The organism is Streptomyces sp. NPDC006610 (genome assembly GCF_040611575.1).
Taxonomy (GTDB): domain Bacteria; phylum Actinomycetota; class Actinomycetes; order Streptomycetales; family Streptomycetaceae; genus Streptomyces.
The window spans coordinates 112,695-170,081 of sequence record NZ_JBEXOP010000011.1; the positions used below are offsets into that span (position 1 = coordinate 112,695).

Sequence of the window (57,387 nt, forward strand, 5' to 3'; positions counted from 1 at the left end):
CGGATCCGGCGGGGGACATGTCGGCGGACGCCGTGATGTCCGCGGCGACGGGCGGTCTGGAGCTGAGGAGGATCTCTGCGGCGAGGGCGGCGTCGATCCGCTCGGCGACGTCCACGGGCATGGGGGAAGGACTGGGCAGCGTGCCGAGCAGGCTCCGGATCTCCTCGAGGGAGGCCAGGACATCCGCGCACAGTTCGCACGCAGCCAGATGCCGGCGGACCTCGGCGGTCCGGGAGGGTGGGAGCAGGCCCTCGGCGAGGTCGGAGATCTCGGTGACGTCCGGGTGCCCGGCCGTGTCCGTCGAGGTTGTCACGCTCGCCCACCTCCGCCCTTCACAGCAGCTGAATCGCCTGGCCCGGCATCCTGCGGAGCCGTCTCGTGCGTCTGCGTCGCCGGTGGGACGGATGGCCCCTCGACCCGGTTCCGTCCGGCGTCCGGTGCGTCGGCCCCGCCCGGGCGTGCGGGGCGCAGATGGGCGAGCAACGGCAGAAGTCTGGCCCTGCCGCGGGCGCACCGGCTCTTCACCGTCCCGGTCGGAACGTCGAGCACCTGGGCCGCCTCCGCGACCGGATAGCCCTGCATGTCGACCAGGACCAGGGCGGCGCGCTGGTCGGGCGGCAGTGTGCCGAGGGCCTCGACGAGCTGGCGGTGCAGATCGTTGCGCTCGGCCGGGGCGGACGCCGACTCGTGCGGCTCCAGCAGTTGCTCCAGCCGCTCGGGGTCGTCGACCGGCGAGGTCTTCCGGGAGGCCGCCTTGCGGGCCCGGTCGAGGCAGGCGTTGACGGTGATCCGGTGCAGCCAGGTGGTCACGGCCGACTGGCCGCGGAAGGTGTGGGCGGCCCGGTAGGCGGAGACGAGGGCGTCCTGCACGGCGTCGGCGGCCTCCTCGCGGTCGCCCAGCGTCCGCAGCGCCACAGCCCACAGCCGGTCACGGTGGCGGCGGACCAGCTCGCCGAAGGCGTCGGGGTCGCCCTCCACATGACGGGCGAGCAGCTCCCGGTCGCCGACCGAGCCGTGTCCGGCGTCCTGCGCCATCGGACCACTCCCCCTTCCGGTGAGGCGTCAGCCCGTGAACTTCACGTCGGTGATCGCCTGCTTGTAGCCGGGGTCGCTGAAGCCGTCGCCGGGAGCGTGCGGCATGGCGGTGAACCACACGAGTACGTACTGGGTCTTCACGGCGGCGTCCGCCTTCACGGCGGCGGACGTGCCGGAGGTCGTCACCGTCCCCAGCTTCTTCATCGAGCTGATGGGCGTGGCGGAACTCATGGAGTCCGTCGCGTACAGGGAGACCGTCGTGTGGTCGCCGGCGAACAGCAGCTTGATGGACGCGGCCGAGACGGTCTGCTCCGAGCCGAGGTCGTAGACGATTCCCACGCCGGGCTTGTAGGCGGGATTCATCTCGGGGCCGTCGACGAAGCTCTTGGTGCGCCAGTACGTGGAGCTGTCGCCGTCGTAGGTGCTGGGCACGTCCTCCGGGGACTGGGCGGAGCCCTTCGCGATGTACTCCTGGGCGCCCTCGATGCCGAGGGTCCGGACCGGCTTGGAGGCGTCGTCGTCCTTGTCGCCGCCGTTCGTGGTCTGCGTCTTGTTCGTCCCGTCGGACTGCCCGCCGCGCTCCATGAGGGCGTCAGCGAGCTGCCAGCTGCCCAGGCCCAGGGCGGCGATGAGGAGGGCGGACACGGCCCACTTCAGTGCCTTGCCGGTGCGGCTCTGCAGCGGGGGAGGCGGGGAGGTCACCGGCTGGGTGGTCCCGGGGTGGGGGGCGGGGCGGCCGTACGTGCCCTGCTGGTAGGTGGTGCGCTGGTACTCGGGCGGGGCGGTGAACGCGGGCTCCGGCGGACGGATGCGGGGCATCTCGCCGATCGCCTTCACCAGCTCGTCGGGGGTCGTGCAGGGCGACTCGTGCCGCGACGCGGTCGCGCCGTCGTTGGCGAGGGCGCGCATCGCCAGCTCCGACAGGCCGCGGTGCACGCCCGCCCGTACCTGGTCGGGGGCGATCAGACCGACGTCCTTGGGCAGCCCGGACAGTCCGTAGGCGTCGTTCTCGTACGGCCAGCGCTGGGTCAGCGCGGCGTACAGCAGGGCGCCGACGGCCTCCGTGTCGGCGCGCTGGGGCGTGTCGGAGCTGATGCCGCGCAGCGCGGCGTTCACGGCGAGCCCGCGAATGCGCCACTGCCCGCTGGACGTGCGCAGGACGGCATTGGGGTTGAGGCGCAGATGGGCGAGGCCCTCGCGGTGGGCGGCGGCCATGGCGGCGGAGACCTGACTGACCATCTGGTAGGCGTCGTGCGCCTCCAGCGGGCCCGCGGACAGCAGCGTGGTCAGTTCGGTGGCGTCGGGCAGCCACTCGTGCACGACGTACACGAGGTCGTTCTCCTCGACGGCGTCGAGCACCTGGACGAAACGGGGATCGCCCAGCAGCGCGGAGGAGCGGGCCGCGGCCAGGACGGAGCGGGCCCGCGCGTGATCCGCGGGCAGGACGTGCACGCCGACGGCGCGCCGGAGCTTCTCGTCCACGGCACGCCAGCTGCTGAAGCCGTCCAGACGGGTGACGCAGTCCTCGAGCCGGTAACGCCGGGCGAGTTTGTGGCCGCTGTGCAGCTCGGGCGGTGAGGCCTTTCCTCCGGGACCGTCGGTCCCGCCGCTCCCCTGTGCCTCGTCGAGTTCCGTGTCCCGCTCCCGGTTCTGGGCCACCCCGTCGGCCGTGGACTGGTCCGCCTGATCCGCCTTGGCGGTCAGCGACTTCTCGCCGCTGCTGTCTGCCACGTCGACGGCAGCCGTGCTCCGTTCCGCCACCGTCGTTCCTGCCTCCCCATTCGTAGCGCGCCGGCCGACTCCGCCGCGCGCCGTCCGACACCGAAACCAATTGTGCCCACAGTCCGCCGCTATGCACGACACACGGTGGCGGACGATGGTTGTGCGCCTACCCCGCCATTCAGCGGCCCAGACGCCCGCGGACCATGCCCACCAGTGAGTTCAGCTCCTCGATGCGCATGCGCCGGGCGGCGACGAAGAAGACTCCGAGCAGCACGGCCCCGCCCGCCAGCAGGGCGGCGAGCGAGCCCAGGGCGCCCTGTCCGAGGGCCTGGCTGATGCCGTAGCAGGCCGCGCCGCTGAGCAGGGCCGCCGGCACGGAGGCGATGGCCAGCCGGGCGTAGGTCCGCATCACGCGGGCGCCGTCCAGGTCGCCGCCGAGCCGCTTGCGCAGCCGCTGCCAGGCCACGCCGACGCCGATCGCGTAGGCGAGCCCGTACGAGGCCGCCATGCCGACCACCGCCCAGCGGGCCGGGATGACGAGGAAGCAGACGGCCGAGGCGCCCGCGTTGACCGCGGCGACGATGACCGTGTTGTAGAACGGCGTCCGCGTGTCCTCGTAGGCGTAGAAGGCGCGCAGGACGACGTACTGCACGGAGTACGGGATGAGGCCGAGGGCGAACGCCATCAGCATGAAGCCCATGTTCGTGGCCTCGCCGGTGCCCGAGGAGCCGAACATCAGGGTGCACATCGGGATGCCGAGCGCGACGAAGCCGAAGGCGATGGGCACGATCGCGACCGCGGTCGTCCGCAGCCCCTGGGAGATGTCGTCGCGCACCGCGCCGGCGTCGCCCTCCGCCGCCGAACGCGACAGGCGGGGCAGCAGGGCCGCCATGAGGGAGACGGTGATGATGGCCTGCGGCAGGCCCCAGATCAGCTGGGCGTTCGCGTAGGCCGCGAAACCGGTGCCGTCCACGGGCGACTCCTCGCCCGCCGCGGTCGACAGCTGGGTGACGACGATGGCGCCCGCCTGGTTGGCGAGGACGAACAGGACCGTCCACTTCGCCAGCGTCACGGCCTTGCCCAGGCCGTGTCCCTTCCAGTCGAAGCGCAGCCGCAGCCGGAAACCCGTCTCCCGCAGGTACGGGAGCATCGCCAGGGCCTGGACGACGAGGCCGAGCAGCACGCCGACGCCGAGCAGCCGCTGGCCCTCGGGGGGGATGCTGGTGACCTTCATGCCCGAGTGCTCGGCGGTGCCGTACACCCACAGGAACATGCCGAGCGTCACGATGATGACGATGTTGTTCAGGACCGGCGTCCACATCATCGCGCCGAACCGGCCGCGCGCGTTGAGGATCTGACCCATCACCACGTGGACGCCCATGAAGAAGATCGAGGGCAGGAAGTAGCGCGCGAAGGTGATGCCGACCTCGTTGGCATCCGGATCGCCGGCGACCGCGCCGGACAGCGCGCGGATCAGCAGCGGCGCCCCGAGGACGGAGAGCACGGTCAGCACGCCGAGCGCCACCATGACCAGCGTCAGCAGACGGTTGGCGTAGGCCTCGCCACCGTCGTCGTCCTCCTTCATGGCCCGCACGAGCTGCGGTACGAAGACGGAGTTGAGGCCGCCGCCCACCGTCAGGATGTAGATCATGGTCGGCAGCTGGTAGGCGACCTGGAAGGTGTCGCCCAGCATGCCGACGCCCAGCGCCGCGACGATCATCGCGGACCGGACGAAGCCGGTGAGCCGGGACACCATCGTGCCCGCGGCCATCACGGCGCTCGACTTCAGCAGGCTTCCCGCGCGTCCGCCCTTCCGGGCCGGCGCCGCGGTCGCGGGGGCCGGAGCCGGCTCGGCGGCCTGGGGCGGGTACTGGCCGGCCGGGGGACGGGCGTCCTCGTGGGGGCCCTCGCCGCTGTGGTGGCCGCCGTACTGTCCCTCGCCCCCGTGGTTCCCGCCGTACGGGGCCGTCGGGCCGCCCTGGCCCACGCCGGGCGCGGCTGCCGGGCCGGGCACCGACGGGTGGTCCGTCGGCGGGCGGACACCGCTGTACTGCTGGTCCCGGAAGAGGTACGCGAAGGCGTCGTGCTCCTGCCGCTCGGCGGCCGACCGGGTCACCAGGTCGTCGACGCCCACGTACTCGGTGGTGCGGGGATCGTCGCCGTACGGGAGGTACTGGGTGGGCCCCTCCGGCTCGGGCGCCGGGGTCTGCGCCCACACGCGCGGGTCGGGCGCGTACGGGGACTGCGGCGGCTGGGCGTACAGCGGCTGCTGCGGGTACGTGCCCGGGGGCGGCGGGGGGTGTGCGGCACGGTCGTAGAGCGCCTCGGCGACCGGGTCCTGGGCCGTGAGGTCCTGGCCGCGGTAGGGGTCCTGGTCGTAGGCGTCCTGGAGGTACATGTCCGCGGGGTGCTGCGGCGGCACCTGGCCGTGCTCGGGCGGCGGGCCCTCGGGGTACCCCGGGCTGTCCGCGCCCTGGCCGCGGTCACCGTCGTACGGCGCGTTCATGGTTACCCCACCTCATCGTCCCGGGCCGACCGGCCACGACATCCTCAACGGTCCACTCTCTCACCCGTCCCGGACGGGTCGGCGCTTTCCGCTGCGGTGTCCGATGCCGGGTCACCCGGCTGCTCGGGGGCATGGGCCCCGCTCCGGTGACCGGACTCTTCGTCGCCGGGCCCCACGGGGACCTCGGGGTCCGTGGGGCCGTCGGCCGCCTCGACCGGCGTGCCGGACTCCTCCGCGTCCGCCGCCGCGGCCTCGCGGGCGGCCGCCCGCTTGCGCTGGGTGTACATCCGGAAGCCGGCGAGGACCAGCAGCAGGACTCCGCCGCCGATGACCAGCATCACGGTGGGAGTGATCTCGGTGACCTTCACGTCGAAGACGACCGGGTCGCCGTACGCCTGGCCGTCCTCCGTGAACAGCTGTGCGTACACGCTCACCCGGCCGTTGGCGTTGGCCGATGTGGAGAACTTCACCGACTGGCTGTGCCCGCCGGCGACGGTGACCCGCTGCTCGGAGTAGTCCTTGCCGCCGATCTCCAGACGCGTCGGGCTGGTCGAGGTGAGCCGCAGCACCAGGTGGTCGACGCCCTGCACCAGGTTGTTCTGCACCGTGACCGGGATGGTGGCGCTGCGGCCGGAGAGCTTGGTCTCCGACTTGTCGATGAGCACGACCTGACCGGCCAGGTCGTCGAGGTGGTCCTCGACGCCGTCGCGGAAGCCGACCGCGTCGAGCGCCCTGCCGCGCCACGACGTGGACATCTCTCGGTTTATGGCCCGCCCGAAGGGGGTCACCACCCGCGACTGGGCGGAGAGGATCACCCGGAAGCCGTCCAGCTTCCTCTGCGTCCGCGCGATCCGCTCGAAGGCCTGGCGCGGCAGCTCCTGCTTGCTCAGCCTGCCGGGGTACGCGGAGGCGGCGGGCACCTTGGTGGTGGCGTCCGGGTCGGGCTTGGCCGCCGCGGTGGCGCTGAGCTCCTGGGCCTGGCTCCACCGGCCGTCCTGGAGGACCGCGATCGCCTCGGCCATCGCGCGGGCCTGGCTCGCGGTGGGCATCCGCTGCGGGGCGACGACGATGCTGCGCTGCTTGTTCGTCTGGAGGGTGAGGGCGAGGCTCTGGGCGAGGAACCGCTGGACGGAGAGCGTGGAGGACGACGCCCGCGTCAGGTCGCCCCGGAACGCCGTGGACAGCCGCGCGTCGGCCACCACCGCCGTCGTGCCGCCGCCGATCGGGCGGGGCGCGGAGGGCGTGTACGGCAGGTTGCCGGTCTCCTGGAGGCTGTCGTTGCGTGCGATGACCTTGTCGGCGCCGGCGGACGTGGCGACCTTCACGATCGAGGGGTCCACCGCGCCGTCCACCGGCCAGGCGAAGTCGGTGCTCGGAGTGGTGTGCAGCACCGTCTCGACGACCGTGGCGGCGACGTCGCTCGCGGCCTTGAACTGGCTGAGCGAGCCGGTGACGTCGGTGCCCTTGTGGGCGAGGGAGGCCAGGTCGGGGTCGGCGTAGGGCAGGGCGACGACCTCCTTGCCGGCCACCGCCTGCTGCAGATCGGCCAGCCATCGTTTCGCGGCCGCCTGCCGGGTGCCCGGTCTGGTGTCCTCGCCGTCCTTCACCTCGTAGCTGCCCGCCATCGCGTCGACGGAGGCCAGCAGGTCCGGATCGATCACCCAGGTGACGTCGAGGCTCGTGCCCAGCGAGACGAGCTGCTCGAGCCGGCCGCCCGGGGAGATCTCCTCGGCGAGGTCCTCGTCGAGGAAGACCGGCGTCTGCTGTTCGTTCGACCCCGTCTCCGCCGTCATGTGGGAGGTGGAGACGAGCGGCCACAGGAACGTCGTCCTCGTCCTGGTGCCGGCCTCCTCGGGCTGCCACGGCAGGAACGTCCGCTGGATGCCCAGGACCTGCTCCCAGGGCTGCGCCGCGGTCTCGCCGGAGAGGGAGACGCCGAGCTGGTAGACGCCGTCGTCGCCGAGGTCCAGCTCGTCGACCGGTACGGAGATGTCGAAGTGGCGGGGCACGCCGGGGGTGAGTTCGGCGAACTCCTCGGTGTACGAGCCGCCGAGCGCCGTCCCGTCGCTTCCCGGGGAGTAGCCGGTGCGGGTGGCCGCGCTGTCGACGTCGGAGCGGGTGGTGAGCTCGGGGCCGACGCGCAGGTCGACCCGGGCGTCGGTGACGGCCTGCTCGCCGTTGTTGGTCACCGTGCCGGAGACGGTCAGGGTGTCGCCCTCGCCGGGGGCGGCGGGGCTGAGCGAGTCGAGCGCGACCGACACCGTGCGTGACCCGGTGGCGGCCTTCGCCGAGGCCGGTGCGGCGGCGGGCGCGGCGTCCGCGACGCTTGCGGCGGGCAGCTGGAGCAGGCCTGCCAGCAGCGGCGCCCCGGCCAGCAGCGCTCCGGTGCGCCGCAGCCACCGGCGGGCAGGTGAGGGACTGGTCCCCTGGAAGTCTGCCGCCTCGGCCACGCGCTCGCCCGTCCCTCGTCATCGTCAGTGGTCGTCGGAATGTGCGTCCACGCATGGTAACGATGTGCGCCGAGGGGAAGTGCCGCGGTCCGCCTCCCGGTATCCGCTGCCACCGGACCCCACCGCGCGTAATGGGGACGCCCGCGGCAGTCCGGGCCACGTACCCTCTTCTGTTGTGCCGAACGCCAAGGAAGACACCACTGCCCCGAGCCGGGATCGAGTCAGCGCGGTCAGCGAACCGCTGCGGGTCGCCCCTGTCGCCGACGACCTCGCCCACCGCTTCCGGGAGGCCGGCTTCTCACTCGCCCTGGTCGGCGGCTCGGTCCGGGACGCGCTGCTGGGCCGGCTCGGCAACGACCTGGACTTCACGACGGACGCCCGGCCCGAGGACGTGCTGCGGATCGTGCGGCCGTGGGCGGACGCCGTGTGGGACGTCGGGATCGCCTTCGGCACGGTCGGCGCCCAGAAGGACGGCTTTCAGATCGAGGTGACCACCTACCGGTCGGAGGCCTACGACCGGACCTCGCGCAAGCCCGAGGTGTCGTACGGCGACTCCATCGAAGAGGACCTCGTCCGCCGGGACTTCACGGTCAACGCGATGGCCGTCGCGCTGCCGGAGAAGCGGTTCATCGACCCGCACGGCGGGCTGGACGACCTCGCGGCACGCGTACTGCGCACGCCGGGCACGCCCGAGGAGTCGTTCTCGGACGACCCGCTGCGGATGATGCGGGCGGCGCGGTTCGCGGCGCAGCTCGACTTCGAGGTGGCCCCCGAGGTGGTCACGGCGATGACGGAGATGGCCGGACGGATCGAGATCGTCTCGGCCGAGCGGGTCCGGGACGAGCTGAACAAGCTCATCCTGTCCGCCCGCCCGCGCAAGGGCCTGACGCTCCTGGTCGACACGGGGCTCGCGGACCGCGTGCTGCCGGAGCTGCCGGCCCTGCGCCTGGAGCGGGACGAGCACCACCGCCACAAGGACGTCTACGACCACACGCTGATCGTCCTGGAGCAGGCGATGGAGCTGGAGGAGGACGGCCCCGACCTGACCCTGCGGCTCGCCGCGCTGCTGCACGACATCGGGAAGCCGCGCACGCGTCGCTTCGAGCAGGACGGCCGGGTCTCGTTCCACCACCACGAGGTGGTCGGCGCGAAGATGACCAAGAAGCGAATGACGGCCCTGAAGTACTCCAACGAACTGGTGAAGGACGTCTCCCGCCTCGTCGAGCTGCACCTGCGCTTCCACGGTTACGGCACCGGCGAGTGGACGGACTCCGCCGTGCGCCGGTACGTCCGGGACGCGGGGCATCTGCTGACCCGGCTGCACAAGCTGACCCGTTCGGACTGCACGACGCGGAACAAGCGCAAGGCGACCGCGCTGTCACGGGCGTACGACGGGCTGGAGGAGCGGATCGCCCAGCTCCAGGAGCAGGAGGAGCTGGACTCCATCCGCCCCGACCTGGACGGCAACCAGATCATGGAGATCCTCGGGGTCAAGCCGGGCCCCGCGGTGGGTCAGGCCTACAAGCACATGCTCGAACTGCGCCTGGAGAACGGCCCCATGGAACATGACCAGGCCGTCGCGGCGCTCAAGCGGTGGTGGGCCGAGCAGGGCTGAGCCGCAGGACGGGTCATGTTTCACGTGAAACATGACCCGCCGCGTGTGGGAGGGGCGATGTTTCACGTGAAACATCGCCCCTGTTTCACGCCCGGGCCGCCTGCCGCCGCTGGAACCGGGCCATGGTCGCGGCGACGCATCCATAGAGCGCGGCGATCATCAGCACCAGGGGCGCCGACCGCCCGTCGGGGGGCAGTATCAGCGCGGCCACCGCTGCGGCGCCCACGAAGGCGACGTTGAACAGGACGTCGTAGAGGGAGAACACCCGGCCGCGGAAGCCGTCGTCGACCGATGACTGGACGATCGTGTCGGTGCCGATCTTCGCGCCCTGGGTCGTCAGGCCCAGGACGAAGGCGGCGGCAAGCAGCGGCACGGTGGCGAAGGGCAGCCCCAGCGCCGGCTCCAGGGCGGCGGCGGACGCCGCGCAGACCACGATCCAGCGACCGGGGCCGAGCCGCCCGGCCGCCCACGGCGTCAGCACGGCCGCCGCGAAGAACCCGGCACCGGAGACGCCCAGCGCCACACCCAGCAGGGCGAGCCCGTCCTCGGGGTCGTCGGTGAGGGCGTACCGGCAGAGCATGAGCAGCATGACGGTCAGGGCGCCGTAGCAGAACCGCATCAGCGTCATCGACGCCAGCGCCCAGGCGGCCTCCCTGCGCGGGGGCGCGGCGAGATGGCGGACGCCGGCCGCGAGGTCGCCGGCCGTCGCGGACAGCGCGGCCGTCAGCCGTGGCCGCACCGGCATCCGGTCCGGCCCGAGCAGTTCCCGGCCGATCCTCAGCGTGGCCAGCGCCGAACAGAGGTACAGCCCCGCTCCTGCCAGTACCACGGCGGCGTCGGAGTCCGCGAACAACAGCCGGACGGCGAAGGCCAGACCGCCGCCCGCGGTCGCGGCGAGCGTTCCGGCGGTCGGGGAGAGGGAGTTGGCCATCACCAGGCGTTCGCCGTCGACCACGCGGGGCAGCGCGGCCGACAGTCCGGCGAGGACGAAGCGGTTGACGGCGGTGACGCAGAGGGCGGAGGCGTAGAACAGCCAGTCCGGGACCTGCGCGATCATCAGGACCGCCGTGGCGGACGCCAGCAGGGCGCGCAGCAGGTTGCCGTGAAGGAAGACCTGGCGGCGGCGCCAGCGGTCCAGCAGGGCGCCGGCGAAGGGGCCGACCAGGGAGTACGGGAGCAGAAGCACCGCCATCGCGGAGGCGACACCGGCGGCCGAGGTCTCCTTCTCCGGTGAGAAGACGACATAGGCGGCGAGGCCCACCTGGTAGACGCCGTCGGCCCCCTGCGACAGCAGACGTACGGCGAGCAGGCGCCGGAAGTCCCGGAAGCGGAGCAGGACGCGCAGATCACGTACGACGGCCATGGGCACAGCCTCACATACGGCGAGGGTCCCCGGACGCACTGCCCGGGGACCCTCGGCAAGCCGTGAAGGAGGGGGAACGCTTAGCGCTCGACCTCGCCGGCGATGAACTTCTCGACGTTCTCCCGCGCCTGGTCGTCGAAGTACTGGACCGGCGGGGACTTCATGAAGTACGAGGACGCCGACAGGATCGGGCCGCCGATGCCGCGGTCCTTGGCGATCTTCGCGGCGCGCAGCGCGTCGATGATCACGCCCGCGGAGTTCGGGGAGTCCCAGACCTCGAGCTTGTACTCCAGGTTCAGCGGAACGTCGCCGAAGGCGCGGCCCTCGAGGCGGACGTACGCCCACTTGCGGTCGTCGAGCCAGGCCACGTAGTCGGACGGGCCGATGTGGACGTTCTTCGCGCCCATGTCCCGGTCGGGGATCTGGGAGGTGACGGCCTGCGTCTTGGAGATCTTCTTGGACTCCAGGCGCTCGCGCTCGAGCATGTTCTTGAAGTCCATGTTGCCGCCGACGTTCAGCTGCATCGTGCGGTCCAGGATGACGCCGCGGTCCTCGAACAGCTTCGCCATGACGCGGTGCGTGATGGTGGCGCCGACCTGGGACTTGATGTCGTCGCCGACGATCGGGACGCCCGCCTCGGTGAACTTGTCCGCCCACTCCTTGGTGCCGGCGATGAAGACCGGGAGGGCGTTGACGAAGGCGACCTTGGCGTCGATGGCGCACTGGGCGTAGAACTTCGCCGCGTCCTCGGAGCCGACGGGCAGGTAGCAGACGAGGACGTCGACCTGCTTGTCCTTGAGGACCTGGACGACGTCGACCGGGGCCTCGGCGGACTCCTCGATGGTCTCGCGGTAGTACTTGCCGAGACCGTCGAGGGTGTGGCCGCGCTGCACCGTCACGCCGGTGTTCGGCACGTCGCAGATCTTGATGGTGTTGTTCTCGGAGGCGCCGATGGCGTCCGCGAGGTCGAGACCGACCTTCTTGGCGTCGACGTCGAACGCGGCGACGAACTCGACGTCACGGACGTGGTAGTCGCCGAACTGCACGTGCATCAGGCCGGGGACCTTGGCCGCCGGGTCGGCGTCCTTGTAGTACTCGACTCCCTGCACCAGCGACGCGGCGCAGTTGCCCACGCCGACGATGGCTACGCGAACCGAACCCATTCCGGTTGCTCCCTGTGTGTACTCGGTGAGGCCCTGACGGGGGCGTCACGTGGCGGTGTCGCCGGGCGTATCCGGCCGGGGGTCGTCCCCGGACCGGGGCAGGACGCCCGGCGCTCCATTGGTGGTGTCCTGCTGAGCGACGTCCCCGGAGCCGGACGCCCTGACGTCCCGCCCGGCCCGCTCGCTCTCGATGAGCTCGTTCAGCCAGCGCACTTCGCGCTCCACGGACTCCATTCCGTGGCGCTGGAGCTCGAGGGTGTAGTCGTCGAGGCGCTCCCGGGTGCGGGCCAGAGAGGCGCGCATCTTCTCCAGACGCTCCTCCAGCCGGCTCCGGCGCCCCTCCAGCACGCGCATGCGCACATCACGGGAGGTCTGGCCGAAGAAGGCGAAGCGCGCGGCGAAGGTCTCGTCCTCGTACGCGTCGGGGCCCGTCTGGGAGAGCAACTGCTCGAAGTGTTCCTTGCCCTCGGCCGTGAGCCGATAGACGATCTTGGCGCGACGCCCGGTGAGCGGCGCGGCGAGAGCGTCCTCGGCGGTGTTTCCCGGCTCTTCGATCAACCAGCCGTTTGCGACCAGCGTCTTGAGGCAGGGGTAGAGCGTCCCGTAGCTGAACGCCCGGAACACACCCAGTGACGTGTTGAGTCGCTTCCGCAGCTCATAGCCGTGCATCGGGGACTCGCGAAGCAGGCCGAGTACGGCGAACTCGAGGATCCCGGAACGCCGGCTCATCGTCGCCTCCTCTCTGCCGCGGTCGACCATGACGGTCTTTATGTCCCGCTGATGTATCGACTCGATACATCCAGACGATAGATCGCGTTCCACGGAGGGGCAAGAGGGGGAATCGTGAACGGCGTCACATCAAAGATTCGCCAGGCATGAGTTGCCTGTTTTGGGTCGAAGTTCAGGACTCGGCGGGTTTTGGAGCTGCGTAGTCTGTGCGGCATGCACACCACCGGGAACCGAGTTGCGTCCGGGGACGTCCTCGTCCCTGGTGCAGTACGGGTGAATGCGGGATCGGCCGCGTCCGTACTTCGGGGGGACCGGAAACCAGCCGCCGTTTCCAGGCGCGCACGGGTGCGCCTGCCCTAGGAGTAGTCGTTCGATGAGCGAGCACCGTCGCAAACCGCCGCAGCCGCAGGGAGGCGGACGTGCCGCGGCCCGACGCGGCCAGTCCGGCTCGTCCTCCGGCCGCCGTGCGGCTCCGCGAGGCGCCACAGGATCTCCTTCCGACGCGTACGGGTCGGGTGGTTCCCACGGTCCGGGAACCGAGGAACGGCCGTACGGCGGCCGGGCCGAGGCCCGCCGTGCCGCCCAGCGGAGCGGCGGCGGTCGCCGCAGAGCGGCCGACGGCGCACGGGGCGGACCGGCAGGTCCCGGCCGAGGCCGGGGGCGGGCGGCAGCGCCCGGAAAGAAGCGGATCGTCGACTACCCGCGCGCCGGCCGGTACGGCTGGCAGCGCTGGGTGCCCTCCTGGAAGCTCGTCTCCGGTCTGTGCCTCGCCTTCTTCGGCAGCCTGGTGGCCGTGGCGGGCATCGGCTACGCGATGGTGAGCGTCCCGAAGGTCGCGGAAACGGCGACGGCGCAGAACAACGTCTACTACTGGTCGGACGGCACGCAGATGGTGTCCACCGGCGGGGAGACCAACCGGCAGATCATCAACCTGTCGCAGATCCCCAAGGACATGCAGTTCGCCGTCATCTCGCAGGAGAACAAGACCTTCTACACCGACAGCGGCATCGACCCGAAGGGCATCGCCCGCGCCCTGCTCAACATGGCCAAGGGCGGTGACACGCAGGGCGGTTCCACGATCACCCAGCAGTTCGTGAAGAACGCGATGCTGGACGACCAGTCCCAGACGGTCTCCCGCAAGTTCAAGGAGCTGTTCGTCTCCATCAAGGTCGGCGCGTCCATGGACAAGGACGACGTGATGGCCGGCTATCTGAACTCCGCGTACTACGGCCGCAACGCCTACGGCATCCAGGCCGCCGCGCGGGCGTACTTCGACAAGGACGCCATCAAGCTGAACGCCGGTGAGTGCGCCTTCCTGTCGGCGATGCTCAAGGGCGCGACCTACTACGACCCCGCGGGCGCCATCTCGATCGACAAGGCCGCCACCCCGGAGGCCAACAAGAAGCGGGCCCTGGTCCAGATGCAGGACACCCTCGACAAGATGGTCGAGTACGGGCATCTGGACGCCGCCGAGCGTGCCAAGTACAAGAAGCTCCCCAAGGTCCAGAACCCCCGGTCGAACACCCAGCTGAGCGGCCAGGTCGGCTATCTGGTCGACCTCGCCAACGCCTACCTGGTCAACAACAGCGAGACCACCCGCGTCACCGAGCAGGTGCTGCGCGAGGGCGGCCTGTCGATCCACACGACCTTCGACAAGAAGAAGGTCCAGCAGCTCGAGACCGCGGTGAAGAAGGTCTACAAGGCCAACATCGATCCCAAGAAGCGGCCCGACACGGACACACACGTCCAGTTCGGCGGCGCCTCCGTCGATCCGAAGACCGGCGCGATCAGGGCCATCTACGGTGGTGAGGACGCGACCAAGCACTTCACCAACAACGCCGACCAGACCGGTGCCCAGGTCGGTTCGACGTTCAAGCCCTTCGTGCTCGCCGCGGCGATGAAGTGGGGTGTGCGGAACCCCGACCTCGATCCGGTGCAGTCGCAGGACGAACGCACCATCGTCTCCCCCAAGAGCCTGTACAGCGGCAAGAACAGGCTCAAGATCAAGGACTACGACGGAACGGTCTGGCGGAACGAGCAGGGCAAGGAGTGGAACCAGGTCAACGACGGTGAGGAGTCGCTCGGCGACGCGCCGGACTACATGATCGACCTCCGCACGGCGATGCAGTTCTCTTCCAACTCCGCCTTCGTGCAGCTCGGCATGGACGTCGGCCTGGACAAGGTCAAGGAGGCCGCCGTCGAGGCAGGCATCCTGGAGAGCAGCCTGGCCGGCACCACCTTCCCGTCGTTCTCCATCGGCACCTCCGACCCCAGCGCGATCCGCATGGCCGGCTCCTACGCCACCTTCGCGGCCAGCGGCAAGCAGAACGACCCCTACTCGGTCCAGAAGGTCACCAGCAAGGACGGCCCGGTCTTCACCCACGAGACGAAGACCGAGCGGGCCTTCGAGGCGAACGTGGCCGACAACGTCACCGACATCCTGAAGACCGTGGTCGAGAAGGGCACGGGCACCAACGCACAGCTGCCCGGCCGCGAGGTGGCGGGCAAGACCGGTACCACCGACGGCAACAAGTCGGCCTGGTTCGTCGGCTACACCCCGCAGCTGTCCACGGCGATCAGCATGTTCCGCTACCCCGACGACGAGACCATCAAGAACCGCGAGTTCCTGGAGATGTACGGAACGGGCAACCAGAAGTCGATCCACGGCGCCTCGTTCCCGGCGGAGATCTGGCACGACTACATGCTGGAGGCCCTGAAGGGCGAGGACCCGGTGCCCTTCCCCGAGCCGGAGCCCATCGGCGAGGTGGTCAACGAGGCCCCGTCGCCGACGCCGACTCCCACGGCGACCGAGACGGAGGAAGAGGAGAGCCCGTCGCCGTCCCCGTCGCCGACCCAGACCACGCCTTCCCCGACGCCCACGCCGAGCAACACCTGCAACGCCTGGGACTGGGAGTGCAACAACGGCAACGGCAACGGCGGCAACGGCGGCACCGACTCCGGCGGGATCGACGGCGGTGTGACCTCGACACCGACAGCCACGGAGACGGACGGCGAGGAGAACGGGAACGGGAACGGCAACGGAGGCAACGGCGGAGACGGCGGCTTCTTCGAAGGAAGCACCGGTTAGGCGCCGTATCGCCCGGCGCGGGTGTTTCACGTGAAACACCCGGTCTGTTTCACGTGAAACGTGGGCCGCCGCACCCTCGGGTGCGGCGGCCCACGGCGTTTTCCCGGCGACGTACGGCAGGATGTGCCCCATGCCCAGTGCAGAAACGACGCAATCGAGCGCGCACGAGCCGGAACCGGTGCGGCCGACCGAGGCCGACGAGGTGGCCCGGAACGGCAGTGAGCTGATCGGCGGCCCGCTGGGGCGGCACGCCCTGCTGGGGACGTCCTGGTGGAGCCCGGTACGGGTGGTCGCCCTCGTGGCGATCGGCATGTTCGTGCTCGGCCTGGTGCAGAAGGCGCCCTGCTACAACGGCGGCTGGTTCCACGGCGCGGGCGTGCAGTACACGCACGCCTGCTACTCGGACATCCCGCACCTGTACAACGGGCGCGGTTTCGCAGCAGGGCTCGTGCCGTACTTCGACCGGCTGCCCGGTGACATGGAGTACCTCGAGTACCCGGTGCTGACCGGTCTCTTCATGGAGGTGGCCGCCTGGCTCACACCCGGCAGCGGCAGCATTCAGTACCAGGAGCAGTGGTACTGGATGGTCAACGCCGGAATGCTGATGGTGTGCGCTGCCGTCATCGCCGTCTGCGTGACCCGCACCCACGCCCGGCGCCCCTGGGACGGTCTGCTGGTCGCCCTCGCGCCGGCGTTCGCGCTGACCGCCACCATCAACTGGGACCTGCTGGCCGTCGCCCTGACGGCCGCGGCGATGCTGATGTGGTCACGCGGCCGTGCACTGGCCTTCGGCGTCCTGCTGGGTCTCGCGACCGCCGCGAAGTTCTATCCGTTCCTTCTGCTCGGCCCGCTGTTCCTGCTGTGCTGGCGTGCGGGCAAGTGGCGGGCCTTCGGAACGGCGCTGCTGGGCACGGTGGCCGCCTGGTTGCTGGTGAACGGGCCGGTGATGCTGTTCGCCTTCGAGGGCTGGTCGAAGTTCTACCGGTTCAGCCAGGAGCGCGGGGTGGACTTCGGATCCTTCTGGCTGATCCTGGCGCAGAACACCAGCGGTCTGATCACCACCGAGAGGGTCAACACGCTGACCGCGGTGCTGCTGGTGGCGTGCTTCGTGGGCATGGCGGCACTGACCTTCATGGCCCCGCGCCGCCCGCGTTTCGCCCAGCTCGCGTTCCTGATCGTCGCGGTGTTCATCCTCACCAACAAGGTCTACTCGCCGCAGTACGTCCTGTGGCTCGTGCCCCTGGCGGCGCTGGCCCGGCCCCGGTGGCGGGACTTCCTGATCTGGCAGGCGTGCGAGGTGATGTACTTCCTCGGCATCTGGATGTACCTCGCCTACACGACCAGCGGCGACGCCCACAAGGGCCTTCCGACGGACGGCTACCACTGGGCGATCGGCGTGCATCTGGTGGGGACCGCGTATCTGTGCGCCGTGGTCGTCCGCGACATCCTCACGCCGGACCAGGACGCGGTACGCCGGTCCGGCGACGACGATCCCTCCGGAGGCGTCCTCGACGGCGCTGAGGACGTGTTCGTCCTCGGCCGCGCGGCCGACCGGCCCCAGTACCCGGACCCCTTCCACGGGACGCCGGTCGACTGGGGCAGCGGGAAGGCGGCGGACGGTTCGCCCTGAGCGAACACGCCGTGAACACGTCCCGGGCCGGAGCCCGCTGAGACGTCAGCGGTCGACCAGGCGGTCGAACTGCGTGGTGGTGTGCCGCAGATGGGCGACCAGCTCGTCGCCGACCTTCGGCTCCGGGGCGTCCGAGGGGATGAACAGGATCGACACCTGCATGTGCGGCGGCTCGGCGAACCAGCGCTGCTTGCCGCCCCAGACGAACGGGGAGAGGTTCCGGTTGACCGTGGCCAGGCCGGCGCGGGCGACACCCTTGGCACGCGGCATGACGCCGTGCAGCGCCTTGGGGGCCTCCAGGCCCACCCCGTGCGACGTACCGCCCGCCACGACCACCAGGAAGCCGTCGGAGGCCACCTTCTGCTGCCGGTAGCCGAAGCGGTCCCCCTTGGAGACACGGGTGACGTCCAGGACCGCGCCGCGGTACTCGGTGGCCTCGTGGTCCCCCAGCCACAGCCGCGTGCCGATCCGGGCGCGGAAGCGGGTCTGCGGGAACTGCTGCTGGAGGCGGGCGAGTTCGTCGGCCTTGAGGTGGCTGACGAACATCGTGTGCAGCGGCAGCCGGGCGGCCCGCAGCCGGTCCATCCAGCCGATGACCTCCTCGACGGCGTCGGAGCCGTCGGTGCGGTCCAGCGGCAGATGGATGGCGAAGCCCTCAAGGCGGACGTTCTCTATGGCGGCGTGCAGCTGCGGCAGTTCGTGCTCGCCGACGCCGTGGCGCTTCATCGAGGACATCACCTCGATGACCACGCGCGCGCCCACGAGCCCGTACACACCGTCCACCGACGACACCGAGCGGATGACCCGGTCGGGCAGCGGCACCGGCTCCTCGCCCCGCCGGTACGGCGTCAGCACCAGCAGGTCACCGCCGAACCAGTCCTTGATGCGCGCGGCCTCGTACGTCGTGCCGACGGCCAGCACGTCCGAGCCCAGCCGCGTGGCCTCCTCCGCGAGGCGCTCGTGCCCGAAGCCGTAGCCGTTGCCCTTGCAGACGGGGACGAGTCCCGGGAACTGCTCCTGCACGTGCTTGTGGTGCGCCCGCCAGCGCGCGGTGTCGACGTAGAGCGTGAGCGCCATGGCCGGACCTGGAACCTTTCTCGTGGCTGCGGTGTAAGAGAAGTGTGGAGACTATGGAAGCAAACAGCCGGGGCTCAGCGGCGCGACATGTAGATGTCGAGCGCCTTGTGCAGCAGCTTGTTCAGGGGGAAGTCCCATTCGCCGAGGTACTCGGCGGCCTGGCCGCCGGTGCCGACCTTGAACTGGATCAGTCCGAAGAGGTGGTCGGTCTCGTCGAGCGAGTCGGAGATGCCGCGCAGGTCGTAGACCGTGGCGCCGAGCGCGTAGGCGTCGCGCAGCATCCGCCACTGCATCGCGTTCGAGGGCCGGACCTCGCGGCCGATGTTGTCGGAGGCGCCGTAGGAGTACCAGACGTGCCCGCCGACGATCAGCATCGTCGCCGCGGACAGGTTCACGCCGTTGTGGCGGGCGAAGTACAGCCGCATGCGATTGGGGTCCTCGGAGTTGAGGGCCGTCCACATGCGCTGGAAGTACGACAGCGGGCGGGGCCGGAAGTGGTCGCGCACGGCCGTGATCTCGTACAGCCGCTGCCATTCCTCCAGGTCGTGGTAGCCGCCCTGGACGACCTCGACGCCGGCCTTCTCGGCCTTCTTGATGTTGCGCCGCCACAGCTGGTTGAAGTTCTTGTGCACCTCTTCCAGGGACCGGTTGGCCAGCGGCACCTGGTAGACGTACCGGGGCTGGACGTCACCGAAGCCGGCGCCGCCGTCCTCGCCCTGCTGCCAGCCCATGCGACGCAGCTTGTCGGCCACCTCGAAGGCGCGCGGCTCGATGAAGTCGGCCTCGATGTCCCGCAGCCGCTTCACGTCGGGGTTCTGGATGCCGGCCTTGATGGAGGCGGCCTCCCAGCGCCGGATGATCACCGGCGGGCCCATCTTCACCGAGAAGGCGCCCTGCTGCTTGAGGTGGGCCAGCATCGGCCGGATCCAGTCGTCCAGGTTCGGCGCGAACCAGTTGATGACCGGGCCCTCCGGCAGATAGGCGAGATAGCGCTTGATCTTGGGCAGCTGACGGTAGAGGACCAGCCCCACGCCGACCAGCTCACCGGTGCGCTCGTCGAACCAGCCCAGATTCTCCGAGCGCCACTCCGCCTTGACGTCGGCCCAGGCCGGGACCTGCATGTGGCTCGCCGACGGCAGGCTCTGGATATAGGCCAGATGCTGCTCGCGACTGATGGTCCTCAGGGTCAGGCTCATTCGGGGCGCTCCTCGGGCTGGTGTGTCCCCATGGGTTCAGGGGCTCCGGCTCTCGCGCCGAAGCCTACTGCGCCCTGCGAACGCCCCGGCTGGGCCTACGCGTCCTTTGGCCCGGGCGAGGTCAGAAGAGACCGCCGAAGAGGCCACCGTGCGCCATGCCGAGGAAGAATCCGATGGCCGAGGCGCCGAGGCCCAGCACCAGTCCGAAGCGTTCGCGTGTCGTCTCCGAGATCCACTGTCCGTACGCGCCCGTGACGATGCCGATCAGGCCCGTCCAGGAGCTCAGCAGATGGAGGCTGTGGAACATCGCCGTGATGAAGGAGACCGCTCCGAGTACCAGGGTCACCGCGAGCAGGGCGTCCTGGACGGGGTGGGCCCGGCCGTCCGTGGCGAAGAGGGAACCGACGGTGTTGGGTCGCAATGCCTGTGCCATGAGGCACCTCCTTGCGGGAAACGGCGCATCGTAGCGCCACACACACCCGTTGTGTACAGATTGTCGGCCCTGGCGGCCGGATTTCAACCGGAAGCAGGTGTGCGGGTAGTGTGTACCGTCTGCACCGGTGTCTGCCCTGGCCGCGGCAGGGTCTCCTCGCGGGTACCCCCGATTGTCAGTGGCGACCGATACCGTTGCGCACGCATCACGACCCTCCTGCCACGGAACGACCGTGGCCGCTGAGTCCAAAGGAGGTGGGTTCCACATGCGTCACTACGAGGTGATGGTCATCCTCGACCCCGATCTCGAGGAGCGCGCTGTCTCCCCGCTGATCGAGAACTTCCTCTCTGTCGTCCGTGACGGCGGCGGAAAGGTCGAGAAGGTCGACACCTGGGGCCGTCGTCGTCTCTCGTACGAGATCAAGAAGAAGCCCGAGGGCATCTACTCGGTCATCGACCTGCAGGCCGAGCCTGCGGTCGTCAAGGAGCTCGACCGCCAGATGAACCTGAACGAGTCGGTCCTCCGGACCAAGGTCCTCCGTCCCGAGACCCACTGAGCCCTTCCGCTCAGCTGATCCCGGGTTCGAGTAGCACCACCAGCAGCCAGCAGCAAACCCGCCGAGAGGTTCCCCCATGGCAGGCGAGACCGTCATCACGGTCATCGGCAATCTTGTCGACGACCCCGAGCTGCGCTTCACCCCGTCCGGTGCGGCGGTCGCGAAGTTCCGTGTCGCGTCCACCCCCCGCACCTTCGACCGTCAGACCAACGAGTGGAAGGACGGCGAGAGCCTCTTTCTGACCTGCTCGGTCTGGCGCCAGGCGGCGGAGAACGTCGCCGAGTCGCTCCAGCGAGGCATGCGCGTGATCGTGCAGGGCCGGCTGAAGCAGCGGTCCTACGAGGACCGCGAGGGAGTCAAGCGCACGGTCTACGAACTGGACGTCGAGGAAGTCGGCCCCAGCCTGCGCAACGCCACGGCCAAGGTCACCAAGACCGCCGGCCGCGGTGGCCAGGGCGGTGGCGGCGGTTTCGGCGGCGGTGGCCAGCAGGGTGGCGGCGGCTGGGGCGGTGGCCCCGGTGGCGGCCAGCCGGCCGGCGGCGCTCCTGCCGACGACCCCTGGGCGACCGGCGCTCCCGCCGGTGGCCAGCAGGGTGGCGGCGGCTGGGGCGGCGGCTCCGGCGGCGGTGGCGGCTACTCGGACGAGCCCCCCTTCTAGGTCCGACGACTTCACGTCCGGGGACCAAGAGGGCGGGTCGTACCCCAACTTCTTGATCACACAGGAGAAACACCATGGCGAAGCCGCCTGTGCGCAAGCCTAAGAAGAAGGTCTGCGCTTTCTGCAAGGACAAGGTCACGTACGTGGACTACAAGGACACGAACATGCTGCGGAAGTTCATTTCCGACCGCGGCAAGATCCGTGCCCGTCGCGTGACCGGCAACTGCACCCAGCACCAGCGTGACGTCGCCACGGCCGTCAAGAACAGCCGTGAGATGGCGCTGCTGCCCTACACCTCCACCGCGCGATAAGGGAAGGGTGACCGACTCATGAAGATCATCCTCACCCACGAGGTCTCCGGCCTCGGTGCCGCGGGCGACGTCGTCGACGTCAAGGACGGCTACGCTCGCAACTACCTCATCCCGCGGAACTACGCGATCCGCTGGACCAAGGGTGGCGAGAAGGACGTCGAGCAGATCCGTCGCGCTCGCAAGATCCACGAGATCCAGACCATCGAGCAGGCCAACTCCGTGAAGGCCCAGCTCGAGGGTGTGAAGGTCCGTCTGGCCGTCCGCTCCGGCGACGCCGGCCGTCTCTTCGGTTCCGTCACTCCGGCCGACATCGCCTCGGCGATCAAGGCTGCCGGTGGCCCCGAGGTCGACAAGCGCCGCATCGAGCTCGTTGCGCCGATCAAGACGCTGGGCGCCCACGAGACGTCCGTGCGTCTGCACCCCGAGGTTGCCGCCAAGGTCAACGTCGAGGTCGTCGCCGCGTAAGCGCCGCGCTCGCTGAAGCAGTCGGTGGGGCCGCACCTTCGGGTGCGGCCCCACCGGTGCGTGGACGCTGTTTCACGGGGACGCTGTTTCACGTGAAACACCGTGCAGCCCGGGCGCGTCCTCAGCGTGTGGCGCCGGTGACCAGCCAGCGGCCCGAACGGGTGCGGACCCAGAGGGTCACCATCCGGACCGTCATCATCAGCGTCATCGCAGCCCACAGAGCGGTCAGTCCGCCGCCGACGAGGGGTACCAGAAGCGCGACCGGAGTGAACACGGCCAGGGTGGCGAGCATGGCCCACGCCAGGTAGGGGCCGTCGCCCGCGCCCATCAGGACGCCGTCGAGGACGAAGACGACTCCGCAGACCGGCTGGCACAGCGCTACGACGAGCAGGGCGGGCAGCGCTGCGTCCTTCACGGCCGCGTCCCCGGTGAACAGCGGCAGGAAGGCCGGTCGGCTCACGATGACGAGCGCGCCGAGCACGACGCCCGCGGTTATGCCCCACTGCACCATGCGGCGGCAGACGTCGCGGGCGCCCTGGGTGTCGTCGGCGCCGAGGTAGCGGCCGATGATGGCTTGTCCGGCGATCGCGATGGCGTCCAGGGCGAACGCCAGCAGACTCCACAGGGACAAGATGATCTGGTGGGCCGCGATGTCGGCGTCTCCGAGCCGGGCGGCGACAGCCGTGGCGATCATGAGGATCGCCCGCAGGGAGAGCGTACGGACCAGCAGTGGTGCTCCAGCCTGGGCGGACGCCCGGATACCGGCGGCATCGGGGCGCAGCGAGGCGCCGTACCGGCGGGCGCCGCGGACGACCACCACCAGGTAGGCCGCGGCCATGCCCCACTGGGCGATCACGGTGCCCCAGGCGGATCCCGCGATGCCGAGGTCGGCGCCGTAGACGAGGGCGGCGTTGAGGACGGCGTTGGCGAGAAAGCCCGCGACGGCGACGTAGAGCGGCGTCCTGGTGTCCTGCAGTCCGCGCAGCACGCCGGTCGCGGCGAGCACGACGAGCATGGCGGGTATGCCGAGGGCGGAGATGCGCAGATAGGTGGTCGCGTAGGGGGCCGCGGTGTCGGAGGCTCCGAAGAGTTCCACGAGGAACGGCGCGGTCGGCAGAACGAGTGTGATGACGCCGGCGCCGAGGAGCAGGGCGAGCCAGATGCCGTCCATGCCCTGGCGGATGGCGGCCTGTGTTTCGCCGGCGCCCACGCGTCGGGCGACGGCGGCGGTGGTGGCGTAGGCGAGGAAGACGAAGACGCTCACGGCGGTGGACAGCAGTGCGGCGGCGATGCCCAGTCCGGCGAGCTGGGCCGTGCCGAGATGGCCGACGATCGCACTGTCGGCCAGCACGAACAGGGGCTCGGCGACCAGCGCGCCGAAGGCCGGAACGGCCAGCGAGACGATCTCTCGGTCGTGCTGCCGCCGGGTGGCCCGGGAGGTCGCGGGAGCCTGTGTCATGAGCACCAATCTAATCGTCCACAGGTAATAGATGCAATGCGCGCTCAACCCTTACTCGCGGCTCGGAGGCGTGTGGCGTCGCGCACTGTTCGAACCGATCTTGGACGGACGGGAAAAGTTTTTCTTCTGCACAGCCGGTGGACGGGAAAAGTGCAGGTCAAGTGGCATGGGTGGGGAATCGTTGGGGCTTGTTCACAGGCCTGTCCACCGGGTCGTGCACAGGTTTCGCGCAGTTCTCCACAGCATCCGGGCCGTCGTCCACATGGCCTGTGGATAACCAGATTGGCTGACGCCTCCCCGGGGCCTACCGTGGTCCGGCGCCCGCTCCCTCCACCGCCCGTGAAACCGTCACAAAACCGGCGCTGGGCCTGGCGGAGTCAGGGCTCTCAATTGTCAGTGCCGTGCCGTAGAACAGAGAGGCACGGCGAGGTCCGCCCCGCGGACGGGAGGAGGTGGCTCGGTGAGCATTTCCGAGCCCTTGGACGATCCGTGGGCCGACAGCGGTCCCAGTGATCGTCTGCCCTCCCGCCGTCGCGGAGAAGGAACACGCGGTCGCGACGAGCAGCACGAGAGGGGTCCGGACACCGGCGCGTGGGACGGCGGGGGCACCTCCTTCGAGCGCGTTCCGCCGCAGGACCTGAACGCCGAGCAGTCCGTGCTGGGCGGAATGCTGCTGTCCAAGGACGCCATCGCCGACGTCGTGGAGATTCTCAAGGGCCACGACTTCTACAAGCCCGCCCACGAGACGATCTTCCAGGCGATCCTCGACGTCTACGCCAAGGGCGAGCCGGCCGACCCCATCACGATCGCCGCCGAGCTGACCAAGCGCGGCGAGATCAACAAGGTCGGTGGGGCGTCGTACCTGCACACGCTCGTGCAGACCGTGCCGACCGCGGCCAACGCGGAGTACTACGCCGAGATCGTCCACGAGCGGGCGGTGCTGCGCCGCCTGGTGGAGGCGGGTACGCGCATCACCCAGATGGGATACGCGGGCGACGACGACGTCGACGAGATCGTGAACCGGGCGCAGGCCGAGATCTACGCGGTCACCGAGCAGCGCACCAGCGAGGACTATCTCCCGCTCGGCGACATCATGGAGGGCGCGCTCGACGAGATCGAGGCGATCGGGTCCCGCAGCGGCGAGATGACCGGCGTGCCCACGGGCTTCACCGACTTCGACTCGTTGACCAACGGCCTGCACCCGGGTCAGATGATCGTGATCGCGGCACGTCCCGCCATGGGCAAGTCGACTCTGGCGCTGGACTTCGCGCGTGCCGCGTCGATCAAGCACAACCTGCCCAGCGTCATCTTCTCCCTGGAGATGGGCCGCAACGAGATCGCGATGCGTCTGCTGTCCGCCGAAGCGCGCGTCGCCCTGCACCACATGCGTTCGGGCACGATGACGGACGAGGACTGGACCCGGCTGGCCCGCCGGATGCCGGACGTCTCCGCCGCCCCTCTCTACATCGACGACTCCCCGAACCTGTCGATGATGGAGATCCGTGCCAAGTGCCGCCGCCTGAAGCAGCGCAACGACCTCCGGCTGGTCGTCATCGACTACCTGCAGCTGATGCAGTCGGGCGGCTCCAAGCGCGCCGAGAGCCGCCAGCAGGAGGTCTCGGACATGTCCCGTAACCTCAAGCTGCTGGCCAAGGAGCTGGAGCTCCCGGTCATCGCGCTCTCCCAGCTCAACCGTGGCCCCGAGCAGCGCACCGACAAGAAGCCGATGGTCTCCGACCTGCGCGAGTCCGGTTCCATCGAGCAGGACGCCGACATGGTCATCCTGCTGCACCGCGAGGACGCCTACGAGAAGGAGTCACCCCGCGCGGGCGAGGCCGACCTGATCGTGGCCAAGCACCGCAACGGCCCCACGGCGACGATCACGGTCGCCTTCCAGGGCCACTACTCCCGGTTCGTGGACATGGCGCAGACCTGAGTCGTCGCCGTGGAGGGTCCGATGCTGCTCAGCGCCTCGTCTCGTACCTGGTCAGGACCACGCCGCCGGGAAACGTCCGCGTCTCCACCAGGTTCAGGTCCACCCAGCCGTCCACCGCGGTGAAGAACGGTGTGCCGCTGCCCACCAGGACCGGATGGGTGGCGATCACGTACTCGTCGATCAGCCCGGCGCGCATGGCCGCCCCGGCGAGCGTTGCGCCGCCGATGTGCATGGGATCGCCGTCCTCGCCCTTGAGCCGGGTGATCTCGGCGATCGCGTCGCCGGTGACCAGACGGGTGTTCCAGTCGACCTTGTCGATCGTCGAGGAGAACACCACCTTCGGCGTGTCCCGCCAGTTCCGCGCGAACTCGATCTCCGCCGGGGTGGCGTCGGGCCGCTGGTCGGCGGTCGGCCAGTGGGAGCTCATGGCCTCCCACAGTTTGCGCCCGTACAGTGAAAGGCCACTCGCCCGCTCGTGGTCGAGCCACCACTGGAACAGCTCGGGGCTCGGCGGTCCGCTCCAGCCGATGTCGTCGCCGGCCGCGGCGGTGTAGCCGTCCAGGGTCAGGTTCATGCCGTAGATCAGTTTCCGCATGGCCGAGCCTTCCGTCCGTGGGTGTCCGATGTACCGACCGGCGCGGCGCGGGAAACTCATCGGTGCGCGATCTGGGCTCGAATGCCACGGATGTGAGACCGATCGTGGACGACAAGGCCGTGAGACTGCCAAGAAGCCCAGGTTACGCGCGATGCATCGGTCACGGGCGGCGGGATCCCACTGGTGAAATGCGCTCGACGTGCGGTGCCCGGCCGGATGGACTGGGGGCATGACGACATCTGCATCTCACGCGGAGCTGCTGCCGGCCACCCGGCGGGCCCTGTTGCACCGGATCGCCGTGGCCCAGGCCGAAGGACGGGCGCCGTCGCTGACCGCGGCCGTCGTGCGCGGTGGGAAGGCCGTGTGGCACGGCGCCCGGAGCTGTGTGGAGGGGAACGAGCCGGACGAGAACGTGCAGTACCGGATCGGCTCGATCACCAAGACCTTCACGGCCGTGCTGGTCCTGCGGCTCCGGGACGAGGGACTGCTCGACCTCGGCGACCCGCTGGAGAAGCATCTGCCGGGAACCGGTGTGGGAGAGGTCACCGTCGCCGGCCTCCTCGCGCACACCGGCGGCCTCGCGGCGGAGTCCCCCGGGCCCTGGTGGGAACGCACGGACGGCGAGCTGCGGCCCGAACTCGCCGATGTGCTCGGTGAGCAGCCCTTCCGGCACCCGGTCGGCCGGCGGTTCCACTACTCGAACCCCGGTTACACCGTGCTCGGCACGCTCGTGGAGAGACTGCGGGGCGCCCCCTGGGAGGACGTTCTGCGGCAGGAAGTGCTCGTACCCCTGGGCCTCGACCGGACGGGCGGACGGCCCACGGCGCCCCACGCGGGCGGCTGGGCGGTGCATCCGTGGGCCGACGCGCTCCTGCCCGAACCCGCCCAGGACCTCGGACGGATGGCGCCGGCGGGACAGCTCTGGTCGACCACCGCCGACCTGGCGAAGTTCGCGGCCTTCCTGGCCCACGGCGACGACCGGGTGCTCTGCGCGCGGAGCGTGCGCGAGATGCGCACTCCCGCGGCCCCCTCGGAGGCGGCGGACGTCGCGGAGGGGGCCGCCTACGGGCTCGGCATGCAGATCCAGCACCGGGACGGACGGCTGCTCGTCGGGCACTCCGGTTCGCTGCCGGGGTTCCTGGCGAATCTGGCGATCAGCGTGGAGGACGACGTCGCGGCGGTGGTCCTGGCGAACTGCACCTCCGGCCCGCTGACGGCCACCGTCGGCGCCGATCTCGTACGCATCGTGGCGGAGGCCGAGCCGCGCATCCCGGAGCCCTGGCGGCCCCTGCGGGAGGTCGATCCGGCGGTGCTGGAGCTGACGGGGCAGTGGTACTGGGGCACGTACGGCTTCGGGCTGCGTCTGACCGCCGACGGACTGCTGTCGCTGGAACCGCTGTCGGGCCGGGGGCGGCGGTCGAGGTTCCGGGCGAACGGGGACGGCGGCTGGACCGGGCTGGAGGGTTACTACGCGGGGGAGTCGCTGCGGGCGGTACGGCGGCCGGACGGGTCGGTGAGCCATCTGGACGTCGGCTCGTTCGTGTTCACCCGGCAGCCGTACGACGAGCACGCCCCGGTGCCCGGTGGGGTCGATGCGGAGGGGTGGCGGGGGATCCGGTAGGCGACGGGAGGGGAGGGCGGGGGCTGGCAGGGACGGGTGGCTCGTGTTTCACGTGAAACACGAGTCGGCCTCCCACCGAGCCGCTCCCGCTCGGCCGCCCCTGACCGATGCGTCTCCTCCCGGCGCGCCCCCTGTCCTCACAGCTGAAGCTTGAAGCCCAGATGGGAGGCCGTGAAACCGAGCCGCTCGTAGAACCGGTGGGCGTCGGTGCGGGTGTTGTCGGACGTCAGCTGCACCAGTCGGCAGTCCTGGCGGCGGGATTCGGCGACCGCCCACTCGATGAGCCGGGTGCCCAGGCCGCTGCCGCGTTCGTCGGCGTGGATGCGCACGCCCTCGATGATCGACCGCGTGGCGCCCCGCCGTGAGAGCCCGGGGACGATGGTGAGCTGCAGCGTGCCGACCACGCTGCCCTCGCGCACGGCGACGACGAGGTGCTGGTTCGGGTCGTCGGTGATCCGCTCCAGCGCCGCCCGGTACGGGGTGAGGTCGTCCGGTGACTCCCGCCGGGCGCCCAGCGGATCGTCGGCCAGCATGGCGACGATCGCGGGGAGGTCGTCGGCGACCGCGGCTCGTATTTCAAGATCTTTCATGCCTGCACCCTAGTTTCCGGGCCGGCGCAGGTTGGCGGGCCGGTGCAGGTTACCGGGCCGGTGTGCCGGCGGACTCCATCACCCGGACCAGCGGGGCCAGTTCGGGGTTCTTGGCGGCCTCGTCGAGCGCTTCGCGCAGGGCCGCGTCGTTGGTGGGGCGCGCTTCCCGGAGCAGTTCGAGGCCGGCTTCCGTGACGTCGGTGTAGATCCCGCGGCGGTCGGTGGGGCAGAGGTAGCGCGCCAGCAGACCGCGGTCCTCCAGCCGGGTCACCAGCCGGGTGGTGGCGCTCTGGCTGAGCACGACCGCGTCGGCGACCTGCTTCATCTGCAGGTGCCCGCCCTCCCCTTCGTGCTGCCGGCTGAGCACGTCGAGCAGGGAGTACTCGCGCACGCTCAGCCCGTGCTTCGCCTGCAGGGCGCGCTCGATGTGCGCCTCGATCCTCCCGTGCAGCAGGGAGAGGGCGCACCAGCCCTGGGCGAGGGCGGTGAGCGCGGGGTCCGTCGCTGTCATGGATTCCTCCGTCCCGGAGCGGCTGAAGTCCAGGATAGAGCAGCGACGCAATAGCCTGCTGTTGCATGTATCCCGCGTCTGCAATTATTGTGGATGCTCGTAACGCGCTCCTGCAATTCCCTGGGAAGGTGTACCCCTCCATGCCTCTCGCGCTACTCGCCCTCGCGATCGGGGCCTTCGGCATCGGCACCACCGAGTTCGTGATCATGGGCTTGCTGCCCGAGGTCGCGACCGACTTCGGGGTCACCATCCCCACGGCCGGCCATCTCGTGACCGGCTACGCGCTCGGTGTCATGTTCGGCGCCCCGCTGATGACCGTCCTCGGCACCAAGGTCACCCGCAAGCGGATGCTGATGGTCCTGATGGGGCTGTTCGTCGTCGGCAACCTGCTCTCCGCCCTCGCCCCCGCCTTCGCCGTGATGCTGATCGGCCGCGTGGTCGCCTCGCTGGCCCACGGCGCCTTCTTCGGCATCGGCTCGGTCGTCGCGGCCGACCTGGTCGCCCCGGACAAGAAGGCCGGCGCGATCGCGATGATGTTCACCGGACTGACCGTCGCCAACGTCGTCGGCGTCCCGCTGGGCACGCTCGTCGGCCAGTCCGCCGGCTGGCGTGTCACCTTCGCCGCCGTCGCCGCGCTCGGCGTGGTCGGTCTGGTCGGCGTCGCCAGGCTCGTGCCGGACATGCCCAGGGACGAGGGCGTGCGGCTGCGCCACGAACTCGCCGCCTTCAAGAACGTCCAGGTGTTGCTGGCCATGGCGATGACCGTCCTCGGCTTCGGCGGCGTGTTCGCGGCCATCACCTACATCGCGCCGATGATGACCCGGGTCGCCGGTTTCGCCGACGGCTCCGTCACCTGGCTGCTGGTCCTCTTCGGCCTCGGCATGGTCGGCGGCAACCTGGTCGGCGGCCGGTTCGCCGACCGCGCCCTGATGCCGATGCTGTACGTCTCCCTGGGCGCCCTCGCCGTCGTGCTCGCCCTCTTCACCCTCACGGCGCACGACAAGGTCCTCTCCGCCGTCACCGTGACACTGATCGGCGCCCTGGGCTTCGCCACCGTGCCGCCGCTGCAGAAGCGCGTCCTGGACCAGGCGCACGGCGCGCCGACGCTGGCCTCCGCCGTCAACATCGGCGCCTTCAACCTGGGCAACGCCCTCGCCGCCTGGCTGGGCGGCGTGGTGATCGCGGCCGGTCTCGGCTACACGGCCCCCAACTGGGTCGGCGCACTCCTCGCCGCCGCGGCCCTGCTGCTCGCCCTGCTGTCGGCGGCCCTGGAGCGCCGGGACGGCCGTACCGGCACGATCGTCGCCGCCGGTGGCACGACGGCGCGTCAGGCCGCCCGGGCCCACCACTGACCGCGAGCCGCCCGCCGCGGCGGAACGCCGGTCCCCGGCCGAAAGGGGGCCGGCGTTCCCCTTGCCGCACCCCCTGCGCCGGACGTCAGCCCGCGGCCACCGTCAGCGGAGCGAACCGCCGGCTCCAGTCACCCGGCAGTTCGGTGATGCCGTAGGTCATGACCGCGTTGAAGGCGACGGACGCCAGGCCGCGCTCCTTCACCCAGCCCAGCAGTTCCTCGTGCCGCACGTCGATGTCGGTGCGCAGGGGGCGGTCGGAGTGGGCCGCGAGGGAGGCGATCAGCGCCTTGGCGACCTCCGTGTCCCGGGCGATGAGCGGCCCCACGACATGGGTGTCCATGTTGGGCCAGACGGCCGCGTACCCGATGATCCGGCCGTTCTCCTCGGCGACGCGCACCTGGTCGGCGAAGGCGGGCAGCCGGGTGATGATGTGCGTGCGGTCGATGCCGAACGCCTCCGTGTCGAGCCACAGGATGGCGGTGAGGTCGTCGGCCGTCGCGGGCCGTGTCGCCACCGCCGGAGTCACTCCACCGGGCGAGAAGCGGCCGCGCACCATCTCCGCGCGCCCGCTGACCTTGAAGCCCAGCTCTTCGTAGAGCGGACGGCCGTTCGGCGTCGCGTGGAGGGTCAGGGGAGTCGGCCCCATGGTGGAGAGGACGTGCCGCATCAACCGGCGACCGACGCCCTGGCGGGCGTACCGCTCGGCGACCAGCACCATGCCCACGGCCCCGAGATCGGGCTGCTCCTGCGGGCCGTACGACGTCACCACGCACGCGGCGAGGAGTCCGGCTCCGGGAGCGTCGATGCCGTATCCCTTCCCGGCCGTCAGGAGGAAACGCCACTTGTGTTCCTCCCGGGGCCACCCCCGGTCCTCGGACAGGTCGGCGCAGGCGGTGAGGTCGCGAGGCGTCAGACAGCGGATCGGCGAAGCGGCGAGGGATGGAATAGGCACGCAGGTCAGGCTGGCCGACCAGTGGCCCCGTCGTCCACCTGTTTCGGAAGAGAGGCAGGCCCTTTTCGTCGGGGCGGCGTCGGCTGGACGCAGTTCCGGCCGACGCGAGGGTGTTTCACGTGAAACATCGGGAAACGGAAGGCGTCAGCGGCCTCCGGTGGCGAAGGAAGGGCTGAATTGGCCTGCTGCGCCCGGTAGTTGGGGTAACGGATGGTTCGCCCCCCGGTCACGTTCGTGCACGCCGAAGGGGGGACTTGTGTGTGGTGCGGTGGCCGGTATGGTCGAGTCCGGTTCACGGCAGCCTAACGGGGCGGGGAGATCGAAGACCTGTATTCCGGGTTATGCGACAGGAATGCGGAAACAGAGTGGGAAGCTGCCGTGAGGGTTTTCCCACAGAAGAAGTGCGCAGACCGACCGAGAGATGTTCGAGGCGAGGCACACGATGGACGACGCTCCGACCACCGCGTCGGCCGACAACGGCGCTTCCGACGGCGGGGGTGGCTGGTTCACGCCGCGCAGGCAGCCGGAGCCGGGCCCGGCCGGTGAGCGGGAGACGACGGAGGGGCGACGGCCGGCCGTCGTGCGCCCCAGGGGCAGGAACGCACCGGACGCCGCACCGAATCCGCCAGCGCGGGACTCCGGGCAGGACGACACCGAGCAGCGCCACGCCGTCGTACCCGGCCCGTCCGGTGCGGTGACGCCCGGCGCCGGACGAATACCGCCCGTCGCCCCAGGCACGCAGGCGCGGCCCGCCCCACCCCCGACCCGGGTCCCCGGGGCCGCGCCGTTCTCGGCCCCCGAGCGCGTCCCGGCTCAGCGGCACGTCCCACAGCCCGACCGGCCCGCTCCGGCCTTCCCGGAGGACACCACCGACCCCGCGGCCCCGGAGGGCGCCGAAGCCGCCGCCTCTTCCCTCACCGCCCCCTCGGGGACGGCATCCCCGGACGCCGTCCTCGTCCGCCGGACCATGGCCGAGATCGCCCCGGTCGCCGACAAGGTCACCTCGTACTTCTACGCGCTGCTCTTCGTGCGCCACCCCGAGCTGCGCCAGCTGTTCCCCGCCGCGATGGACGCCCAGCGGGACCGGCTGCTCCGGGCGTTGCTCACCGCGGCCGAACTCATCGACGACTCCGCCGTCCTGGTCCCGTATCTGCAGAACCTGGGCCAGGGCCACCGCAAGTACGGCACGCGCCCCGAGCACTACCCGGCCGTGGGCGAGTGCCTCCTCGGCGCGCTGAGCCGGCACGCGGCCTCGGTCTGGGACGAGGCGACGGAGGCGGCCTGGGTCCGCACGTACACGACGATCTCGCAGGTCATGATCGACGCGGCGGCGGCGGACGAACTGCGCGCCCCCGCCTGGTGGCACGCGGAGATCGTCTCCCACGAGCTGAGGACGCCGGACGTCGCGGTCGTCACCGTCCGCCCCGACCAGCCGTACCCCTTCCTGGCCGGGCAGTACACGAGCCTGGAGACCCCGTGGTGGCCGCGTGTGTGGCGGCACTACTCCTTCGCCTCGGCGCCCCGTTCCGACGGGCTTCTCAGCTTCCATGTGAAGGCGGTCCCGGCGGGTTGGGTCTCCAACGCCCTGGTGCACCGGGCCCGGCCCGGCGACATCGTCCGGCTCGGCCCGCCCGCCGGTTCGATGACCGTGGACCACACCAGCGACAGCGGTCTGCTGTGTCTGGGCGGGGGCACCGGCATCGCGCCGATCAAGGCGCTGGTCGAGGACGTCGCCGAGCACGGCGAGCGGCGCCCGGTGGAGGTGTTCTACGGCGCCCGCACCGACCACGACCTGTACGACATCCACACGATGCTCAGGCTCCAGCAGGTGCATCCCTGGCTGTCGGTCCGCGCGATCATCGACCAGCAGGCGCACCTGCAGCTGCCGGACGCGGTGCGGGAGTACGGCCCCTGGAACGAGTACGACGCCTATCTCTCGGGCCCGCCGGGCATGATCCGCAGCGGTGTCACCGCGCTTCGGGACATCGGCATACCGTCGGAGCGCATCCGGCACGACTCGGTGGAGGAACTGGTCGCCGCCGGAACCTGACCGCCCGCCGTCAGCCCAGGTCGGGGGCGTGCAGTGCCAGTACGCCCTCGATGTTCCCGTCGAGGTAGTGGCGCAGCGACAGCGGGACGAGGTGAACGGTGGCGATGCCGACCCGGGTGAACGGCACCCGCACGATCTCGTACTCGCCAGCGGGTTCCTCCACCTCGGGGCCGTGGCGCAGGGACGGGTCCATGGACTCGAGCCGGCAGACGAAGAAGTGCTGCACCTTCACGCCGGTCGTGGACGCGTCCTCGCCGATGTGCTCGACGGTGTCCACGAAGCACGGCACCACATCGGTGATCTTGGCGCCCAGCTCCTCGTGCACCTCGCGGTGCAGGGCGTGGACGACGGTCGGATCGTCCGGTTCGACCCCGCCGCCGGGAGTGACCCAGTAGGGATCCACTCCGGGCTTGGTGCGCTTGATCAGGACCAGGTCGTCGCCGTCCAGGAGAACGGCGCGTGCGGTGCGCTTGACCACGGGTCGGACGGTCATGGGAGGAATGTGGCCCGGCTGGTTCCACGTGAAACATCGCGAAACGCACATCGCCGGTCCGCTCCCGGCCTGCCGCCGGTCCCGCGCCTGCCCGGCCCGCCGCGCGTCAGCACCAGTCGGAGGCCGCCCGCAGCAGCCGCTCGTGGGCCCGGGCGATGTGCGGCATCGCCAGCGTGCCGGTCCGCACGGCCAGGAAGTAGGTCCGCAGCGGCGGCACCGCGGGGTCGTGCAGGGCGACGACGTCACCGCGCCCGAGGGCCTCGTGGCACAGATAGCGGGGCAGCACCGCGAGACCGGCGCCCGCCGCGGCGCAGGCGAGGACGGCACGCAGGTCCGGGACCACGACCGTGCCGGAGGCGGCGGGGCGGGCGTCGAAGACGGAGGCCCAGTAGCGGGAGACGAAGGGCAGCGACTCGTGCACCTCCACGACGGGCAGGCTCTCCAGCACGGACGCGCCCTTGTCGTGCAGCACCCCGGGGTCGACGCACCCGGCCCAGCGGGGAGCGGCGACCAGGACGTGCTCCTCGTCGCACAGGGGCGCCGCCGTCAGCAGCGTGCCGCGGGGCCGGGCGGTGGTGATGACGAGGTCGTGGTGTCCGGCGGCCAAGCCCTCCAGAGTCTCCTCGGCGGTGCCGAAGGAGGTGCGCAGGTCGAGTGCCCTTCCGTCGTCGCCGGTCGGCTCGACGAGCGCGGGAAGCGCCCGCTCGGCGGTGAACTCGGAGGGACCGGCCAGATGCAGGGTGCGCACGGACGACTCGTCCTCGAGTCCGGTCTCGGTGATCTCCACGAGGGCGTCGAGGTGCGGGGCGGCCTTGTGGGCGAGTTCGTCGCCGATGGTCGTCGGCGTCACCCCGCGGGACTGCCGTAGGAACAGGGGGCGGCCCAGCTGCCGTTCCAGCGTGCGGATCTGGGAGGTGACGGCGGGCTGGGACAGGCCGAGGAGCGCGGCGGCCCGGGTGAAGGAGCCGGCCCGGTGCACGGTCACGAACGTGCGCAGCAAGGCCAGATCCATCAGCAGCCCTCCCCAGTCACGCCTGCCCTTCTCCGGCCTCCGAGGCAGGGCCCCACTATAAATATGTCGATAGGTCTCTGTCGCTACCGTGATTGGACACTGACACAGAGTCAACTAGCCTTGGTGGCGGTTCTGCTGGGGGGTGGAACCGAGGGCGGTCCGAGCCACGAGGGGGGAGGCTCGGACCGCCGGTCCCGTGCGGCCGGACGACGCCGGTCCCATGGGACCGGACCGCCCGTCCCGCACACCGGACCGCACGCCGAACCACCCGACGGCATCCGCCGGGACGGTCACTTCGCCGATTCGTCCAGGGCCCGCAGCACATCGGCGATCAGGTCCTCGGGGTCCTCCGCGCCGACCGACAGCCGGATGAAGCCCTCCGGCACCGCGTCGCCGCCCCAGCGCCCGCGCCGCTCGGCCGTGGAGCGCACCCCGCCGAAGCTGGTCGCGTCGTCGACGAGGCGCAGGGACTCGAGGAAACGGTCGGCACGCGCACGGGAGGGCAGCGTGAAGGACACCACGCAGCCGAAGCCCCGCATCTGCCGCGCGGCGATCTCGTGGGAGGGGTCGTCCGGCAGACCCGGATAACGCACGGCCAGGTCCTCGTGCCGGTCGCGCAGGGCCTCGGCCACGGCCAGCGCCGTCGCGTTCTGCCGGTGCGCCCGCAGCTGGAGGGTGGCGATCGACCGGTGCGCGAGCCAGGCTTCCATGGGCCCCGGGATCGCTCCGACGATCTTGCGCCAGCGGCGTACGGCCGTCATGGCGTCGCCCGCGCGGCCGGTGACGTACCCGAGGAGGATGTCGCCGTGCCCGGTCAGCTGCTTGGTCCCGCTGGCCACCGAGAAGTCGGCGCCCAGTTCCAGCGGGCGCTGTCCGAGGGGGGTCGCGAGGGTGTTGTCGACGGCCACCAGCGCACCGCGCGCGTGGGCGGCGTCGGCCAGCCGCCGCACGTCGCACACGTCCAGCCCGGGGTTGGACGGCGTCTCGATCCACAGCAGCTTCGCGCCGTCGAGGACGTCGAGCTGGGCGTCGCCGCCGGTGGGCGCGGTGCGCACCTCGATGCCGTACGCCTCCAGCTGCGCGCGTACCAGCGGCAGCACCTGGTAGCCGTCGCTGGGCAGCACGACGGCGTCGCCCGCGCGCAGCTGGGAGAAGACCACCGAGGAGATGGCGGCCATGCCGGAGGCGAAGACGAGCGTCTCGACGCCGTCCTGCCCGGGCGCCTCCAGTTCCCCGATCGCCCGCTCCAGATGGGTCCAGGTGGGATTCTCGTCGCGGCCGTAGGTGTACGGGCCCGCGGCCTCGCCGGGCAGGTGGAAGTGGGCGGCGAACACCGGTCCCGGCAGGGTCGGCTCGTGCTTCACCGGTTCCGGAAGCCCCGCACGCACCGCTCGCGTGCCGTCGCCGTCGTATGCAGCGGAATCGTTCATGCCGCTCGTCCTTCCACTTGCTCGCGTACCGCGGCGAGCAGACCGTCGCTCGCCGCCTCCACCATCTCAAGGCACTCCTCGAAGCCGTCCATCCCCCCGTAGTACGGGTCCGGGACGTCGAGGTCGTCGCCCGCCGCGGGGTCGTAGGAGCGCAGCAGCCGCACCTTCGCCGCGTCCTGTTCCGTCGGCGCGATGCGGCGCAGCGCGCGCAGGTGGCCCGTGTCGAGGGCGATGACGAGGTCGAGGCGGGAGAACCACGACGGCTGGAACTGCCGGGCGACGTGCTCGCCGGCGTAGCCGTTCGCTTCGAGGACCGCCACGGTGCGCGGGTCGGCCGGGTCGCCCTCGTGCCAGCCGCCGGTGCCGGCGCTGTCGGCCCCGACCAGACCGTCGAGCCCCGCCTCGGCCACCCGGGCACGGAAGACGGACTCGGCCATCGGGGAGCGGCAGATGTTGCCGGTGCACACGAAACAGACGCGGTAGGTCATCGGCTCAGTCACCGTCGGGCAGGACCAGGTGGAGCGCCCAGGAGACGACCGAGACGATCAGGCCGCCCAGGACGGCGGTCCAGAAGCCCTCGACGTGGAAGCTCAGGGAGAACTCGTCGGCCAGCCAGGACGTCAGCAGCAGCATCAGCGCGTTGACGACCAGCGTGAACAGGCCGAGCGTGAGGATCAGCAGTGGCAGGCTCAGCAGCTTGACCACCGGCTTGACCAGGAAGTTCACCACGCCGAAGAGCAGCGCGACGACGAGCAGGGTGCCCGCCTTCTTCGCGGTGCCGTCACCGGTCAGCGTGATCCTGTCCAGCAGCCAGACCGCGACCGCCAGGGCCCCCGCGTTGGCGAGCGTCTTGACTAGGAAATTCATCATGTGTCTGATCGTGGCAGACGAGATCGGTGACGAGTACGGGCGCGAGGTCGACGAAACGATGAAGGCATTCCGGCTGGACGAACTGGAAGCGGAACGGGCCGCCAACGACGGCGCCTACCTCCAGTTCCTGCGGGAGCGGAACATGTCGGTCGGCCTGTACGCGCTCGACGCGGGGGACCACGACCCGCAGCAGCCGCACGCCCAGGACGAGGTGTACTTCGTGGTGAGCGGCCGCGCGGCGATCACCGTCGGCCTGGAGACCACCCAAGTGGCCCGCGGCAGCGTCGTCTACGTGCCGGCCGGGGTGGCCCACAAGTTCCACCACATCAGCGAGGATCTGCGGGTTCTCGTGGTGTTCTCTCCCCCCGAGAGCTGATCCGCCGTCTCGGGGTTCCCTAGGGGAACGGTCAGGGGAGGACAAGGGGCGCGGGACCCCCGCCGGCCCCCCGTGCCCGCCTAGCATCGAGGCAGGACATCCGAGAACCACAGAGAAGGACGAGGGCGATGCGAGAGATCTTCGCGGGTCTGCCGTGGTGGGTTAAGTGGATCGCGGTGCCGGTCATCGCCCTGGTCGTGTTCGGCGGACTGATCGCCAGCGTGGTCGGCTTCGTGATCGGCCTGCTGTTCAAGGTGTTGGTGTTCGTGGCGCTGGTCGGCGGACTCATCTACGTCGTCAGGAAGTTCACGACGAACTCGTCGTCGCGTAACGACTGGTGAGGGGTGCGGGTGACGGGAACCGGTAACAGGACGCGCCGGTTCCCTCGGCCGGGGGAAGTTTTCGGCACCGGCGGCGTGTGAGCGGTGGCAGAGGGTTAGAGTCCGGAACTCGACGCGGGAACACCCGCGCGTGGCGCACACCCCGTACTCCCCCCTCCCGTGTTCCCCGCACGGGCTGCCCTCTCGCGCTTCGGGAGCGACCCTTGGCCACGGTTGACACCGCACCCGCAGGATCCCCGGCATCCCTCCTCCCCGCCCGGCACGCCCTCCCGGAACCGACGCTGAGCGTCCGGCCCCCCGAACAGCCCTCCGCGCCGAGGGCGGCACCGGGGCGCAGCCGCCCGACGGGCGCCCCTGCGCAGCGCCGCCCCGCGGCCCCGCCGCCCCCGGACCGCTCCACGACGCTCATCGGATCCGTGCAGCGGGCGATGCGCCTGCTGGAAGCCGTCGCCCGGCATCAGCACGGCGCTCCCGCCAAACAACTGGCCCGCGAGACCGGCCTCGCGCTGCCCACCGCCTACCACCTGCTGCGCACGCTGGTGCACGAGGGCTATCTGCGCCGCGACCGGGGGCTGTTCTTCCTCGGGGAGGCGGCCGAGCGGCTCGGCCGCCGCGGAGCACAGCAGAAACGTCGCACCACCGTGAGCGACGTCCTGGCCCGCTGGCGGGATTCGATCGGTGCGCCCGTCTACTACGCGACGTACCGCGAGGGTGAAATCCAGGTCCTCTGTGTCAGCGACGGTCCGGGCCGTCCGGCGGGGCGGGAATGGGCCGACTTCCGGGAAACCGGCCACGCGCACGCCCTCGGCCAGTGCCTGCTCGCCCAACTGGACGACGCCGCCCGGCGTGACCACCTCGACCGCCATCCCGTGCGGCCGCTCACCCCGTACACCGTCCCGAACGGCCATGAGCTGCTACGACGTCTCGACCGCGTCGGCCGCACCGGGCCGGTGATCGAGCATCAGGAGTACGCGCTCGGGACGGTCTGCGCGGCGGTCCCCCTCACCATGGGGGACACGGTCGGGGCCCTCGCCCTCTCGCTCCCTCACCGGCAGGCCGATCGGCTTCTGGCCGCGGCGCGACAGCTCCGGCGGGAGATCGGCCGTCTGATCGAGCAGATCACGCCCTCTATCAGTATCTGAAAACTCACTCCTTGTGATCTGATGGGCACGTTCAGCAAGATGTCATCAGTATTCGAGGTCCATTCCCGGCCAGTCGACGGCGAACGACGGGGTAAGCGATGCGCGAGACCGTACAGGCAGAAGTCATGATGAGCTTTCTCGTGTCCGAGGAGCTCTCCTTCCGCATCCCGGTGGAGCTGCGTTATGAGACATGTGATCCCTACGCCGTGCGGCTGACCTTCCATTTGCCCGGTGATGCCCCGGTCACCTGGGCGTTCGGGCGGGAGTTGCTGATCGACGGCGTGGGCCGGCCCTGCGGAGAGGGCGATGTGCGGGTCGCGCCGGTCGAGGCGGAGACGCTGGGCGACGTCCTGATCCGGCTTCAGGTCGGGAGCGACCACGCCCTGTTCCGCTCCTCCGCCGCGCCGCTCGTCGCGTTCCTCGACCGCACCGACAAACTGGTGCCGCTGGGCCAGGAGGGGGCGCTCGCCGACTTCGACGCCCACCTCGACGAGGCGCTGGACCGCATCCTGGCGGAGGAGCAGAGCGCGGGCTGACGCCGCCGGGGCACCGCCGCTGGAACGGGCGGTGGCGTAACCCTTCGTGGGGCGCGGCGCCGCTCAAGTGCGCAGGCGGCGCCCTGTGCCGGTGCGCCGCCTCAGCGCTTGCGACGGCGTCCCTTGCCGGTCCGCGTCGCCGGGGCCGCGACGCCCGGCTGCGTCGTCGGCGCCCCGCCGGACCGGTCGGCCGACACCACCAGGGCCGCCAGCGCCGTGGTCACCGGCACCGACGCGACCAGGCCGATGGACCCCACCAGCGTGCGCACGATCTCCTCGGCGACCAGCTCGCTGTTGGCGACCGTCCCGACACTGCTCTGGGCGATCGAGAACAGCAGCAGCAGCGGCAGGGCGGCGCCCGCGTAGGCGAGGACGAGCGTGTTGACCACGGAGGCGATGTGGTCGCGGCCGATCCGGATGCCCGCCCGGTACAGGCCGCGCCAGCCCATCGTCGGGTTGGCCCCGTGCAGTTCCCACACGGCCGAGGTCTGGGTGACCGTGACGTCGTCCAGGACGCCGAGGGAACCGATGATGATGCCGGCGAGCAGCAGGCCGCTCATGTCGATCGTCGGATACAGGCCGTGGATCAGGCCGGTGTTGTCGTCGGTGTTGCCGGTGAGGGCGGCCCAGCCGTTGAACAGCGAGCCGAGAACGCCGATCAGCAGCAGCGAGATCAGCGTGCCGAGTACCGCCACCGAGGTGCGGGCGGACAGGCCGTGACACAGATACAGGGCGATCAGCATGATCGCGCTCGCCCCGATCACCGCCACGACCAGCGGGTTCGATCCCTGCAGGATGGCGGGGAGGATGAAGAAGTTCAGCACCATGAAGCTGATCGCCAGGGACAGCAGCGCCATGACGCCGCGCAGCCGCCCGACGACCACGACGGCGAGCGCGAAGACGCCGGCGAGCAGCGCCATCGGGAACCGGCGGTTCACGTCGGTGACGGAGTACTGAAGATCCTCGGGCGCGGACGGCTCGTAGGCGACCACGACCTCCTGGTCCTCGTGCAACTGCCGTGACTGGTCGGGCTGAACGATCTCGGTGAACGTACGGCCCTTGTCCTCGCCGGTGTCGATCCGGATCGTCGCCCGCTTGCAGGTGCCGTTGGCCTGCTGCTGCGCCGAAGAGCCCTCGGCGGTGGAGGTGTCGCCGGTCGGGGTGTCGGCCGAGGCGTTGACCGAACCGCAGTCCAGTTCCTCGATCTCGGTGACCGTGGCCCGCTGCGTCTGCCGGTCGAAGCCGACGCCGGTGCGCTCGTGCGGCGGGGCGCCGCCCGGCCACAGGACCGCGAGCCCTACCAGCACGGCCGCGGCGAAGGGGATGAGAACGGCGGCGATCACCTTGCGCAGATGCAGGGAGACGGGGGCGGCGGGCCCGTGGGCGTGGCTGTGCGAATGCCCGTGGCCGCCGTGCCCCCCGCCGTGTCCATCTCCGTGGCCGCCGTCGCGCCCGCCCCCCTGCTCACCACCGCGTCCACCACCGTGGCCGCCGCCGTCACCGTCACCACCGTGACCGTGACCGTGCCCCGAGCCACCGCGACCGTCACTCGCGCCGTGCCCACTCCCGCCGAACCCGCCGAACCCACCCCCGCCGCGCCCGGAGGCCCCGCCCTGTCCTTTTGGGTCTCCCCCCTGCCCGGGGCCGAAGGCGGACCTGGCGGTCAGGCCCGTGTCGCCCGGGCCGGTTCCGCGTGGGGGTACGGGCGGCGGGAACGGAGGCTGCTGATTCGTGGTCACCGCCCGATCATCGCAAGAACGACCGGGGCCCTCTGTTCACCGCGCCCGAATTGACGCTAGCGTGGGGGCACCTTTGTACACGCGGGAGCTCGGAGCACCGGGCTGAGAGGGCGCTGACCTCCGTCTTCGCGATGTTTCACGTGGAACGTCACGCACCACGCGTGATGTTTCCCATGAGACACCGCCGAGCGGGAGCCGCTGCGTCGACCGCCGAACCTGTTACCGGGTAATGCCGGCGTAGGGAGATCGGTCTCATGACCAACAAGGACGCACGCACGCCTGCCTCCACGCGGACCCAGACCCCTGGAACGTCCGACGGGGAGGCCGGGAAGTCCATCGGCTGGCACAAGGCGTACGTCGAGGGCTCACGCCCCGACCTGCGGGTGCCGGTCCGTCAGGTGCACCTCACCAACGGGCAGTCGGTCACGCTCTACGACACCTCGGGCCCGTACACCGACCCACTGGTCGACACCGACGTCCGCAGGGGCCTGCCGCCGCTGCGGGAGAACTGGATCGTCGCCCGCGGCGACACCGAGGAGTACGCGGGCCGTCCCGTCCGTCCCGAGGACGACGGCATCAAGCACACCTCGCCGCGCGGCGGGCTGCGCAACCTCGACGCGGTCTTCCCCGGCCGGCCCCGCCAGCCGCGCCGCGGCCGGAACGGGCAGGCGGTCACCCAGCTCGCGTACGCCCGCCGGGGCGAGATCACGCCCGAGATGGAATTCGTGGCCGTACGCGAAAACGTTTCGCCCGAGGTCGTGCGCGAGGAGATCGCGGCGGGCCGGGCCGTGCTGCCCGCGAACGTCAACCACCCGGAGATCGAGCCGATGATCATCGGCAAGCGGTTCCTGGTGAAGGTGAACGCCAACATCGGCAACTCGGCGGTGACGTCCTCCATCGAGGAGGAGGTCGAGAAGATGACCTGGGCGACCCGCTGGGGCGCCGACACGGTCATGGACCTGTCCACCGGCCGCAACATCCACACCACCCGCGAGTGGGTGCTGCGCAACTCCCCCGTCCCCATCGGCACGGTGCCGCTCTACCAGGCCCTGGAGAAGGTCGACGGCCGGGCCGAGGAGCTGACCTGGGAGATCTACAAGGACACGGTCATCGAGCAGGCCGAGCAGGGCGTGGACTACATGACGGTGCACGCGGGTGTGCGCCTCGCGTACGTGCCGCTCACCGCGAACCGCAAGACAGGCATCGTCTCGCGCGGCGGCTCGATCATGGCGGCGTGGTGCCTGGCGCACCACAAGGAGTCGTTCCTCTACGAGAACTTCGAGGAACTCTGCGAGATCCTCGCCGCGTACGACGTCACGTACTCCCTCGGCGACGGCCTGCGGCCGGGCTCCATCGCGGACGCCAACGACGAGGCGCAGTTCGCGGAGTTGCGCACGCTCGGGGAACTCAACCGGATCGCCAAGCGTTTCCACGTACAGACCATGATCGAGGGCCCGGGCCACGTCCCGATGCACAAGATCAAGGAGAACATCGACCTTCAGCAGGAGATCTGCGATGAGGCTCCGTTCTATACGCTCGGCCCGCTGACGACGGACGTCGCGCCGGCCTACGACCACATCACCTCCGGCATCGGCGCCGCCATGATCGCCTGGTGGGGCACGGCCATGCTCTGTTACGTCACCCCGAAGGAGCACCTGGGCCTGCCCAACCGGGACGACGTCAAGACCGGCGTGATCACCTACAAGATCGCCGCCCATGCCGCAGACCTCGCCAAGGGGCACCCGGGCGCGCAGGAGTGGGACGACGCGTTGTCCGACGCGCGGTTCGAGTTCCGGTGGGAGGACCAGTTCAACCTGGCCCTCGACCCGGACACGGCCCGGGAGTTCCACGACGAGACGCTGCCGGCCGAGCCGGCCAAGACGGCGCACTTCTGCTCGATGTGCGGGCCGAAGTTCTGCTCGATGAAGATCTCCCAGGACATCCGCCGTGAGCACGGCGGCAACCGGGCGGAGATCGAGGAGGGCATGGCGCGGAAGTCGCAGGAGTTCGCGGCGGCGGGCAACCGCGTGTACCTGCCGATCGCGGACTGACGTCCGGGTCCGATGTCCGGGGGCCGATGGTCCGCGGACTGACGTCCGGGTGCCGACGGCCGCCCGTTTTCGCCGACGCCCGCCCTCCCCAGGGCGGGGCGGGCTCGGCGAGACTGGGGGCATGACCGTGCAATCCATGAGCAAGGGCTCCAACCTTCCCGTCGACGCCCCCGTGGTGCGCGTCGAACTCGCCTGCTCCGGCGGCCCCGGCGTGCCCGACGTCGACGCCTCGGCCCTGTTGCTCACGGAGGCGGGGCGGGTGCGGGACGACGGCGACTTCGTCTTCTACAACCAGCCCCGGCACGCGTCCAACGCCGTGACGCACCTCGGGAAGCGGAGTGCCGGCGGCAACGCCACCGACACGGTCGAGGTCGACCTGCGTTCGCTGGAGCCGGCCGTCGACCGGATCGTGCTGTGCGCGTCGGCCGACGGCGGGACCTTCGGGCAGGTGCCGGGGCTGTCGCTGAGGCTGCTCGACGCGGGGTCGGGGAGCGAGGTCGCCCGGTTCGACATGGAGGCCGGACCGGAGACGGCGTTCATCGGCGGGGAGCTGTACCGGCGGCAGGGCAAGTGGAAGTTCCGCGCGGTGGGCCAGGGATACGCCTCCGGCCTCGCGGGCCTCGCGACCGACTTCGGCATCACCGTGGACGACGCCCCGGCGGCCCCGCCCGCTCCGGCCCCCGCCCCGTCGGCACCGCCCGTCGACCCCCGGTCGGCCGCCTGGCCCGCGCCGACCCCGACCCGGCCGGCCACGCCGCCTCCGCCCGCCCCGCCGAGGCCCGTCCCGCCCGCCGCCACCCCTCACCCCACGGTCCCTCCCACCACCCCACCCCGCCTCACCAAGGGCGAGGAGCACCTCCCCGTCGACATGCGCAAGCGGCTCTCCCTGCGCAAGGAGCAGGTCGCCGTCAGCCTGCGCAAGCACGGCGCGACCGGCGTCACCGCGCGCGTCGTGCTGGTCCTCGACGCCTCCGGGTCCATGTCGTTCCTCTACTCCAAGGGCACCGTCGCCGACGTGGTGGAGCGGATGGCCGCGGTCGCCGCGCAGCTGGACGACGACGGTGAGATGCAGGCCTGGACGTTCGCCTCGAACCCCGCCCGGTTGCCGGACCTGCGGCTGGGCGAGCTTCCCGAGTGGCTGCGGCTGCACGTGCGCGTCGGCGAGATGAGCCTGTTCCGCCGTCGCGGCCGGAAGAAGGGGCTGGTGGAGGGCCAGGTCGACATGCGGGACGTCGGCATCCAGAACGAGGAGCAGAAGGTCATCGCCGAGGTGCGCCGGTTCGTCCGGGACAACCCGGCGGCGGCGCCCACGCTGGTGCTGTTCTTCTCCGACGGCGGCGTCTACCGCAACGCCGAGATCGAGCGTGAGCTGCGCGAGGCCGTGGAGGAGCCGGTCTTCTGGCAGTTCGTGGGGCTCGGCCGCGCCAACTACGGGGTGCTGGAGCGGTTCGACGCCCTGCCGGGCCGGCGCGTCGACAACGTCGGCTTCTTCGCCGTGGACGACATCAGTACGGTGCCGGACCAGGAGCTGTACGACCGCCTGTTGTCCGAGTTCCCGCTGTGGATCACGGCCGCACGCCAGGCGGGCATCATCTGAAGGGCACCCGATGGCGCCCCACCCCGACGCGGAGCCTCGGGTGAGCCTCCGAGCCTCCGCAGGGGGAGGGAGCGCGTGAACCGGGCCCGAGCGGCCGTGGCCGTGCGACGCCCCAGCCATACGACGCCCCAGCCGTGCGACGTCGTGCCATGACGACGCCGTATCCGTGCGACGCCGTCGCGGTCGCGCAGTGCCGCGGCTACTCCGGCTGGTGTTCCGGCCCCCCGAAGTCCGGGCTGCTGTAGTCCGGGCTCGAGTAGCTGGGCCGGGTCCCGGTCGCCGGGCCGCCGCCCGGGCTGGTGAAGCCGGGACGGCCGTAACCGAGGTGCGGTATCCGGCTGGTCGTCGGTGCGGGCGGAGCCGGTTGCCGGGCGGCCGGTCCGGGCTCGGCGAGAAGCGCCTCGCGCAGGAACGGCAGGATGCCGTTCTCGAGCAGGGACGCGCGCCAGGCTTCCCTGGCCCTGGCCACCTCCTCGTTCAGCCGGTCCTGGGCGCGCGACGCGGGGGTGGGCCGGTTGCGCAGGGCGGTGCGCAGCAGGGCGACCGCCGCGACCAGGATCGCGACCGCCGTGATGCCGCCGAACGCCCACCCGGCGGTGAGCAGGGTGTCGGCGAACGCCGGTTCGGGCGAGAGCATTCTCAGGACGTAGCCGACGATCAGGAAGATCGCCGCGGCCGTGCCGGCCAGGACGGGCGCGAGGACCGCGACGACGGCGCCGGCGCCCGCGCCGGCGGCCTCGGCGGCCTCCCCCATGGTGGTGGCGAGCCCCACCGCGGAGGAGCCCGGTTCGCCGGAGCCGGACTCCCGCGCGGACGACGGGGTGGACGGCGCCGGGCGGCGCAGTTCCTCGCGGACCTTCACGTAGTGCTGGTACTCGGTCGCCGCGGCCGCCGTGATGAGGGCGGTGGCGTCGAGGGCCAGGGCGCGCAGTTGTTCGTGGGTCGGCCGCTGTCCTGCCATGGCCGGTCCCGGGCGGTGTGGTGCGGAGCGCAGCGCCTCATCGAGGAGCCGCACGTACTCCTGGCGGTCCTCGCTCAGCAGGTGCTGCGGAACGCTGTTCATCTGCATCCCCCGATGCTCCGTAGGGCTTGGGGCTCGCACGCTGACGAGCCGTCGGGCAGAAACGGAGGGGAGCCTGCTACGGATAAGCCGATGGTAGAGCGGTCACGGCGTGCCGTGACAGGGGGTTTCCGGAAATTGGGTCGTGGCCTGCGCCGTCGCGCGCGGCGCGGGACCGCCGGTCCGGGGTGCCGGTGAAGGGTCAGATGTCGAGGGGCAGTTGCTGGACCAGCAGTTTTCCGGCCATGGTCACGCCGCCGTCCATCGCGATGGCGAGCCCGTCGGCGTAGACGTGCGGTCCTTCGATCGTGGGCCCGGAGGTGTCCTCGCCGTCCTCGGAGCCGACCTCGCCCAGCAGATACGGGATCGGGCTGTGGCCGTGAACGATGCGGGTGCCGCCGTACGTATCGAGCAGGGAGCGCACGGCGTCGGCGCCGCCCTCGTCGCGGAAGGAGAAGCGCTTGGTGAACTTGCGGAACAGGTCCCAGACCTCGTCGGCGTCGTTGCGCGTCAGGGTCTCGCGGACGTTGTCGTTGACGGCCTCGATGGAGTCGCCGTAGTCGAGATAGGCCGTGGTGTCCGAGTGGACGAGCAGGTGGCCGTCGGTCTCGGTGAGCGCGTCGAGACGGGCCATCCACTGGAGGTGGTGGTCCTGGAGACGGTCCATGTCGGTCTTCTGGCCGCCGTTGAGCAGCCAGGCCGCCTGGAAGGTGGCGGTGCCCGCGCCGGAGTTGACGGGGGTGTCGCCGAACCGCTTGGCGCCGAGCAGGAGCAGCTCGTGGTTGCCCATCAGGGCCTTGCAGTAGCCGCCGGCCGCCGCGGCCTCGGCGGACAGCCGCATGACCAGGTCGATGACGCCGATGCCGTCGGGGCCCCGGTCGGTGAAGTCGCCCAGGAACCACAGCCGGGCGGTGCCCGCGCACCACTGGCCGGCGGCGTCGATCAGGCCCTTCTCCTGGAGTGCGGCGACGAGTTCGTCGAGGTACCCGTGGACGTCGCCGACGACGAACAGCGGGCCGGGTCCGGCGGCGGGCTGGGCGACCGGCGCGGCGGCGGGGTCGACGGTCACCTGAACCGTGTCACCGCGGTTGATGACCGGCAGGTCGCGCCGGGTGGGGGTGTACCCGTCCGGCGGGTCCACCGGCTCGGCGACGGGCACGGGCGCCGGGACGGGCGCCGCGGCCGCGGTCTCGCCGGGGTGGGCGCCGTGGACGTACGGGCCGGTCTCGTGGACGTATGCGGGCACCCGGAAGTCGCGCAACGTCGCCGTCCGCTCCACCTCGGGTCCGGGACCGGCCCCCTGAGTCATCGACCCCTCCACCATCGCGCCGCATCTGCACCGCTCGTGACTGCCTGGTCGCAACGGCCCGCGGTGCCGTGCGCCCATCATAGGAATGCGGATCGCGCTGTGTGATGACCCAGGGGTGGTGAATCGGAGCCGGACTCCGGTTCACCGCGGCTTTCGCCCCGATTGGGCAGGGCTTTCCCTGCCGGGCCGGCCTCCGTTCCCGACCCGGACGGGGCCGTCGCCGCCGTCGGGCCTTCCCTATTCGGGTGACCTCGGCGGGCTGACCGTGGTGCGCGGTGGTCGGCGCTGGGAGGAGGTCCGCACGATCAGCTCGGTGGGTATCACCTGCTCGACCGGCTGGTCGGAGTCGACGCCCTCGATGGCGTCGATCAGCAGCTGGACCACGGCCGTGCCGATGCGCCGGGGCTTGAGGGAGAGCGTGGTGACGGGTGGCTCGGTGCTGGCGTACACGGTGGACTCGCTGCAGCAGACCAGCAGCAGGTCGTCCGGGACGCGCAGTCCGTAGCGGCGGGCGGCGGCGAGCAGGTCGGTGCCGTTGGGGTCGAACAGGCCGTACACGGCGTCGGGCCGGTCGGGCCGGGCGAGCAGCCGGTCGGCGGCGACGGCGCCCGCGCACGGGTCGTGCGCCGGGTAGGCCTCGTACACCGGGTCCTGGCCCACCCGCTCGCACCAGCGCAGGTAGGCGGTGGTCGACAGATGGGTGTAGGTGTCGGTGGTCGTGCCCGTCAGCAGGCCGATGCGGCGGGCGCCGGCGTCGGCCAGGTGGTCGAGGATGCCGAGGACGGCGGCCTCGTGGTCGTTGTCGACCCAGGCCGTGACCGGGAGCGAGCCGGCCGGGCGGCCGTCGGAGACGACCGGTAACCCCTGCCGGACCAGCTCGCTGACGACCGGGTCCTGGTCGGAGGGGTCGATGACGACCGTGCCGTCCAGGGCGACGTTGGACCAGACGTCGTGGCGCGAGGTCGCGGGGAGGATCACGAGGGCGTAGCCGCGGGCGAGCGCGGCCGAGGTGGCGGCGCGGGCCATCTCCGCGAAGTACGCGAACTCGGTGAAGGTGAAAGGTTCATCCCCGTACGTGGTCACGGTCAGGCCGATCAGCCCCGACTTGCCGGTACGGAGGGTCCGGGCGGCGGCGGAGGGCCGGTAGCCCAGTCGGTCGGCGACCTCACGGACGTGGCGTCGGGTGGCGTCCGGGAGCCTGCCCTTTCCGTTGAGGGCGTCGGAGACGGTCGTGATGGAGACCCCGGCGGCGGCGGCAACGTCTCTGATGCCCGCCCGGCCCGGCCGACTGCCTCGACGTGAGGTTTCCGCGCGGCTCACCTGGTGCTTCCCTGCTGCTGTCATGGCGAGCCGATAGTAGGGCGCAGAGGACGGGGTAGCGCGGACGCATATGCACCCACTGACAGGCACGTTTCTGCAAGGTCATGGCCTGTCAACTGCCTTGGAATGAAAGGATGTTGTTGTTCTCTGGTGCAGGAGGTGACCTATCCGCGCTCATGGGCCTGTCGAGCCCCCGATGTTTCGAAGAGGTCTCAACTCACCTGTACGGGGGACGCGCGCCACGGCGCAAGCCACCGGCGCATAGATATATGTGTAGCGCGCCCCTCGATTCGTACGCCTTCCTGCCGTGATGCCCATGATGCCGGTGCGGCGGGGCCGGACGAGCGGGTTCCGGCCTGTTCAGTGCGGAGCCGAATCCTCATAAGGTGAGAAGTATTGGAAGCCGGCGCCGCTCAGGGGCCGCCGGTGATCGCGAGGAGGACTGCGGTGAGCGAGACGAGCCCCAAGCTGCGCGCGGTGCTGGAGGGGATCCCCACCTACAAGCCGGGCAAGCCGGCCGCGGCGGACGGCCCGGTGGCCTACAAGCTGTCCTCCAACGAGAACCCCTATCCGCCGCTGCCCGGCGTGCTGGAGAGCGTGGTGGCCGCCGCCTCGTCCTTCAACCGCTACCCCGACATGGCGTGCACGGGGCTGATGAACGAGCTGTCCGAACGCTTCGGCGTCCCGGTCTCCCACCTCGCCACCGGCACCGGTTCGGTCGGTGTCGCCCAGCAACTGCTGCAGTCGACCGCGGGACCGGGCGACGAGGTGATCTACGCCTGGCGCTCTTTTGAGGCTTATCCGATCATCACGCAGATCAGCGGGGCGACGCCCGTGCAGGTGCCGCTGACCCCGGGCGCCGTGCACGACCTGGACGCGATGGCGGAGGCGATCACCGAGCGGACCCGGCTGATTTTCGTCTGCAACCCGAACAACCCCACCGGCACGGCCGTCCGCCGGGCCGAGCTGGAGCGTTTCCTCGACCGGGTGCCGGACGACGTGCTGGTCGTGCTGGACGAGGCGTACCGCGAGTTCGTCCGGGACCCCGAGGTGCCGGACGGCCTCGAGCTGTACCGCACCCGCCCGAACGTCTGTGTCCTGCGGACCTTCTCCAAGGCGTACGGCCTCGCCGGTCTGCGCGTCGGCTTCGCCGTCGCCCACGAGCCGGTCGCGGCGGCGCTGCGCAAGACCGCCGTCCCGTTCGGCGTGAGCCACCTCGCCCAGGAGGCCGCCGTCGTCTCGCTGCGCGCCGAGGACGAGCTGCTGGGCCGGGTCGGCTCGCTGGTGTGCGAGCGCAACCGTGTGCTCGACGGGCTGCGCGCGCAGGGCTGGACGGTGCCGGACACCCAGGCGAACTTCGTCTGGCTGTCGCTGGGGGAGCGCACGACCGCCTTCGCGGCGGCGTGCGAGCAGGCGGGCGTGGTGATCCGCCCGTTCCCGGGCGAGGGCGTGCGCGTCACGATCGGGGAGACCGAGGCGAACGACATCTTCCTGAAGGCCGCGGAGGCGTTCCGCAAGGAGTCCTGACCCCCGCCACCCGCTGGAATCCGAGGCCGCCGGCCCGCCGTGAGGCAGGCCGGCGGCCTCGGCGTCATGTGGTCGCCGTGTGGTCGCGTCCAAGGGGTTGACGTCACACCGGACCCCCCTTCCGGGTCTGAAAAGCAGTAGGTCATAATTGCTTGTGAATGTGAACGCGTTCACAAGCGTGTCTGTTTTCACCCGAGATTGGCGACGACGTGGACATGGCTCTGGCGCCGGAAACCCTGGCGCGATGGCAGTTCGGGATCACCACCGTCTACCACTTCCTGTTCGTCCCCCTGACGATCTCCCTCGCCGCGCTGACGGCCGGCCTGGAGACCGCCTGGGTGCGCACGGGGAAGGAGAAGTACCTCCGGGCGACCAAGTTCTGGGGCAAGCTCTTCCTGATCAACATCGCGATGGGCGTCGTCACCGGCATCGTGCAGGAGTTCCAGTTCGGCATGAACTGGTCCGACTACTCGCGCTTCGTCGGCGACGTGTTCGGCGCGCCCCTCGCCTTCGAGGCCCTGCTGGCCTTCTTCTTCGAGTCCACCTTCATCGGCCTGTGGATCTTCGGCTGGGACAAGCTGCCGAAGCGCGTCCACCTGGCCTGCATCTGGCTCGTCTCGGTCGGCACGCTGCTGTCGGCGTACTTCATCCTCGCGGCCAACTCCTGGATGCAGCACCCCGTCGGCTACCGCATCAACGAGGAGAAGGGCCGCGCCGAACTCACCGACTTCTGGCTGGTCCTCACCCAGAACACCACGCTCAACCAGGTCTTCCACAGCTTCTCGGCGGCCTTCCTGACCGGCGGCGCCTTCATGGTGGGCATCGCCGCCTTCCACCTGATGCGCAGGCGCCACATCCCGGAGATGCGCACCTCCCTGCGGCTCGGCCTGGTCACGCTGGCCGTCGGCGGACTGCTCACCGCGGTCAGCGGCGACAGCCTCGGCAAGGTCATGTACGAGCAGCAGCCGATGAAGATGGCCGCGGCCGAGGCGCTGTGGGACGGCGAGGGGCCGGCGCCCTTCTCGTTGTTCGCCTACGGCGACGTCGACGAGGGGCACAACAAGGTGGCCCTGGAGATCCCCGGCCTGCTGTCCTTCCTCGCCCACAACGACTTCGACGAGTACGTGCCGGGCATCCACGACACCAACAAGGCCCTCCAGGAGCAGTTCGGCCCCGGCGACTACAAGCCCATCGTGCCCGTCGCCTACTGGGGCTTCCGCTGGATGATCGGCTTCGGCATGGTCTCCCTCTCCCTCGGCCTTCTGGGGCTGTGGCTGACCAGGAAGCGGTTCCTGCTGCCCGCCGCCCTGCGCACCGGAGAGGACGAGGTGCCGCGTCTGGTGCTGCTGCGCAAGCCGCTCGGCGCCCGGCTCACCCGGACGTACTGGCTGCTCGCGCTCTGGACCATGGCGTTCCCGCTGGCCGCCAACTCCTGGGGCTGGATCTTCACCGAGATGGGCCGCCAGCCCTGGGTCGTCTACGGCGTGATGCAGACCCGCGACGCGGTCTCCCCCGGCGTCTCCCAGGCCGAGATCCTCACCTCGATGATCGCCTTCTCGCTGCTGTACGCCGTCCTCGCCGTGATCGAGGTCAAGCTGCTCGTGAAGTACGTCAAGGCCGGCCCGCCGGAGCTGACCGAGGCCGACCTCAACCCGCCCACGAAGATCGGCGGCGACGTCCGTGACGCCGACAAGCCGATGGCCTTCTCCTACTAGGCCGAGGGAGCCGCACAGTCATGGAACTGCACGACGTCTGGTTCGTCCTCATCGCCGTCCTGTGGACCGGCTACTTCTTCCTGGAGGGCTTCGACTTCGGAGTCGGCATCCTCACCCGCCTGCTGGCCCGCGACCGGCCCGAGAAGCGGGTGCTGATCAACACCATCGGCCCCGTCTGGGACGGCAACGAGGTCTGGCTGCTCACGGCGGGCGGGGCCACCTTCGCCGCCTTCCCCGAGTGGTACGCCACCCTCTTCTCCGGCTTCTACCTGCCCCTGCTCGCCATTCTGCTCTGCCTGATCGTCCGCGGCGTCGCCTTCGAGTACCGCGTCAAGCGGCCCGAGGAGAGCTGGCAGCGCCGCTGGGAGGCGGCGATCTTCTGGACCTCGCTGCTGCCCGCGTTCCTGTGGGGCGTCGCCTTCGGCAACATCGTGCACGGGGTGAAGATCGACGCCGACTTCGAGTACGTCGGCGGGCTGGGGGACCTCCTCAACCCCTACGCCCTGCTCGGCGGGCTGGTGACGCTGACGCTGTTCACCTTCCACGGGACCGTGTTCGTCGGGCTCAAGACGGTCGGGGAGATCCGGGAACGCGCCCGCGCGCTGGCCCTGAAGGTCGGCGCCGTCACCGCCGGCGTGGCCGTGCTCTTCCTGCTGTGGACCCAGGTCCACAGCGGCGACGCCAAGAGCCTGGTCGCCCTCGTGGTGGCCGCAGGTGCACTGCTCGCCGCGCTGAACGCGGTCCGGGCCGGGCGCGAGGGGTGGGCGTTCGCCCTGTCCGGCCTGACCATCGTGGCCGCCGTGGCGATGCTCTTCCTGTCCCTCTTCCCGAACGTCATGCCGTCGTCGCTCGACGAGAGCTGGAGCCTGACGGTCACCAACGCCTCGTCGAGCCCGTACACCCTGAAGATCATGACCTGGTGCGCGGCGATCGCCACGCCGATCGTCCTGCTCTACCAGTCGTGGACCTACTGGGTGTTCCGCAAGCGGATCGGCACCCAGCACATCGCTCCCGACGTCGCGCACTGAGGTGTGTTTCACGTGAAACCAATCGACCCCAGGCTCCTTCGGTACGCCCGCGCCACCCGTCTCTTCCTGGTGGCGGTCGTCGGCCTGGGCGCCGTCGGCGCCGGGCTGGTCGTCGCGCAGGCGATGCTCATCGCGGAGATCGTGGTCGGCGCGTTCCAGCACGGCATGACCGCCGGGGAACTGCGCACTCCGCTGCTCCTGCTGGTGGCGGTCGCCGGTGGCCGGGCGGTGGTCTCCTGGCTCACCGAACTCGCCGCCCACCGGGCGAGCGCGGCGGTGAAGTCGGAGCTGCGCGGCCGGTTGCTGGAGCGTGCCGCGCGGCTCGGACCCGGATGGCTCGCCGGTCGGCCCACCGGTTCGCTGGTCGCGCTCGCCACGCGCGGCGTCGACGCCCTCGACGACTACTTCTCCCGCTATCTGCCCCAGCTCGGTCTCGCCGTGGTCGTGCCCGTGGCGGTGCTGGCGCGGATCGTCACCGAGGACTGGGTCTCCGCCGCGATCATCGCGGGCACGCTGCCGCTCATTCCGGTCTTCATGATGCTGATCGGCTGGGCCACGCAGTCCCGGATGGACCGTCAGTGGCGGTTGCTGTCCCGGCTGTCCGGGCACTTCCTGGACGTCGTCGCGGGGCTTCCGACCCTCAAGGTGTTCGGCCGGGCCAAGGCGCAGGCCGAGTCGATCCGGCGGATCACCGGCGAGTACCGGCGGGCGACGATGCGGACGCTGCGGATCGCGTTCCTGTCGTCCTTCGCGCTCGAACTGCTCGCCACGATCTCGGTCGCGCTGGTCGCCGTGACCATCGGCATGCGGCTGGTCCACGGCGACATGGACCTCTACGTCGGCCTCGTCGTCCTCGTCCTCGCCCCCGAGGCGTATCTGCCGCTGCGGCAGGTGGGCGCGCAGTACCACGCGGCGGCCGAGGGACTGGCGGCGGCGGAGGAGATCTTCGAGGTGCTGGAGACGCCCGTCCCGGCTGCCGGCGCCGGTGCCGCTCCCTCGGGCGCGCCGGCGCTCTCCTTCGAGGGCGTGACGGTCCGCTACCCCGGGCGGGCCGCCGACGCCGTGTCGGACGTGTCGTTCGAGGTCGAGGCCGGGGAGACGGTCGCGCTGGTCGGGCCGAGCGGAGCGGGCAAGTCGACGCTGCTGCACGTGCTGCTGGGCTTCGTGGAGCCGGTCCGGGGCCGGGTGCGTGCCGGGGGAGTCGATCTAGCCGACGTCGACCCCGAACAGTGGCGGTCCCGGATCGCCTGGGTGCCGCAGCGCCCGCACCTGTACGCCGGGACGATCGCGGAGAACGTCCGGCTGGCCCGCCCCGACGCGGACGACGCCGCCGTACGCCGGGCCCTCGCGGACGCGGGCGCGCTGGAGTTCGTCGACGCCCTGCCCCGGGGCGCCGACACCCCGCTCGGCGAGGACGGCACCGGGCTGTCCGCCGGGCAGCGGCAGCGGCTGGCGCTCGCGCGGGCGTTCCTCGCGGACCGTCCGGTGCTCCTGCTGGACGAGCCGACGGCCGCGCTCGACGGGCGGACCGAGGCCGAGATCGTGGCGGCGGTACGGCGGCTGGCGGCCGGGCGGACCGTGCTCCTGGTGGTGCACCGGCCCGCGCTGCTGGCCGCGGCCGACCGGGTCGTACGCCTCGACGGCGCCGGCTCCCCCGCCGCCCCGCGCTCCGTGCGGCCGGTGTCGGCTGCGCTGGGGCGTGCCGGGACAGGTCTGTTGCCGGGTGCGGGGCTCGACCTGGACGCGACCGGGCCGGTTGCCCCGCCCTCCGCGCGGCCCGCGCGGGCCGAGGCACGGCTCGCCGGGACGGGCCTCCGGCCGGGTGCCGCGGCGGTCCAGGAGCCGATTGGGCTTGCCGATCCGCCCTCCGTGCGGCCCGCGCCGGGTGCGGTGCAGCCCGCCGCGACGGGCCTCCTGCCGGACGCCGGGCCGGAACCGGACGCGAGCGGGCCCGCGGCCCCCGCCGTGCGAGGCGTCCTCGCCCGTGTCCGCGCCCTCTCCGGCGCGCGGCGCGGCCGGCTGGGCCTGGCCCTGCTGCTCGGCAGTCTCGCCCTCGGCAGCGCCGTCGGCCTCATGGCCACGTCCGGCTGGCTCATCTCCCGGGCGTCGCAGCAGCCGCCCGTGCTGTATCTGATGATGGCCGTGACCGCCACGCGGGCCTTCGGCATCGGCCGCGCGGTGTTCCGGTACTCCGAGCGGCTGGTGTCGCACGACGCCGTGCTGCGGATGCTCGCCGACACCCGGGTCGCCGTCTACCGGCGGCTCGAACGGCTGGCGCCCGCCGGGCTGCGCCGGACCCGCCGGGGCGACCTGCTGTCCCGGCTGGTCGCCGACGTGGACGCCCTCCAGGACTACTGGCTGCGCTGGCTGCTGCCGGCCGGCGCGGCGGTCGCCGTCTCCGTCGCCTCCGTCGCCTTCACCGGTCGGCTGCTGCCCGAGGCCGGGGCCGTCCTCGCCGTCGGGCTGCTCGCGGCCGGGGCGGGCGTGCCGCTGGTCACCGGCGCGGTGGCGCGGCGGGCGGAGCGCAGGCTCGCCCCCGCGCGGGGGGTGCTGGCGACGCGCGTGGCCGACCTGCTCACCGGCACCGCCGAACTGACCGTCGCGGGCGCCCTGCCCGCCCGTACCGCCGAGACCCGGCGGGCCGACGCCGAGCTGACCCGGATCGCGTCACGGCAGGCCACGGCCACCGCCGTCGGGGACGGCCTCACCGCGCTGGTCTCCGGCCTGACGGTCACCGCCGCCGCACTGGTGGCCGCGCAGGCGGTCGCCGCCGGGCGGCTGAGCGGCGTCGCGATGGCCGCGGTCGTACTGACGCCGCTGGCCGCTTTCGAGGCCGTGCTGGGGATGCCCGTCGCGGTGCGGTTCCGGCAGCGGGTACGGCACAGCGCCGAGCGCGTGTACGAGGTGCTGGACGCCCCGGCGCCGGTGCGCGAGCCGGAGCGTCCCCGGCAGGCGCCCGCCGCTCCGTTCCCGCTCGTCGTCAAGGGCCTGACCGCACGGCACGCGGGGCAGGACCGGGACGCGCTCGCCGGTGTCGACCTCACCCTCCGGGAGGGGCGCCGCGTCGCCGTCGTCGGGGCGTCCGGCTCCGGCAAGACGACGCTGGCCCAGGTGCTGCTGCGGTTCCTGGACGCGGACGCCGGCTCCTACACGCTGGGCGGCGTGGACGCGTCCGCGCTGGACGGCGACGACGTGCGACGGCTCGTGGGGCTGTGCGCACAGGACGCGCACCTCTTCGACAGCTCGGTGCGGGAGAACCTGCTCCTCGCCCGCCGCGGGGCCACCGAAGCGGAACTGCGCGCCGCCCTCGCCCGGGCCCGGCTGCTGGAGTGGGCCGACAGCCTGCCCGAAGGGCTCGACACGCTCGTCGGCGAGCACGGGGCGCGGTTGTCCGGCGGGCAGCGGCAGCGGCTCGCGCTGGCCCGTGCGCTCCTCGCCGACTTCCCCGTCCTCGTCCTCGACGAGCCCGCCGAGCACCTCGACCTGCCCACCGCCGACGCCCTCACCGCCGACCTGCTGGCCGCCACCGAGGGCCGCACCACCCTGCTGGTCACCCACCGGCTGGCGGGCCTGGAGGCGGTGGACGAGGTGATCGTGCTGGCGGGCGGGCGTGTGGTGCAGCGGGGCACGTACGCGGAACTGATCGCTGTCGACGGGCCCCTGCGGGCGATGGCGGCACGGGAGGCGGAGGCGGATCTGCTCGTGGCCGCGCGGTAGAGCCGACGGGGCGTCGGACGAGGCGAGCCGACGGTGCGTCAAAAGCGGGCCCCGACACGCCGAAGGTCCCCCATAAGGGCCGCGGTGTCCCCCATGCGTACGACGTGAACAGGCCGCGGGCGCCCAGCGCGGGCCACGATCGCTGACATGCGCTCATCCCGCCGCCGTCTCCTGATCGTTCCGGTGCTGCTGTGCGCGCTCGCCGTGCTCGCGGCCGGGCCGGCCGACGAGGCCCCCGCGGGCGGTGCCGGTCCCGGGGCCGGTGCGGAGGTGGCGCGGCTGTACGAGGAAGCGGCCGTGGCGACGCAGCGGTACGAGGAGGGGCGGCGCGAGGCCGAGGCGCAGCGGGCGCGGGCGCGGCGGTACGAGGAACTCCTCGACCGGCAGCGGCGGGAGCTGGGAGTGCTGCGCGAGGACCTGGGCCGGATCGCCCGCTCCCAGTACCGCACCGGGGGCGGGCTGCCGTTCACCGCGCGGATGCTGCTGGCGGACGATCCCGAGGAGCTGATGCGGCGGCAGCGGGTCGTCTCGCAGGCCGATCAGGCGGTGGAGAAGGCGATCGAGGACAGCCGCCGCGCGGAGGCCGGGCTCGCCGCCGACGAGGCGCGGGCCGCCGCCGAGTGGCAGGAGCTGGAGCGGCGCAACGCCGAGCTGGCGGAGGTCAGGAGGACGATCGAGCGCAAGCTGGAGGAGGCACGGCGGCGGCTGGAGGGGGAGGCCGCGGCGTCGGCCGCCGCGGGCAGCTGCCGTGGCGCGGTCCGGCTCGACCAGCCGCCGACGACGCTCGCCGAGGACTGGGTCGCGCCGGTGGAGACGTACGCGATGTCCGCGGGCTTCGGCAGCGGCGGCGCGCGCTGGGCGAACCGGCACACCGGGCAGGACTTCGCCGTGCCCGTCGGCACGCCGGTGCGCTCGGTCGGCGCGGGCCGGGTGGCGGCGGTGTCGTGCGGGGGCGCCTTCGGCATCGCGGTCGTGGTCGGGCATCCGGGCGGCTACTACACGCAGTACGCCCATCTGTCGTCGGTCGCCGTGGACCAGGGGGAGCGGGTGCGGCCGGGGCA

The 57,387-nt window shown here is 71.2% G+C and carries 47 protein-coding genes (2 of these 47 running past the window's edge); 22 read left to right on the top strand and 25 right to left on the bottom strand.

Annotated elements, in window-relative coordinates; genetic code table 11:
• The 5 genes from ABZY13_RS11800 to ABZY13_RS11820 all read right to left on the bottom strand — a co-directional run.
• Positions 1 to 313 carry the beginning of a zf-HC2 domain-containing protein gene (locus ABZY13_RS11800; RefSeq protein WP_356629382.1) on the bottom strand. 635 nt of this gene lie to the left of the window's left edge, so only the first 313 of its 948 coding nucleotides appear in the window; its start codon is at positions 311 to 313; the stop codon falls past the left edge of the window.
• Positions 310 to 1,035: an RNA polymerase sigma factor SigM gene (sigM, locus tag ABZY13_RS11805; RefSeq protein ID WP_356629384.1), complete on the bottom strand. Its 726-nt coding sequence runs from the start codon at positions 1,033 to 1,035 to the stop codon at positions 310 to 312. Before sigM ends, ABZY13_RS11800 begins: the two co-directional genes overlap by 4 nt.
• 27 nt (positions 1,036 to 1,062) lie before the next feature.
• Positions 1,063 to 2,796, bottom strand: coding sequence for a protein kinase family protein (locus tag ABZY13_RS11810; protein WP_356629386.1), 1,734 nt, complete (start codon positions 2,794 to 2,796; stop codon positions 1,063 to 1,065).
• 139 nt (positions 2,797 to 2,935) lie between these two features.
• The gene (gene murJ, locus ABZY13_RS11815; protein WP_356629388.1) at positions 2,936 to 5,263 is read right to left on the bottom strand and encodes a murein biosynthesis integral membrane protein MurJ; all 2,328 of its coding nucleotides are present in this window, start codon (positions 5,261 to 5,263) and stop codon (positions 2,936 to 2,938) included.
• A gap of 44 nt (positions 5,264 to 5,307) precedes the next feature.
• Positions 5,308 to 7,713, bottom strand: coding sequence for a DUF6049 family protein (locus tag ABZY13_RS11820; protein ID WP_356629390.1), 2,406 nt, complete (start codon positions 7,711 to 7,713; stop codon positions 5,308 to 5,310).
• Positions 7,714 to 7,888: 175 nt separating this feature from the next.
• On the opposite strand from ABZY13_RS11820, the gene ABZY13_RS11825 reads away from it, so the two are divergent.
• Positions 7,889 to 9,328, top strand: a complete 1,440-nt coding sequence (locus ABZY13_RS11825; protein ID WP_356629392.1) for a CCA tRNA nucleotidyltransferase — start codon at positions 7,889 to 7,891, stop codon at positions 9,326 to 9,328.
• A gap of 85 nt (positions 9,329 to 9,413) precedes the next feature.
• On the opposite strand, the gene ABZY13_RS11830 is transcribed toward ABZY13_RS11825, so the two are convergent.
• The 3 genes from ABZY13_RS11830 to ABZY13_RS11840 form a co-directional block, all read right to left on the bottom strand.
• Positions 9,414 to 10,691, bottom strand: coding sequence for an MFS transporter (locus ABZY13_RS11830; RefSeq protein WP_356629394.1), 1,278 nt, complete (start codon positions 10,689 to 10,691; stop codon positions 9,414 to 9,416).
• A gap of 80 nt (positions 10,692 to 10,771) precedes the next feature.
• Positions 10,772 to 11,854 carry an inositol-3-phosphate synthase gene (locus tag ABZY13_RS11835; RefSeq protein WP_356629396.1) on the bottom strand — a complete coding sequence of 361 codons (1,083 nt, stop codon included), beginning with the start codon at positions 11,852 to 11,854 and terminating at the stop codon, positions 10,772 to 10,774.
• Positions 11,855 to 11,899: 45 nt separating this feature from the next.
• Entirely contained in the window at positions 11,900 to 12,583 is a 684-nt protein-coding gene (locus ABZY13_RS11840; RefSeq protein ID WP_356629398.1) for a helix-turn-helix transcriptional regulator, read from the bottom strand.
• Between the two features lie 373 nt (positions 12,584 to 12,956).
• Between ABZY13_RS11840 and ABZY13_RS11845 the strand changes: the two genes are divergently transcribed.
• Positions 12,957 to 15,671, top strand: a complete 2,715-nt coding sequence (locus ABZY13_RS11845) for a transglycosylase domain-containing protein (protein WP_356629400.1) — start codon at positions 12,957 to 12,959, stop codon at positions 15,669 to 15,671.
• Between the two features lie 121 nt (positions 15,672 to 15,792).
• Positions 15,793 to 17,301, top strand: a complete 1,509-nt coding sequence (locus ABZY13_RS11850) for a glycosyltransferase 87 family protein (RefSeq protein ID WP_356629402.1) — start codon at positions 15,793 to 15,795, stop codon at positions 17,299 to 17,301.
• Positions 17,302 to 17,346: 45 nt separating this feature from the next.
• Here ABZY13_RS11850 and ABZY13_RS11855 read toward each other — a convergent pair whose 3' ends face one another.
• From ABZY13_RS11855 to ABZY13_RS11865, 3 genes are all read right to left on the bottom strand, one after another.
• The gene (locus ABZY13_RS11855; RefSeq protein ID WP_356629404.1) at positions 17,347 to 18,378 is read right to left on the bottom strand and encodes an alanine racemase; all 1,032 of its coding nucleotides are present in this window, start codon (positions 18,376 to 18,378) and stop codon (positions 17,347 to 17,349) included.
• A gap of 74 nt (positions 18,379 to 18,452) precedes the next feature.
• Positions 18,453 to 19,574, bottom strand: coding sequence for a peptidoglycan bridge formation glycyltransferase FemX (gene femX, locus ABZY13_RS11860; RefSeq protein ID WP_356629406.1), 1,122 nt, complete (start codon positions 19,572 to 19,574; stop codon positions 18,453 to 18,455).
• 121 nt (positions 19,575 to 19,695) lie between these two features.
• On the bottom strand, positions 19,696 to 20,007 hold the full coding sequence (locus ABZY13_RS11865; protein ID WP_356629408.1) for a hypothetical protein: 312 nt from the start codon (positions 20,005 to 20,007) through the stop codon (positions 19,696 to 19,698).
• Between the two features lie 265 nt (positions 20,008 to 20,272).
• Here ABZY13_RS11865 and rpsF point away from each other — a divergent pair, with 265 nt between their 5' ends.
• From rpsF to rplI, 4 genes are all read left to right on the top strand, one after another.
• On the top strand, positions 20,273 to 20,563 hold the full coding sequence (rpsF, locus tag ABZY13_RS11870) for a 30S ribosomal protein S6 (protein ID WP_004985983.1): 291 nt from the start codon (positions 20,273 to 20,275) through the stop codon (positions 20,561 to 20,563).
• A 76-nt stretch (positions 20,564 to 20,639) separates the two neighbouring features.
• Positions 20,640 to 21,221 carry a single-stranded DNA-binding protein gene (locus ABZY13_RS11875; RefSeq protein WP_356629410.1) on the top strand — a complete coding sequence of 194 codons (582 nt, stop codon included), beginning with the start codon at positions 20,640 to 20,642 and terminating at the stop codon, positions 21,219 to 21,221.
• A gap of 74 nt (positions 21,222 to 21,295) precedes the next feature.
• Complete coding sequence (gene rpsR / locus ABZY13_RS11880) at positions 21,296 to 21,532, top strand: 30S ribosomal protein S18 (protein ID WP_003949403.1); 237 nt, start codon at positions 21,296 to 21,298, stop codon at positions 21,530 to 21,532.
• An 18-nt stretch (positions 21,533 to 21,550) separates the two neighbouring features.
• Positions 21,551 to 21,997 carry a 50S ribosomal protein L9 gene (rplI, locus tag ABZY13_RS11885; RefSeq protein ID WP_356629412.1) on the top strand — a complete coding sequence of 149 codons (447 nt, stop codon included), beginning with the start codon at positions 21,551 to 21,553 and terminating at the stop codon, positions 21,995 to 21,997.
• Positions 21,998 to 22,118: 121 nt separating this feature from the next.
• Here the strand turns inward: rplI and ABZY13_RS11890 are convergent, their stop codons facing one another.
• On the bottom strand, positions 22,119 to 23,456 hold the full coding sequence (locus tag ABZY13_RS11890) for an MATE family efflux transporter (RefSeq protein ID WP_356629414.1): 1,338 nt from the start codon (positions 23,454 to 23,456) through the stop codon (positions 22,119 to 22,121).
• A 460-nt stretch (positions 23,457 to 23,916) separates the two neighbouring features.
• Here ABZY13_RS11890 and dnaB point away from each other — a divergent pair, with 460 nt between their 5' ends.
• On the top strand, positions 23,917 to 25,392 hold the full coding sequence (gene dnaB, locus ABZY13_RS11895) for a replicative DNA helicase (RefSeq protein ID WP_356629416.1): 1,476 nt from the start codon (positions 23,917 to 23,919) through the stop codon (positions 25,390 to 25,392).
• A gap of 28 nt (positions 25,393 to 25,420) precedes the next feature.
• On the opposite strand, the gene ABZY13_RS11900 is transcribed toward dnaB, so the two are convergent.
• Positions 25,421 to 25,987, bottom strand: a complete 567-nt coding sequence (locus tag ABZY13_RS11900; RefSeq protein ID WP_356629418.1) for a dihydrofolate reductase family protein — start codon at positions 25,985 to 25,987, stop codon at positions 25,421 to 25,423.
• A 229-nt stretch (positions 25,988 to 26,216) separates the two neighbouring features.
• Between ABZY13_RS11900 and ABZY13_RS11905 the strand changes: the two genes are divergently transcribed.
• Positions 26,217 to 27,608, top strand: a complete 1,392-nt coding sequence (locus ABZY13_RS11905; protein ID WP_356629420.1) for a serine hydrolase domain-containing protein — start codon at positions 26,217 to 26,219, stop codon at positions 27,606 to 27,608.
• Between the two features lie 137 nt (positions 27,609 to 27,745).
• Here the strand turns inward: ABZY13_RS11905 and ABZY13_RS11910 are convergent, their stop codons facing one another.
• Positions 27,746 to 28,198 carry a GNAT family N-acetyltransferase gene (locus ABZY13_RS11910; RefSeq protein ID WP_356629422.1) on the bottom strand — a complete coding sequence of 151 codons (453 nt, stop codon included), beginning with the start codon at positions 28,196 to 28,198 and terminating at the stop codon, positions 27,746 to 27,748.
• Between the two features lie 49 nt (positions 28,199 to 28,247).
• Positions 28,248 to 28,709: a MarR family transcriptional regulator gene (locus ABZY13_RS11915; protein ID WP_356629424.1), complete on the bottom strand. Its 462-nt coding sequence runs from the start codon at positions 28,707 to 28,709 to the stop codon at positions 28,248 to 28,250.
• A gap of 140 nt (positions 28,710 to 28,849) precedes the next feature.
• Between ABZY13_RS11915 and ABZY13_RS11920 the strand changes: the two genes are divergently transcribed.
• Positions 28,850 to 30,061, top strand: coding sequence for an MFS transporter (locus tag ABZY13_RS11920; protein ID WP_356629426.1), 1,212 nt, complete (start codon positions 28,850 to 28,852; stop codon positions 30,059 to 30,061).
• A gap of 85 nt (positions 30,062 to 30,146) precedes the next feature.
• Here ABZY13_RS11920 and ABZY13_RS11925 read toward each other — a convergent pair whose 3' ends face one another.
• Entirely contained in the window at positions 30,147 to 31,013 is an 867-nt protein-coding gene (locus tag ABZY13_RS11925; protein ID WP_356629428.1) for a GNAT family N-acetyltransferase, read from the bottom strand.
• A 421-nt stretch (positions 31,014 to 31,434) separates the two neighbouring features.
• Here ABZY13_RS11925 and ABZY13_RS11930 point away from each other — a divergent pair, with 421 nt between their 5' ends.
• Entirely contained in the window at positions 31,435 to 33,063 is a 1,629-nt protein-coding gene (locus tag ABZY13_RS11930) for a globin domain-containing protein (protein ID WP_356629430.1), read from the top strand.
• 10 nt (positions 33,064 to 33,073) lie between these two features.
• Here ABZY13_RS11930 and ABZY13_RS11935 read toward each other — a convergent pair whose 3' ends face one another.
• From ABZY13_RS11935 to ABZY13_RS11955, 5 genes are all read right to left on the bottom strand, one after another.
• The gene (locus ABZY13_RS11935; RefSeq protein ID WP_356629433.1) at positions 33,074 to 33,556 is read right to left on the bottom strand and encodes an NUDIX hydrolase; all 483 of its coding nucleotides are present in this window, start codon (positions 33,554 to 33,556) and stop codon (positions 33,074 to 33,076) included.
• Positions 33,557 to 33,662: 106 nt separating this feature from the next.
• Entirely contained in the window at positions 33,663 to 34,568 is a 906-nt protein-coding gene (locus tag ABZY13_RS11940) for a LysR family transcriptional regulator (protein ID WP_356629435.1), read from the bottom strand.
• Positions 34,569 to 34,858: 290 nt separating this feature from the next.
• A complete protein-coding gene (locus ABZY13_RS11945) occupies positions 34,859 to 35,998 on the bottom strand; it encodes a cystathionine gamma-lyase (protein WP_356629437.1) in 1,140 nt (379 codons plus the stop codon).
• The gene (locus ABZY13_RS11950) at positions 35,995 to 36,486 is read right to left on the bottom strand and encodes a low molecular weight protein-tyrosine-phosphatase (RefSeq protein ID WP_356629525.1); all 492 of its coding nucleotides are present in this window, start codon (positions 36,484 to 36,486) and stop codon (positions 35,995 to 35,997) included. The genes ABZY13_RS11945 and ABZY13_RS11950 overlap by 4 nt, the downstream gene beginning before the upstream one ends.
• A 4-nt stretch (positions 36,487 to 36,490) precedes the next feature.
• Complete coding sequence (locus tag ABZY13_RS11955; RefSeq protein ID WP_356629439.1) at positions 36,491 to 36,868, bottom strand: phage holin family protein; 378 nt, start codon at positions 36,866 to 36,868, stop codon at positions 36,491 to 36,493.
• Between the two features lie 58 nt (positions 36,869 to 36,926).
• Here ABZY13_RS11955 and ABZY13_RS11960 point away from each other — a divergent pair, with 58 nt between their 5' ends.
• From ABZY13_RS11960 to ABZY13_RS11975, 4 genes are all read left to right on the top strand, one after another.
• A complete protein-coding gene (locus tag ABZY13_RS11960; RefSeq protein ID WP_356629527.1) occupies positions 36,927 to 37,244 on the top strand; it encodes a cupin domain-containing protein in 318 nt (105 codons plus the stop codon).
• A gap of 128 nt (positions 37,245 to 37,372) precedes the next feature.
• Positions 37,373 to 37,585: a DUF5326 family protein gene (locus ABZY13_RS11965; protein ID WP_356629441.1), complete on the top strand. Its 213-nt coding sequence runs from the start codon at positions 37,373 to 37,375 to the stop codon at positions 37,583 to 37,585.
• A gap of 407 nt (positions 37,586 to 37,992) precedes the next feature.
• Positions 37,993 to 38,727, top strand: a complete 735-nt coding sequence (locus tag ABZY13_RS11970; protein WP_356629529.1) for a helix-turn-helix domain-containing protein — start codon at positions 37,993 to 37,995, stop codon at positions 38,725 to 38,727.
• 98 nt (positions 38,728 to 38,825) lie between these two features.
• A complete protein-coding gene (locus tag ABZY13_RS11975; protein ID WP_356629443.1) occupies positions 38,826 to 39,263 on the top strand; it encodes an SsgA family sporulation/cell division regulator in 438 nt (145 codons plus the stop codon).
• A 101-nt stretch (positions 39,264 to 39,364) separates the two neighbouring features.
• Here ABZY13_RS11975 and ABZY13_RS11980 read toward each other — a convergent pair whose 3' ends face one another.
• Positions 39,365 to 41,002, bottom strand: a complete 1,638-nt coding sequence (locus ABZY13_RS11980) for a YibE/F family protein (protein WP_356629445.1) — start codon at positions 41,000 to 41,002, stop codon at positions 39,365 to 39,367.
• A 254-nt stretch (positions 41,003 to 41,256) separates the two neighbouring features.
• Here ABZY13_RS11980 and thiC point away from each other — a divergent pair, with 254 nt between their 5' ends.
• Entirely contained in the window at positions 41,257 to 43,053 is a 1,797-nt protein-coding gene (gene thiC, locus ABZY13_RS11985; protein WP_356629447.1) for a phosphomethylpyrimidine synthase ThiC, read from the top strand.
• Positions 43,054 to 43,174: 121 nt separating this feature from the next.
• Entirely contained in the window at positions 43,175 to 44,650 is a 1,476-nt protein-coding gene (locus tag ABZY13_RS11990; RefSeq protein WP_356629449.1) for a VWA domain-containing protein, read from the top strand.
• Positions 44,651 to 44,849: 199 nt separating this feature from the next.
• Here ABZY13_RS11990 and ABZY13_RS11995 read toward each other — a convergent pair whose 3' ends face one another.
• From ABZY13_RS11995 to ABZY13_RS12005, 3 genes are all read right to left on the bottom strand, one after another.
• Positions 44,850 to 45,719, bottom strand: coding sequence for a hypothetical protein (locus ABZY13_RS11995; protein ID WP_356629451.1), 870 nt, complete (start codon positions 45,717 to 45,719; stop codon positions 44,850 to 44,852).
• 193 nt (positions 45,720 to 45,912) lie between these two features.
• Positions 45,913 to 47,034: a metallophosphoesterase gene (locus tag ABZY13_RS12000; RefSeq protein WP_356629453.1), complete on the bottom strand. Its 1,122-nt coding sequence runs from the start codon at positions 47,032 to 47,034 to the stop codon at positions 45,913 to 45,915.
• Positions 47,035 to 47,256: 222 nt separating this feature from the next.
• Positions 47,257 to 48,363 carry a LacI family DNA-binding transcriptional regulator gene (locus ABZY13_RS12005; RefSeq protein ID WP_356629455.1) on the bottom strand — a complete coding sequence of 369 codons (1,107 nt, stop codon included), beginning with the start codon at positions 48,361 to 48,363 and terminating at the stop codon, positions 47,257 to 47,259.
• A 423-nt stretch (positions 48,364 to 48,786) separates the two neighbouring features.
• Between ABZY13_RS12005 and hisC the strand changes: the two genes are divergently transcribed.
• The 5 genes from hisC to ABZY13_RS12030 all read left to right on the top strand — a co-directional run.
• Positions 48,787 to 49,866, top strand: coding sequence for a histidinol-phosphate transaminase (gene hisC, locus ABZY13_RS12010; protein ID WP_356629457.1), 1,080 nt, complete (start codon positions 48,787 to 48,789; stop codon positions 49,864 to 49,866).
• Between the two features lie 209 nt (positions 49,867 to 50,075).
• Positions 50,076 to 51,581 (top strand): cytochrome ubiquinol oxidase subunit I, encoded by a 1,506-nt coding sequence (locus ABZY13_RS12015; RefSeq protein ID WP_356629459.1) that lies wholly within the window; start codon positions 50,076 to 50,078, stop codon positions 51,579 to 51,581.
• Between the two features lie 20 nt (positions 51,582 to 51,601).
• Positions 51,602 to 52,609 (top strand): cytochrome d ubiquinol oxidase subunit II, encoded by a 1,008-nt coding sequence (cydB, locus tag ABZY13_RS12020; protein WP_356629461.1) that lies wholly within the window; start codon positions 51,602 to 51,604, stop codon positions 52,607 to 52,609.
• A 12-nt stretch (positions 52,610 to 52,621) separates the two neighbouring features.
• A complete protein-coding gene (gene cydD / locus ABZY13_RS12025; protein WP_356629463.1) occupies positions 52,622 to 56,326 on the top strand; it encodes a thiol reductant ABC exporter subunit CydD in 3,705 nt (1,234 codons plus the stop codon).
• A gap of 147 nt (positions 56,327 to 56,473) precedes the next feature.
• A protein-coding gene (locus ABZY13_RS12030) for a M23 family metallopeptidase (RefSeq protein WP_356629465.1) crosses the window boundary here: on the top strand, positions 56,474 to 57,387 show its 5' portion. The gene runs 133 nt beyond the window's last position; 914 of the gene's 1,047 nt are visible here — the first part of the coding sequence; its start codon is at positions 56,474 to 56,476; its stop codon lies beyond the right edge, outside the window.

Excerpts from the sequence above, each read along its gene's own strand:
- sigM (WP_356629384.1), bottom strand. The coding sequence starts at position 1,035 with ATGGCGCAGGACGCCGGACACGGCTCGGTCGGCGACCGGGAGCTGCTC.
- murJ (WP_356629388.1), bottom strand. The coding sequence starts at position 5,263 with ATGAACGCGCCGTACGACGGTGACCGCGGCCAGGGCGCGGACAGCCCG.
- ABZY13_RS11830 (WP_356629394.1), bottom strand. The coding sequence starts at position 10,691 with ATGGCCGTCGTACGTGATCTGCGCGTCCTGCTCCGCTTCCGGGACTTC.
- ABZY13_RS11835 (WP_356629396.1), bottom strand. The coding sequence starts at position 11,854 with ATGGGTTCGGTTCGCGTAGCCATCGTCGGCGTGGGCAACTGCGCCGCG.
- ABZY13_RS11840 (WP_356629398.1), bottom strand. The coding sequence starts at position 12,583 with ATGAGCCGGCGTTCCGGGATCCTCGAGTTCGCCGTACTCGGCCTGCTT.
- ABZY13_RS11845 (WP_356629400.1), top strand. The coding sequence starts at position 12,957 with ATGAGCGAGCACCGTCGCAAACCGCCGCAGCCGCAGGGAGGCGGACGT.
- ABZY13_RS11850 (WP_356629402.1), top strand. The coding sequence starts at position 15,793 with ATGTGCCCCATGCCCAGTGCAGAAACGACGCAATCGAGCGCGCACGAG.
- ABZY13_RS11855 (WP_356629404.1), bottom strand. The coding sequence starts at position 18,378 with ATGGCGCTCACGCTCTACGTCGACACCGCGCGCTGGCGGGCGCACCAC.
- femX (WP_356629406.1), bottom strand. The coding sequence starts at position 19,574 with ATGAGCCTGACCCTGAGGACCATCAGTCGCGAGCAGCATCTGGCCTAT.
- ABZY13_RS11865 (WP_356629408.1), bottom strand. The coding sequence starts at position 20,007 with ATGGCACAGGCATTGCGACCCAACACCGTCGGTTCCCTCTTCGCCACG.
- rpsF (WP_004985983.1), top strand. The coding sequence starts at position 20,273 with ATGCGTCACTACGAGGTGATGGTCATCCTCGACCCCGATCTCGAGGAG.
- ABZY13_RS11875 (WP_356629410.1), top strand. The coding sequence starts at position 20,640 with ATGGCAGGCGAGACCGTCATCACGGTCATCGGCAATCTTGTCGACGAC.
- rpsR (WP_003949403.1), top strand. The coding sequence starts at position 21,296 with ATGGCGAAGCCGCCTGTGCGCAAGCCTAAGAAGAAGGTCTGCGCTTTC.
- rplI (WP_356629412.1), top strand. The coding sequence starts at position 21,551 with ATGAAGATCATCCTCACCCACGAGGTCTCCGGCCTCGGTGCCGCGGGC.
- ABZY13_RS11890 (WP_356629414.1), bottom strand. The coding sequence starts at position 23,456 with ATGACACAGGCTCCCGCGACCTCCCGGGCCACCCGGCGGCAGCACGAC.
- ABZY13_RS11900 (WP_356629418.1), bottom strand. The coding sequence starts at position 25,987 with ATGCGGAAACTGATCTACGGCATGAACCTGACCCTGGACGGCTACACC.
- ABZY13_RS11905 (WP_356629420.1), top strand. The coding sequence starts at position 26,217 with ATGACGACATCTGCATCTCACGCGGAGCTGCTGCCGGCCACCCGGCGG.
- ABZY13_RS11910 (WP_356629422.1), bottom strand. The coding sequence starts at position 28,198 with ATGAAAGATCTTGAAATACGAGCCGCGGTCGCCGACGACCTCCCCGCG.
- ABZY13_RS11915 (WP_356629424.1), bottom strand. The coding sequence starts at position 28,709 with ATGACAGCGACGGACCCCGCGCTCACCGCCCTCGCCCAGGGCTGGTGC.
- ABZY13_RS11920 (WP_356629426.1), top strand. The coding sequence starts at position 28,850 with ATGCCTCTCGCGCTACTCGCCCTCGCGATCGGGGCCTTCGGCATCGGC.
- ABZY13_RS11930 (WP_356629430.1), top strand. The coding sequence starts at position 31,435 with ATGTTCGAGGCGAGGCACACGATGGACGACGCTCCGACCACCGCGTCG.
- ABZY13_RS11935 (WP_356629433.1), bottom strand. The coding sequence starts at position 33,556 with ATGACCGTCCGACCCGTGGTCAAGCGCACCGCACGCGCCGTTCTCCTG.
- ABZY13_RS11940 (WP_356629435.1), bottom strand. The coding sequence starts at position 34,568 with ATGGATCTGGCCTTGCTGCGCACGTTCGTGACCGTGCACCGGGCCGGC.
- ABZY13_RS11945 (WP_356629437.1), bottom strand. The coding sequence starts at position 35,998 with ATGAACGATTCCGCTGCATACGACGGCGACGGCACGCGAGCGGTGCGT.
- ABZY13_RS11950 (WP_356629525.1), bottom strand. The coding sequence starts at position 36,486 with ATGACCTACCGCGTCTGTTTCGTGTGCACCGGCAACATCTGCCGCTCC.
- ABZY13_RS11955 (WP_356629439.1), bottom strand. The coding sequence starts at position 36,868 with ATGATGAATTTCCTAGTCAAGACGCTCGCCAACGCGGGGGCCCTGGCG.
- ABZY13_RS11960 (WP_356629527.1), top strand. The coding sequence starts at position 36,927 with ATGAAGGCATTCCGGCTGGACGAACTGGAAGCGGAACGGGCCGCCAAC.
- ABZY13_RS11965 (WP_356629441.1), top strand. The coding sequence starts at position 37,373 with ATGCGAGAGATCTTCGCGGGTCTGCCGTGGTGGGTTAAGTGGATCGCG.
- ABZY13_RS11975 (WP_356629443.1), top strand. The coding sequence starts at position 38,826 with ATGCGCGAGACCGTACAGGCAGAAGTCATGATGAGCTTTCTCGTGTCC.
- thiC (WP_356629447.1), top strand. The coding sequence starts at position 41,257 with ATGACCAACAAGGACGCACGCACGCCTGCCTCCACGCGGACCCAGACC.
- ABZY13_RS11990 (WP_356629449.1), top strand. The coding sequence starts at position 43,175 with ATGACCGTGCAATCCATGAGCAAGGGCTCCAACCTTCCCGTCGACGCC.
- ABZY13_RS11995 (WP_356629451.1), bottom strand. The coding sequence starts at position 45,719 with ATGCAGATGAACAGCGTTCCGCAGCACCTGCTGAGCGAGGACCGCCAG.
- ABZY13_RS12000 (WP_356629453.1), bottom strand. The coding sequence starts at position 47,034 with ATGGTGGAGGGGTCGATGACTCAGGGGGCCGGTCCCGGACCCGAGGTG.
- ABZY13_RS12005 (WP_356629455.1), bottom strand. The coding sequence starts at position 48,363 with ATGACAGCAGCAGGGAAGCACCAGGTGAGCCGCGCGGAAACCTCACGT.
- cydB (WP_356629461.1), top strand. The coding sequence starts at position 51,602 with ATGGAACTGCACGACGTCTGGTTCGTCCTCATCGCCGTCCTGTGGACC.